The sequence below is a fragment of the Halovivax asiaticus JCM 14624 genome, from assembly GCF_000337515.1.
Taxonomy (GTDB): domain Archaea; phylum Halobacteriota; class Halobacteria; order Halobacteriales; family Natrialbaceae; genus Halovivax; species Halovivax asiaticus.
Window position 1 is genome coordinate 1 of sequence record NZ_AOIQ01000015.1, and the last position, 48,744, is coordinate 48,744.

Sequence of the window (48,744 nt, forward strand, 5' to 3'; positions counted from 1 at the left end):
ACGTGGCCCTGCGGTTGCATGTAGCCACCCATGACGCCGAACGCGGCCCAGCCGTCGGAGATCGGCTGGTCGTACCGGAGATCACCACTCATCGTGAGAAACTCGTTCGCGGAGAGCACCGACGGTTCGTCGGTGACCGTCCCGTCGGCGAACATCGAGACGATCGTCCCCTCGCCCATCGTCAGGCGGGAGACCGAGTCGTTGATCGCGAGCGGTGACCACTTCTCGGACGACCGATCCTCGATATCGAGGTCGATCGGTTCACGGTCGGTGCCCGGGTGGATGATCTCTGAGGCGCTCGCCGGGACATCGCTCTCGTATCGGGCATCGACGGCCGCCCAGCCGCCTTCGTCGTAGACGTGTTCGACGAAACTGGGTCCTTCGTCGTAGGGCATGAACATGGAGAAATATTGCCCCCAGGAGACGCCCTCCATTCCCGGCTGGTCCGTCTCCGGCACGAGGCAGGTCCACTCGGCCTGACACCGCTCCGTGTATTGTCGATCGACGAAGGAGGCGTCCCCTTCGACCAGGCCGTTGACAGCGACGTCCTTGTTCGTCGTCGACCGATCGAAGTCTTCGAGGCCGAAGAGCTGGTCCTGCAACGCGTGGACGAGCTCGTGTGCGAGCGTGTTTTCGTTCACTTCGACCGACTCGAGATCGTTCGAAACGAGGACGATCTGGTCGGTACTCGGCTCGTAGTACCCCGCGACAGAGCCGCCGTAGAGTTCTTTGTAGGCCTCGACGGCGTCGCGCTCTCGATCGACCATGAAGAGCGCCTCGTAGCGGACGTTCTCGAGCAGTTCGTCGCGCTCGGTGATGTTTCCGAAGAGGACGCCGGTGTCGTTCTGGAACTCCTCGCGGGTGATGACTTCGACGTCGGGCGTCGTCTCGAACGTTCGCTCGCGGATCGTCTCGACGCGGGCCATCGACCGGTAGACGACCGCCTGAAGTTCCTCCTCGGGGACGTGGGCGCCGTCGCGGTCGTCGACGGGGAGGGCGTCGTCGTACCAGTAGCCGTCGACGTACCCGATCGTCTCACTCGTCGTGGGATTGTCCGGTCGATCGTCGGTCTGTGCGGCGATCGGTGGTGTCGCTGGTGCGATCGTCTCGCTTGCGGCGGGTTCAAATGCGCCGGAACTGGTGGCCGGTGACTCGTCGCTCACCGCCGTGGCCGCGGCCCCGGTTGCCGGTCCCACTGCGAGCGGGACGACCAGCGTGACGGCGAGAAGCACGGCGAGAACACGAGTGCGTGTCGGGAACATCGGTATCGATACGCACAGGTTCTGTCGGCGTCGGCTTAAGAACCTCGGTCGATCGACAGATCGCTAGACGACCGGCCTGCTGAGCCGGGAGTGACGGGTCGAGCAGATGCCAGTGCCAACCGAGCAAACGTCGGTGCCAGATCGAGTAGACGGCGGTGAGGGACTGCGTAGACGTAACAGTCATTGATCGGACACGCCTACACGCGCGTATGGAACTCGATCCGGACGAGACGGCGGTGATCGTCGTCGACATGCAGAACGACTTTGCCCACCCCGACGGCGCACTCTACGCGCCGGGCAGCGCGGACGTGACCGAACCGATCGCCTCGCTCGTCGAGCGAGCGGCGGACGCAGGCGCGTCGGTCGTCTTCACTCGGGACGTTCACCCGCCCGAACAGTTCGACGACGCGCACTACTACGACGAGTTCGATCAGTGGGGCGAACACGTCGTCGCGGACTCGTGGGGCGCCGAGTTCGTCGCCGGGCTCCCGGCCGACCGGGCGGATCACGTCGTCGAGAAACACACTTACGACGCCTTCCAGCGGACCGAACTCGAGGGCTGGCTCGCCGCCCGCGGCATCCGTGACCTGCTCTTCTGCGGGACGCTCGCAAACGTCTGTGTCCTCCACACAGCGGGGAGCGCTGGGCTGCGTGACTTCCGACCGATCCTCTTAGCGGACTGTATCGGCGCCATCGAGGACGACCACCACGAGTACGCCCTCGAGCACGCCGAGTGGCTCTTCGGCGAGGTCCACGGGAGCGACGCGGTCTCGTTCGCCTGAGGTCGCGGCTTCGATAGCGGGTCGAACCGGAACCGTTATTCTCGGCTCTGAAGAGTCTCGAACAATGGCTGGAGACACGGTCCGCGTCGTCGACGAGGGCGAATCACTGCCGTTCACGGTCTCGGACTGTGCCGATCGGCCCGGGTACGATCGAATCCTTCTCGTCCGGCCGACGCACTTCGACGTCACGTACGAAATCAACCCGTACATGGGCGGCGACGTGAATCGAGAGCGAGCGATTGAGCAGTGGCGGACGCTCCGGGACGCCTACGACCGCTACGCCGACGTCGCGGTCCTCGACCCCGACGACAGCTGGCGGCGCCTCGACACCGGCGGTGGGGAGACGACTGCGACGGCCGAACCCGCCCGCCCGGCTGCCCACCCGGATCTCGTTTTCGCGGCGAACCTCGGCGTTCCGACCGCCGACGGCGACGGCTTCGTCCTCGCGTCGATGGCCACAGAGGAGCGCCAGGGCGAACCCGCGTACCTCGAAACCTGGGCCACGGATGCGGGCTACGAGATCTTCGACGCCCCCGCCGGCACGTTCGAGGGGGCCGGTGACGCACTTTGGCATCCCGGTAACCGTCTGCTCTGGGGCGGCTACGGCGTCCGAACGGATCGTGCGGTCTACGACGACCTGGCCGACCGGCTCGACGTCCCGGTGCTCGTGCTCGAACTCACGGACGACCGCTACTACCACCTCGACGTCTGCCTGACGCCGCTCGACGAGACGACGGCGCTGATCCAGCCCGAGGCGTTCACCGACGACGGCCTCGCCCGGATCGAGGCGGTGTTCGAGACGGTCCTCGAGATCCCCGTCGAGGAATCCCGCGAAGGGATGGCCGGTAACGCCCACTGTGTCGACGGCGAGCACGTGCTGCTGCCCGCCGGGAATTCGGAGACGGAGGCGATCCTTCGGGATGCGGGATACGAACCGGTTCCCGTCGAGACGGGCGAATTCGAGAAGGCAGGCGGCTCCGTGTTCTGTCTCTCGCTCGAACTCGGGACCCTGGACTGAGCCGGTATTCTCGATCCCCGGCGACCACGGATCTGTGGACCCGGCGCAGGGAACGTCAGACGGCGGTTAGCCGACGCTGGCCTGCTATCGAACGCGGCGGTTCCCAGCGCCTGGGAACGATGGGCAGGTGAAAAATTCACACACATCGAACTCGAACGCATGGCGCCACGAACCGACGACGAGATTCGCCGAGCGGTTGTCGACCAGCTTCGAACGGTCGAGCTGCCGGGTGGAGATCCGATCGCCGAGGGGATCATCGAAACCGTCCGTGCCGACGACGGCATCGTGACACTCACCGTCGCGTTCGATCGACTCGACCAGCGGACGGCCGAGCGCGTCGCTGATCAGCTCCGGGGCGCCGGTCTGTCGACGGCGGGCGTCGACCACGTCCGGCTCGAAGCCGTCGACGCCGCGGCGCCGGCGTCCGGGCTGGCGATCACCGGCGTCGATTCCGTGCTCGCGGTCGCCAGCGCGAAAGGCGGCGTCGGAAAAACGACGGTGACGGCCGGCCTCGCTCGCGCGCTCCATGCCGCCGGGCTCGACGTCGCGGTCTTCGACGCCAACGTCTACGCGCCCGACCTCCCGGACCTGCTGGGGGTGACGGGTCCGGTTCCGCAGACGCCCGCCGGCCGACTGCAGCCGGTCGACGCCGACGGGATCGAGGTCGTGAGTCTGGAACTGATCGCCGACGATGGGCCGACCGCCTGGCGCGGTGCGATGGTTCACGACGTCCTCACGGACCTCGTAGAAGATGCCGCCTGGGACGACCGGGACGTGCTTCTCGTCGACCTTCCGCCTGGGATCGGCGACGCCGTCTACACGATCGTCCAGCAGGCGCCCCTGGACGGCGGATTGTTGGTCACCACGCCGACCGATGCGGCCGTCCGGGCCGCCGAACGGACGGGTGCCCTGTTCGCGGCGAACGACGTCGATACGATCGTGGTTCCGAACATGGTCGCGACCGACGCGGACCGCGGACCGTTCGACGACTGGGACGGTGCTCCCCGGATCGATGCTGCGGCCACAGCCGCGCCGGTCCCGTTCGATCCGTCGCTCCGGGAGCCGACGGCGCGTTCGTTCGCCGACCCGACGACGCCCGGCGCGCGGGCCATCGCCGCCCTCGGCGAGACGGTCGCTTCGTTCCGCGAGGAGAGGGCCGGGCCGCAGCCGCTCGCCGACGCCATCGACCTTCGGGGGTTGCCGCCCGCCGCACGCAGGCGACAGGCGATGGGCGAACTGGGCCGCGAAACGGCGATTACGCTCCGTCTCCGTCACGACCCGTCGGCGCTGGTCGCGGACGTCGAGGCGGCCCTCGAACGGGGTGATCGTCGCCTCGCGGAAACGACGGCGACCGATCTCGGGCGGGACGGCTGGCGCCTCGATCTCGCGGCCGAACCGGCGGAACCGCCGGTGCTAGAGTGACGCGAGACCGGTCGGCGCTGGAACCGACAGTCGGTGGAGCGGCCGACCTTCGATTACCGTCAATATAACCATCCACTATATCGAGGTTTTCGCCCCCGTCGTCCCCGGGAAATGGGAACCGTCGGACGACGTTAATTCCTTCCTGTTGAAGCGTGGGATGTATGTTGCACAGGCGATCACAAACCGACCGACCCGACCGTCGGAGCGTCGCGCGGCTGGTCGCTGAGTCCATGGGTGTCACCATCGCGGGGTGGGACCATGGGTGAGGATGGCGAGCTCGAACTGAGCCGCCGGGAACTGGGCGCTGCGGCCGCGGGAACGGCCGTCGCGTCCGGTCTCGGGATCCTGGGCTACCGTCGACTGACGCGTGAGGGGGACCCGGGCGAGGACGGTCCGATGAACCCGCTGGCGGAGTACCCCAACGAGGGGTGGGATCAGAAGTATCGCGACATCTGGGAGCCCGACGACTCCTTCGTGCTTACCTGTACGCCAAACGACACGCACAACTGCTACCTCGAGGCCACCGTCAAGAACGACCAGATCACTCGTCTGGGTCCGTCGATGAACTACGGCGAGGCGATGGATCTCGACGGGAACCAGGCCTCCCAGCGCTGGGACCCGCGGGTCTGTAACAAGGGGCTGGCGATGGTCGAACGGTTCTACGACGAACGTCGGGTCAAGGCCCCGATGGTTCGCGAGGGATTCATGCAGTGGGTCGAGGACGGCTTCCCCCGCGACGCGGACGGCTCGATGCCCGAAGCGTACGCCAGGCGCGGTGAGGACGGCTTCGTCGAGGTGTCCCACGAGGAGGCTCACGAACTCGCCGCGCGGACGTTCCTCGAACTCGCCGAGTACTACAGTGGTGAGGACGGTACGGAGTCGTTGCTCGACCAAGGCTACGACGAACGGGTCGTCGAGGAAACTCGGGGCGCCGGCGTCCGGACGATGAAGTTCCGGGGCGGCATGCCGCTTCTGGGCGTCATCAAGCTGTTCGGCCAGTATCGAAACGCCAACTCGATGGCGTTGCTCGACAACCACGTCCGCGACGTGAGCGAGGACGAGGCTCTGGGCGCGATGGGACTGGATAACTACTCCTTCCACACCGACCTGCCGCCGGGCCACACGATGGTCACCGGCCAGCAGACGGTCGACTTCGACCTCGCGAGCATCGAGTACGCCGACCACATCGTCCTCGACGGTATCAACTACCTGACATCGAAGATGGCCGACTGTCACTGGTTGACCGAGGCTAAACTCAAGGGGTCGACGGTAACCGGGATCTTCACCGACTACAACGCGACGGCCTCGAAGTGCGACGAGGTCGTCACGGTCCGGCCGGCGACGGATTCGGCGCTGTTCCTCGGGGCGGCGCGCATCCTCATCAAGGACGAACTGTACGACGAAGCGTACGTCCGCAAACATACGGACCTGCCGCTTCTGGTCCGGCTGGACGAGAACGAACTCCTCCGGGCGAGCGACGTCTTCGAGGGATACGAACCCGATGACCTGGAGAAGACCGACGCCGTGGCCGGCGATGGAGACAGGCCCGGGGTCGACGTGACGGACGTCGACGAGCAGGTCATTACCGAGGAACTACGGCGCGAGTGGGGCGACTTCGTCGTTCACGACGCCGACAGCGGCGCGTTCGAACCGGTTACCCGCGACGATATCGGTGACGACTTCGAGGTGCCCGCGACGATCGAGGGCGAGTTCGAGATCGATCTGGCCGACGGCGAGACGGTCCGCGTTCGGACCGTGTTCGATCTGATCAAAGAGTCCCTGGTCGAGACGTGGGATCTGGCGTCGACCGCCGCGGTCACGGGCACCGATCCGCAGGCGATCGAGAACCTGGCCCGGGACTTCGCCGATAACCAGCAACGTACGATGCTCCTGACCGGGATGGGGCCGAACCACTACGCGAACGCCGATCAGCACGGCCGCGCCGCGTTCCTGCTCGCGGCGCTGACGCGAAACGTCGGCTACCGGACCGGGAACGTCGGCTCGTACTCCGGGAACTACCGGATGGCGTACTTCAACGGCGTCAGCCAGTACGCCAACGAGGACCCGTTCGATCCGGAACTCGATCCAGCGGCACCGGCCCGGACCGACAAGCGCTGGGACGCCCACTCGGCCCACTTCTACACGAACCTCGATAAGCCGCTGACGGTCGACGGCGAGTACTTCCAGGGTGACTCGCACATGCACACGCCGACGAAGTCGCTCTGGGTGTCGGGGTCGAACTCCATCCTCGGCAACGCGAAAGGGGCCTACAAGATCATCGAGAAGGCCCTCCGGACCGGGCGCATCGAGGCCTTCTTCACCAACGAGTGGTGGTGGTCGATGACCTGCGAGTACTCCGACATCGTCTTCCCGGCGGACTCGTGGGCCGAACACCACGTCCACGACATCACCGCCTCCGTCACGAACCCCTTCATCACGACGATGCCGGAGACGGAGATCGATCGGATATACGACACCAAAAACGACGCGCAACACTACAAGGGCGTCGCCGAGAAACTCGCGGAGTTGACGGGGGACGACCGCTTCGCCGACTACTGGGCCTTCGTCGACGAATCGGAGTACCGGGCCAAGCCCTACCTCCAGCGCATCCTCGATCGCTCGAACGCCGTCAAGGGGTACGACATCGAGGACTTGCTGGCGGACGCTCGCGAGGGGACGCCGGCGATCATCATGACCCGGACCTACCCCAAGCACGTCGGCAACGAGCAGACGCGGGACAGTCGGCCCTGGTACACGAAGACTGGGCGGCTGGAGTTCTTCCGCGAGGAAGCGGAGTTCGCCGAGGCCGGCGAACACATCCCGCTCCACCGGGAGCCGATGGACGCGACTCCCTACGAACCGAACGTGATCGTCGACGACAGCGACAGCCCGGTGGTCGCCCCCGAGACGCCGGACGACCGCGGCTGGGACAGCGCGGCGACGGCCCGGGACACCAGCGACCGGCAGGTGCGCAACGTCGTTACCTCGCCGTCGGAACTGGTCGAGAGTACCCACCCGCTGACGGTCCTCGACGAGGGCTACGACTACGTCTACATGACGCCGAAGTACCGCCACGGGACCCACACCTTCGGGAGCGATCTCAAGCAGATGGCGGTCTGGTGGAGCAATTACGGCGACATGGGCCGCGAGACGGAGCGCGACTCCTTCGACGAGCGCAAGCCCTACGTCGGCGAGGGTTTCGTCGAGATGAACCCCGAAGACGCCCGCGAGGAGGCCCTCCAGGACGGCGACTACGTCTGGGTCGACGCCGATCCGTCCGATCGGCCGGTCCCGGGGGGCGACGCCGCCGACCCGGACTATACGCGCGCGCTGATGCGAGTGCGGTACCAGCCGAGCCTGCCCCGCGGGGTGACCCGGAGCTGGATGAACGTCCCCCAGACGTCCCACAAGTCCTACGGGGCCACCCAGGAGCGCGATGACGGGAAGGCCGAGGCCGAGGACACCAACTACGTGTCGATGTACCGCCAGGGCGGCCACCAGTCGGCGACGACGACCTGGCTGCGCCGAACGTGGCTCACCGACTCGATGGCCCGCAAGGACATGCTCGGACAGAACATGGACGTCGGGTTCGAGCCGGACGTCCACGCCGCCAACGGTGCACCAAAGGAGTCCTTCGTGCGGATCGAGAAGGCCGAGGACGGCGGTGTGAACGAGGCCGGCGACCCCGGGGGCAACTGGCGACCGGTCGACGAGGGCGTCCGGCCGACCCGGGAGGACGACCGAATGACCCGCTACCTGCGGGGCGATTTCACGACCGAATCGGAGGGAGGTGACTAACGATGGCAACCGTCTACAACTGGCAGATCGGCCGCGAGATGGAGTATCCCTACCCGGAAGCGCGTCCGGAGAAACAGTGGGGCGCCGTCTTCGACCTGAACAAGTGCATCGCGTGTCAGACCTGTACGCTCTCGTGTAAGACGACCTGGACGAACAACGAGGGCCAGGAGCACATGTTCTGGAACAACGTCGAGACGAAGCCCTACGGATCGTATCCCCTCCAGTGGGACGTCGAGATCCTGGATCGACTCGGCGTCAGCGAGTGGAGTTCCGACGGCGTCTACGAGGGTGATACGATCTTCGAAGCCCGCGACGTAGACTGGGAGGACATGGCGGTCGACGGCGATCCCGAAACCATGCACGCGAAGGGGATCGAGGGGTATCGTCCCGAGAAGCGCGACTGGGCGCAACCGAACCTCGGCGAGGACGAACCCGCCGGGAAGGCCGTCGAATCGGATACCCACATCGACGGCGACCACCATCCGACGTGGTTCTTCTACCTGCCGCGGGTGTGCAATCACTGCACGTTCGCCGCCTGCGCCGGCGGCTGTCCCGTCCAGGCTATCTACAAGCGCCAGGAGGACGGTATCGTCCTGCTCGACGAGGACAGCTGCGAGTCCTACACGGAGTGTGTCAGGGCGTGCCCGTACGGCAAGTCGATGTACAACCCCGTCGAACTGAACTCCCAGAAGTGCGTCGGCTGTTATCCGAAAGTCGAGCAGGGACGCGTTCCACAGTGTTTCGAGAACTGCCTGGGCAAGATCCGGATGCATGGGTGGGTCAACCGACCCGACGAGGCCGACCCGTCGGCCCCGGTCGATTATCTGGTCCACGAGGCCGAAGTCGCCCTTCCGCTGTACCCGCAACTGGGCCTGGAGCCCAACGTCTACTACATCCCGCCGATCAACGTGCCGACGGACTACTTGACGCAAATGTTCGGCCCGCGCGTCGAGGACGCCCAGGAAACCTACCGGCGCGCTCGTCGCGGCGACGAGGAGTACCGAAAACTGCGCGCAGTTCTCCACCTGATGGGATCGACCGAGTGGCGCATCGAGGCGTTCGAGGTCACCGAGGACGAAGCGATCGGCTACGACGCCGACGGCTCGACGGTCGCCCGCGTCCCCATGACGGAACCGCAGTACGAACGCGAGCGCTTCGATGCGGACAACGACGTCTACCGACTCGACATCACGTAACCATGTCAGATCCGACCCTTCCCACCTCGAAACCCGACGCGTCCACGGGCGATCCGGATCGATCCGGCGCCGACTGTGACGAGTCAGCGCCCGAGACCGGGCAGTCGACGTTCGAGTCTGGCGAGTCCACGCCCGAACCCGGCCAGTCCGCGTCCGAACCTGATCGGTCGACCACGCCATCATACCGGTCCACGACTGCGGCCGAGCACGTTCACCGCGCACGCCTGTACAAACTCGTCTCGCTAGCCTTCGACCGACCAGGCGAACCGCTCGCGGCGGCGCTGCGTTCTGAAACGTTCGCCGAGCAGGTACGCGAGTCGGCGACCGCGCTCGACGGCGCGACCGAAGCGGGGACCGAGGGCCGCGACCTCGCGGACGACGCGACGGCCGTCGCCGAGGCGAGTCCAACCGAGTCCGCCGGCGTCGACGACCTCGCCGCGGACTGGGCCGCGCTGTTTGGCTTCGAAGCCGGCGGCGACGTCTCCCAGTACCAGGCCGCCTACGCGCCGGGGACGCTCGTCACGAACACGGACCTGCTTGCCGACATTGCCGGCTTCTACGCTGCGTTCGACCTCTCGACGGCTGACGACGGGTCCGAACGCGTCGACCACCTCTGCCTCGAACTCGAGTACGTCTCCCACCTCGCCCTGCAGACCGCGTACCTGCTGCGTCGGGGCGACGACGCCGGCGTGGAAGTCGTGGCCGGGGCCCAGGCGGACTTCCTCGAAGATCACCTCGGCCGCTGGACGGGCCGGTACCGTGACGCGGTCCGGGCAGACGCAGATGCCGGATTCTACCCGACGCTCGCGTCGCTGGTCGAGACGCTGGTCACGGCCGACCTCGACCGGTTCGATCGCGATCCGGATCCCTATCCCGAGACGCCGCCGGCACCCCTCGCCGAGCGCCGGGACGACGAGGGCGATTTCCGGTGTGGGACCTGCGGGGTCGCGCCGTCGCCGCCTACCGCACCGTCGGAACGCTCTCCACAGGACCCGACCTGATATAGTTCAGACGCATGTCATCACTACCTTCAGCCGCCGGCGTTTCACGGGCCGCGCTGCAGGCCCGCTCACGAACGCTCGTCAAGACGGTTGTCTACCGAATTCTGATGGTGATCGTCACCGTCACCGTCGCGTTTTTCGTCACCGGAAACGTCACCGACGCGGCGACGATCGGCCTCGGGACGAACGTGGTGAAGACGGGCACCTACTACGGCTACGAGCGCGTCTGGGCGCACGTCGACTGGGGGCTCGCGGAGGGGGTATCGTGACGACCGGCATCATCCTCGCCGGCGGCAGATCCCGTCGGTTCGAATCGCGGGACAAACTTACGGCGACCATCGCCGGCCGACCGATGATCGCCCACGTCGCGGCGGCCCTCGACCCGGTAGTCGACGGTCTCGTCGTCTCCTGTCGGGCCGATCAGGTGCTTGCGCTCGAAGACGCACTCGGGCGGAAGTCACAGTCGATCGCGTTCGTCCCCGATCGCGTTCCGGATCGGGGACCGCTCGGCGGGTTCGCGGCAGCGACCGAGGCCACCGCGAGTCGTAACGTGGCCGTCGTCGCCGGCGACATGCCGCTCGTGACTCCGTCAGTCGTCGAGGCGTTGCTATCGAATCACGCCCGTGAGTGCACCGTCCCGGTCTCGATCGAGGGAGCAGTGCAGCCGCTCTGTGCCGTGTACCGTCGGCGGCCGGCCGGAGACGCAGCCAGGGCGGCGCTCGATGCCGGCGAGCGCGCCGTTGCGACGCTACTCGACCGCCTTTCGGTCGAAACGGTCGACGGTATCGCCGCGCAGAACCGACCGGGTCCCTTCTTCGACGTCGACACGCCGGCCGACCGCCAGCGGGTCGCGTCCCTCCTCGCAGGTGGTGTGGCGTGAAGGTGCTGGGGATCGTGGGGCACAGCGACGCGGGAAAGACGACACTTCTCGAGCGACTCGTTCCCGCGTTCGGTTCGACGACCCGCGTCGCGACCGTGAAATCGATTCATCACGACATCGAACTCGACACGCCCGGCTCGGACACGCATCGGCACGCGACGGCCGGTGCGGAAACCGTCGTCGGGATAACCCCCTCGCGGACGTTCGAGATCAGGCGGCGTCCCGGGGGCGGTGAGTCCGCGGCGAAACTGTTCGCGCTTCGGAATCGCCTGATCCGACTTCGGGAGCGCGACTACGATGTCGTCCTCGTCGAAGGGTTCCACCGCGCTCGGTGTCCAAAACTCGTCGTCGGTGAGCGAGTCCCCGACGAGACGGCACCGAGGGTCCTCGCCCACGTTGCGGGACCGGATGCCCTCGACGTCCAGGCGCTCGTCGCGACGGTGCTGTCGGGAGAGGCGGACGAACGAGACGGGTGACTGCGGGTGTGTGCGGGGTCCGTCGGACAGCACTCCGTGATACGTCGCGGCGAACCGGACCGGCGTCACTCTCGGAAGATCCGATACGATCCCTGGCCGCTCGCGACCTCGTGGGTCTCGCCGTCCGGCGTCGTGCTCTCGACGGTAATCTTGCTGACGCCGACCGTCGAACCCACGCGGATCACGTCGGCCGTGGCCGACAGGTCGCCCGTGGCCGGCCGCAGATAGTTCACGTTCAGGTTGATCGTCGCCACGCCGGTCTGAACGGGGCTGTCGAACTTCGTCCGCAGGACGAGTCCGCCGACTGTATCGACCATCGTGGCCGCGACGCCGCCGTGGATGTCCGCCCGCCGACCCGATTGCCCGCCGTTCGGGCGACTGTTCGTCAACTTCTCGTCGTAGGGAATCCGGAGCGTCATCCGTCCGTCTTCGACGTGCTCGACGGTCATGCCCAGCCAGGAGAGAAACTCGTGCTGTTCGTCGATGTGGGCCTGCAACGTCTCCCGCATCGCGTCGTACTCGTCGCTCATACCACCTCGTCCGTCGGGCGCACTCTTGGATTCTGCGTTTGTCCGATTCGACACGTTGAACGCCGTTTCTTCGTCTTCGAGGACTCGAGACGTCGTCGGAACGAGTGCAGCACTCCGAACGCACTATTTTGAATCTTACCAAAAAATACTACTCTACTGGGCGCCAAACGGCGAGTGTATGCCCTCCAGTTCGGACGCGCACGCGGCGAAACTCACCCGTCTCCGTGACGTCGCCATGACTGTCAGCGAACCGAGAAACGCGGGCGAGATCGCCGAGGCGGCTGAACTCTCGCCGAATACCGCTCGAAAGTACCTCGATCAGCTCGTCGAGACCGGTATCCTCGAAACCGTCGACGTCGGACGTGAAACGCGCTACACCCCGGATCGAAAACGTCAGTATCTCGACCAACTCCGCGAGTCGATCGAGACGTACTCGAAAGACGCCCTCGCGAACGAACTCGACGCGATCAGGGACGATATCAACGACTACCGTCTGACGTACGACGTCGAAACGCCGGACGAACTGCGTGCGAGCGTCGGCGACGACGGCGTCGACGCGGCCGATCGCGAGCAACGCATTCGCGACGCCGAAGACTGGACGTACTTCGAACGGCGTGCGACCATGCTCCAGGAGGCGATCACCCTCTACGACTCGCTCGACGCGACCGGCCGTGACTGTCCGGGTGTCTCGGCGTAAAATGGTGCCCGGAGTCCCCGGCGACACGCACCTCGACCGGTTCGAGATTCACAAGCGGTTTCGAAACCGACTCGAGCGTGCGCCGTTCGTCGAGCACGTTCAGGCACGACCAAGCCCGATGCGACCGACCCATCTCGTTGCGACGATCGACGCGACGAGCTGGTTCAGGGCGGACTATCGGTCGGACACGGCGAGCCTCGAGGTCGAGTGGCGGCCTCGCGACGGACGTGACTGGTTCCGGATTCAGTACGCGGAAGCGAGCGCGGACTGGTCCTGCGGATGGCATCAGGACGGCACGCACGAGGATGTCGGTCCGAACCACTTTCAGGTTGATTCCGCTGACTGGGACGAGTCACGGCGCGAACCCTGTGCGTTCGACGATTCGAACCCGATGGCGGTACTCGAGTCGTGTCTCCAAACGCTCGAACGACGGGTCCCGACGCTGCCAGAATGAGTTCGAGCGATATCGGCTCGACCGTGTCGACCCTTGCCGGTAGCTACTCTCGATCAACCGACACCGCGACGCGATCGCCGATCGCGAACGCCCGATCCGGACAGATCAGCTTCGGCCCGAATCCGTCGTCACGAGCGCAGGAAAGTGAGAGGCCGGTCACCGGCTCCCCGTCGACGAGCACCCTGGCATCGCCCCAGTGGATCGTCCGTCCGTCTGCCCGGCCGATCGCGTCTCCGTTCAGCCGGACCGACTGCGCCGCCCTCCCGCCCTCCGGAGCGGGCTCGGCCCGTCGAGGGGACTCGTTCGTCGGTCGGCTTTCGTCGGTCCCGTGGAGGACGCCACCCGTCTCGTAGTGTGGCAGGCCGCCGTCTAGCACGCCACCGTCGTCGGCCGCGATTCCGACCCACTCGTCGCCGGGTGACGGGTGGCCGGGCGCGTCGAGGATCGCGTAGGTCTCGCCGGTGGCGACGACGGTCCCCGTCCCGTCCCAAGTGAGCGGCCGGACGGCGACGCCGAGGTCGATCGGGAGCGAGCCCGATGCGCGGTGGAGGTTCTGTTTCGCCGTCCGGAATCCCACGTGGAGGTGGGTGCCGACCCAGGGGGCGAAGAAGCCGGCGCGGACGAGCGTGCCGAGGTCGTCGCCGATCGCGACACGGTCGCCGGTTTCGACGACGGGATCGACGTGGAGGATTCGGGCGACGAGCCCGCGGAGGGGCGCCGGTGTCTCGACGTCCACGAGAAGTAGGTGGTCGTGGTCGGGTGCGTAGGGTTTTGGTGGGGCGCGAACCGTCCGCGTCTCGCGGACAGTCCCGCCGACGGGCGACGGCGCGGCGGTGGCGAGCCCGGCGTCGGGGTCGCTGTCGCCGGGGTAGAGGTCGATCGCGCAGCCCGCGTCGTGGGCCGGATAGGGCGAGTTATAGAGGGAGAACCGGCGGTACTGGTCGAGCACGTCCTCGCCGAGGGTGACACGATGCGTTCCGTTGGCCGCTCCGCCTTCCGTCGGATCTCGCTCGTGCTCGCTGCCACCACCGTCGGTCATCGGCCGAACCTGCGAGTCGCGTAGGTTTACCTCGTTCGGGTTCGAACCGTCGACTGTGACGGTCTACGTCTATCGCGGGCGCGGTGAGACCATCCCCGCCGATCGCGAGGCCAGCCAGCGCCTGCTCGACCACGCGGCCGACGGCGACCGGGCGGTTCGCGTCTGGACGCCGCACCGACAGGTCGCGTTCGGGCGGCGAGACGCCAATCGGGACGGGTTCGAACGGGCCCGGGGCCTCGCCGCGGAACGGGGGTTCCAGCCGGTCGAGCGACGGGTCGGTGGGCGGGCGGTCGCTTACGACGGCGAGACGGCACTGGCGTTCGCTCGTGCCGAACCCGTCGCCGACCTCCGCTCCGGCATTCAGGACCGCTACGCGTCGCTGACCGGGACTGTCGTCGACGGCCTCGACGCGGCTGGCGTCACCGTCGTCGAGGGAGAACCGCCGAACTCGTTCTGTCCGGGGTCACATTCGCTCCGTCTTCCCGATGGCGGGAAAGTCGTCGGGCTCGCCCAGCGCGTCACCGCTGACGGGGCACTGGGGGCCGGGATCTGCCTCGTCGACAACGCCGAGCCCATCGCCGACGTGTTGCAGGCTGTCTACGAGGCGCTCGACGTTCCGTTCGATCGGCGAACGGTCGGGTGCGCCGGCCCGGCCGTCGCAGGGACCGATGCGCACGCGACCGTTCGCACATCGATCGAAGACGCCCTGTCCGCCCCCAGTGGCGCCGAACAGAGCGACCGAGATGGGACCGACGTGCGGATCCGGACCGTCTGACCCGACACCGAGATTGGCTGTCCGTTGCTCCTCAGCCGACCTGTCAGGTTTCACCCGTCTGTTTCCTTCTTTCGCGACCGTCTACCGTTCTCCATTATGGCCACTATATCACACGTTACTGGATACCGACCGTCATCGAACTACTAGCTAAATCTGATTTATTAAATCAATGTCTTTATATTTCGCCGGTGGTTTTTGGACACTATCTGGATCGCATGAACTCGAGTGAGGCTCCCGGATGGATTCGTGGTCGTCGACGGACTGCCGGACGGCCCGCCGGCCGCGGGGTGGCCCGATGAACGCACTGCTCGGCCCGGTCAAGAAGGTACTCGGCCGCGTCGTGACCCAGTGGCTCGCCCCGATCTTTCCCGTCCTCGTCGTGGCCGTGTTCGCGGGGCTTCTCGCGGCGCTGCTCGCCGAACCGACGGGCCTCGTCGAGTACGTCCCGTCGATCTCACTCCCGCTCGTCGGGTGGGTCCTGGAACCGACCACCGTCGTGTTCATCGTGGTGGCGCTACTCGGGCTGTTCGTCGGCGGGTGTTTCCTGCTCGTTCGCCGGCACCGTGAGGAGATCGAAACCTACTGGAACACCTACTCGGCGTGGGCACAGGCGGTGATCGTCGGCTGTCTCGTCGCGACACTCCTCGCCGGCTCCCTACTCGTCGCGACCCTCTTCGACCGCGTTCCGGCTTACACCGTCGTGCTCGGCTTTCTCGTCACCTGGCCGCTCTCCGCCGGGCTCGTATTGCTGTTCGATCGACGGAGTAACGGCGATCAGTCCTCTGCCCTCTCGTCCGTGAAGACCGGCTACGTCCACACCCGCGGGCTGGAGAGTCGGACGCTGTCGCTGATCGTCGGTTTCCTCGGTGCGATGGTCGGCGGTCTCTCGCTGTGGTCCGTCTGGACGTGGTACGCCGGGACGGCGTCCGTCACGATCACGGCAGTGCTCACTGCCCTCCTTGGAATCGCGATCACGCTCGTCGTCTACAACCGCTACGAGACGACGACCGTCGAGCGAACGGACATCACTATCGTCGCCGTTCGAACACCCGAGGCTCGGCCCATACGCGAACTGACCATCAAGAACGAGTCGAGCACGTCGGTGGACCTCGCCCAGTCGCGGATCAGGGACACCTCCTTCGAACTCTACCGACTCGGCGTGGCGGTCACACTTCGCCCCGGTGCCGTCTGTACGTTCGAAATTCCCGATTCCTTCACGCTCGAACCCAACGACGATTCGATCGACTTGCCGCTCGGATACAGCCTCAAACGGGGTGGTGAGACGCCGACGCTATTCACCAGGTCGGGTGACATTTTCGCGCTCGAACTGGCCGACGACGCCATCGACGGGGCACTCTCGAAACCGGAGGCCACTCCGGAACCGAATTCGTCCGGAGCGGAACTGGTTCCCCAGGAGTAACGCTGCTCACCCGCGGTCGATACCCCGGCCCGCATTTGATCGAATACGCTGACACTCACACCAAGGACACTGTGGGAAAATACTAAATTATCTCGCGGCTAATAGGAATACGCGCGCGAAATCGGACTTCGCTCACCAATGATGCATCAGGACGACCGTTCTACGACCAGTCTGCCCCTGCGCGACGTCAGATGCGCCGTTACGAGCGACGGCTGTTCCATCTCGCGATTCGACCACGACGGTCTCGAGGCGTCCGACGCAGCGTCGCCGACGCCACCGCTCGGCGCTGTCGCGACGACCGGACTGGGCTCTGTCGCCAGACGCCAGCGCTCGATCCAGACGATGGATCCGGATCGGCTCGCTGGTCGGTTCGTTCGGCGAATCGTTCGCCGCTGGTCGACGCTCGCACTCACCGTTCGTCGGCGACGAACCGACGGCCGACCGTCCGAAGGCGACGTGGCTGCTGTCGACGGCAGCAGCTCGGATGGTGATCCACCGGCGACTGTCGACGACGGACTGACGTGGTTGGACCCGTCCGGACCGACAGTCGACCGCCCGTCGACGGGTGGCTGGATCGATGGAGCCGCTCTCGACGCCGGCGGGTCGACCCACGCACCGCTGACTCGATCGTCTGCGCCAGCCCGCCGCGACCGCACGGCCGACGGCGCGGTGGACGGCGACGAATCACCGGCCGATTCACCCGCACTACCGACCATATCACCCTTCACCGAACGCACGGCGTCGATCGCCGACGTCGAACTGTCGAGCGAGTTCGAGACGACGTCCGAACCCGACGCACCGAGCACACCCGCGCCACCGACGAGACGGACGTTCGTTCGACGGGAGGAGCACACAGGAACCGATACCGACGAGGTGGCGTTGGCTCAGGAGCGGCCCGAGTCCGATGTGTTACCCACCGGTCGCTCTCGGCCGGACGTTGCCGAGGGAACGCCTGCAGCGCTCCGAACGCACACTCCCGAACCGTCGACCCGTCCGGCACAATCGGCTTCCGTCCCGACGGCGGAGCGACCTGGCGAACCGGCTGGCCGTCACGGGACCGACGACGGGCCGGCACCGGCTGCCGAGACGAGTGCTCGACGTGAGCCACGCGTCAGCACACAACCGATGGACGGCGAGCCCGCTCGTCCCGAATCGATCGCTGGAGCACCGCGCTCTCCCGACAGTGCGGTCGAACCGTCGACGGGGGAGTCGGTCACAGAGCGGCCGGACCCCGTCACGCCTGACCGGTCGACCCACCCCATGGCGACGACCCGGACAGACGAACCGGCTGTGAGCAGGCCACCGCCGTCTTCCGATCGTCCCGTCGCTCCGTCGCCGACTCCCACCAGTACCACACGACTGCCTGCGGACCGGTCTCTCGGCGACACTCGTCCGCTGTCCGTTCCCACCGGGACGGTGGCTTCGACCGGCACGGAGCCATCCCTGCCGGTTGCGACGGCCGAATCCGATTCGACGGCGGGCACAACTCGGCTCGTCCACGCCACGGCCGGCCGGACCGACTGGCGTCCCGCCACACGTATCGCAACTGGCCGGTCCGAACCCGGCGGTGCCGTCTCGGTTGCGTCTCGCCGGCAGGGCGATGCCGGCGCGGTGGCCGCACGACCGACCGTCCTCGATACGTCGGCTTCGATCGGTGATCGGGCCGGCGAGCCCGCTCACGACGAGACGCAGGTCGGCGGTGAGCGCCGTTCGCCGCACGAATCGGACCGATCGGCCCGTGCCGGGGACGAAGCGGCGGGGCCGCTCGCCCGTCAGCCGGCTACCGCCGGTACGAGGGCGACAGCCGGGGTGGCCGGCCCGGATCCGGAGGCAGCGGCCAGGGTGACCGAATCGTCTCCCCGCGGTGTCACTCCCGCTCGCTCGCCCGCGACTGGTGTCGAAGCGGCCCGCTCTCCAGGTCGGCAGGGCTCACCGACTGTCGCACCGTCAGCCGACGGGACGACGCCCCGCCCAACTGACGGCGTCGAACCCGGTGGCGTCGACGGGCGAAGGCCCGGGACCGTCGGTGCTGCCGTGCAGCGACGGGCCAGGCTGTTTTCGATGCCGCGTCCCCCAGCCGCTGGGACGGCTTCCGACGTCGACGTTCGGACTGGGGCCCAAACGAACTCTCGATCGCCGCCGACTCTCGAGTCGGTCACGTCGGCATCCGTGAGGCGATCGGCGCCCGGAACTGGGGCCGATCGATCCGAAGGCGAGCGGTCCACTCCCGAGTCGCCCGCGGCGACGACTGTGCAGTCCGAAAACGACCGTCACGACCGGTCGCCGGAGCCGCCCGATCGGACACGGCCGAACGATGGGGCGAGTCGTCCGCAGGTGTCGAGTGTCGCCGACTCGTCGTCCGAGACGGCCGCCCGGCCGCAGTCTCGCGACTCTCACACCGCTTCCTCGCCGACTGGTGTCGGTGGTGTCACAACTGACGCAGGTGAGACGTCGACCGGTACGTCGGCGTCGATCGGTTCGTCGATCTCGGCCGCTGTAACGGCCTCGTCCGATGTCGTGGAACCGCCACGACAGGCGCCACACGTTGTACGTCCCTCGTCGGCCGGTTCGACGCCGATCGCACGCTGGCGCCCAGACGGGGACAACTCGCTGACCGCTCACTTGACCCGGGAGGCGTCTGTCCGTGTCGCCGATGCAACCGTCCGACCGTCCGATGCTGCGTCCACTCGTCCGTCTGCCGCTGTGCGCCCGTCGCGGAGGCAAACCGACGCGGATCCGGTTCGTCGTGAACGGGGACGGCCGTCGCACCGTCCGGTGCGAGTCCACGCTGCGGGAGCGACCGACGAGCGCGGTGTCCCGACGACCTCGACCGGCCCAAGCCGGACGGGTCGAACCGGGGCGCCACACGGCGGGGAGGGGGACTTCGACTCGGACGGGGTCGCGGTCCTCACGGCGGCGAGCGACCACGACACTCCCTCTCTCCGTCCCGAAGACTTCCGCCGTTCGAGTACCGACGCCGTCGCTGTTGCCACTGTCGACGACACCCCTCTTTCAGGTGCTGCGGACGGTTCGACGCAGGCTGTCGTCGATGTCGGTAGTCCGTCGTCACGTCGGCGCGCTGCTGGCCAAACGCAGGTAACTGCGCGTGCGGCTACACGCGAGCGCCGGGGTGAACGTACGTCACGGAACGTCGTTGCGGATCGATCGTCGGTCCCATCGCGTGCCGATTGGGTCGGGATCACAGGCGAGAACGGACTCGCCGCGTCGGTCCCGGTCCGTGCCCCATCGGTCGACACTGAGTCGGCCGCGGGCGGGCCGACTTCGCCCGAGGCAAACGCCGACACGGCGGGCGGTCGGGAGGCTAGTGATGGGCTCCGTGGCCGTTCGCTGACCCGCCGCGTGGTCGATCGGACACGACCGCCCAGCGCTGTGCGTTCCGGTGGTCCCGTCGTCGGTTCGACCGATGCGGATGCCGACGCCGCGGCGGGGCAGGCGCCTATCGTCGCAGATCACACGACTTCGTCGGCGGCGACAAGCACGGGCCCAACTGCGACGACTGATCCACCAACTGACCGACGCGGTCGGCCCACCAACGGCTCATCGCCGTCCGCCACTCTCGGGTCGGTCGATGTCGCAACTGCACAGACGGCCGGTCGGTCCGCACCGACTCGGACCGCACACGCAATCGGGCCGGCCGAAGACACGAAAACAGATAGATATAAAATAACAGGAAGGAAACGAATATCCAACGGTGGACTGGATAACAATATGAAATCGGCCACTCGCGGTGCGACGTTCGTCTATCGCCACACACCGTCACCGGCGGGTCAGGACGCCGGGCAGTCGGGTTCGACTGGCCCCGATAGTGCTGGACAGCCCGCACCGACTGCGGGGCTCGCCAGTGGCCGGACGGACGCGCCACAGATGGCCGATTCCAGCACCACTCGATCGCAAGCTGACAGTGTGGGTGCTGGGTATTCGTCCGCCCGTTCGGCGGCCGGTAGCCAGCGATCGAATCGCCCGACGACGCCGGGCGCTCCGTCGAGTTCGTCATCGGCTGGTGGGGCTCGATCTCGCCCGGAGACGACCCGCCGGAGGGACGCAAGTCGATCCCACTCGCGGCCTGCCGGTGACGAGCCGGATCGACGGCATCCGACGCCGGCGTCGGCGCTCGACGACCTGCCGCCACGGACGGACGCGAGCCCCTCGAACGAAACCCACGCTGTCGGTGGTGCGACTGAAGCGGGAACTGATGGAATCGACGGTGGTTCCCGGGGCGTTGACCGGCGACGTGGCGTCGACGCACCGATCGACGAGGCGATGCGATTCGACGCCGACGTCGATCGCGTAGTCGAGCGCCTGTACCGGAAACTCGAACGCAAACAGCGGATCGAACGCGAACGGAGGGGACTGTAGATGTCACGAAGCGGAACGCTAGAGAAGGCACAGATCATGATCGTCAACGGGAAACAGGGGGGTGAGACGATCGAGTGCTCGTTCAATCCGAACTCGTACACGGTAGAAAAGAGCGTCAACTACGGTGAGATGAAAGCGACGGGGTCGGGTGCGTCGATCATGCAGTTCGTCGACGGAAACGCCGAACGTCTCTCGATGGAGTTGTTTTTCGATACGACCGACGAGCTCGACGAGGACGGTGCGACGGTCGACGTTCGCGAGCGGTATACCAAACACATCGACACGCTGCTGTCGGTCGACGGCGAACTCCACGCGCCACCAGTCTGCCGGTTCGTCTGGGGCGACGGTATCACCTTTACCGCGCTGCTCGAACGGGCGAACAAGCAATTCACGAAGTTTCTGCCGAGCGGTGTCCCGATCCGGGCGCGCGTCTCGGTCGTCTTCACGGAGTACAAGACGGCCGACTACCACAAGTCGGAGGTCTCGCCCGAGTCGACGGACAAGACCAAGGTCTGGACGGTGACGGAGGGCGATACGCTCTGGTTGATCGCCTCGGAGGAGTACGGCGACCCCTCCCACTGGCGGACGATCGCCGAGCAGAACGACATCGAGAACCCGCGGGCGATCGCGGCGGGTGAGCGACTCGAACTGCCGCCGCTGTAATCGAGCGACGCCACATGAGTACGATAGACAACCACCCACGATACTCACCCCGCTTCACCGTCGACGTCGGCGGCCAGACGTTTCAGGAGCCGGGCGGTCGAATCGCCGACCTCGTCGTCGAAACCTCCTTCGAGGGTGCCGATCGGTTTTCGTTCACCCTGAACTATCCGTTCGACGAGGAACTCGACGAGTTCGCGGGACTGAACTGGGACGACTTCGCCATCGGGACGGACGTCGATATCTCGATGGGATACGGCGACGACGGGCAGCTCACGCCACTGCTGTCGGGAAAGATTCAGTCGGTTTCGGGGGAGTTCACGCTCGACCGCGGCCCGTCGGTCCAACTCTCGGGGTACGGACTGCTCTGGGCGCCGATGCAGGGGACGCGATCCGACTCGTGGTCGGAGACGACGGTGGGCGCGGCCGTCGAAGACGTCCTCTCGTCGTACGCGTTCTCCTCGATCGACGTCCAGAGTGCCGATATCAAGCGAGAGAAACTCATTCAGGACGGGAAGACCGATTACCGCTTTATCCAGGATCTGGCGGCGACCTACGGCTTCGAATTTTACGCGACGCGCGAGACGGTTCGGTTCGTCCCGCGATCGAGCGCCGTCGACGACGACCCGGCCGTCGAACTCTGGTACGGAGAAGCACTGCACGACTTCTTCGGCGAGTGCACCCAGCAGAAACAGGACTACCGGGTCGAGGTTCGGTCGTGGGACGTCGGGAAACGAGAGGAGATCACGGCGACCGCGGGCAGCGCGAGCGCGGCTCACAAAGAGGTGTTCAGAGTGCCAGCCATGTCACGAGACGAGGCCAAACGCATCGCAACGACGAAACACAACCAGTACGCAGACGGGATCGTCACCGGCCACGGTGAGGCAGACGGCATTCCCGAGATTCGGGCCGGGGAGACGATCGAACTGGCCGAACTCGGCTCCAGATTCTCCGGACGGTATCACGTGACCAAGGCGACCCACCGGATGGGTGCCTCGGGCTACCGGACATCGTTCGAGGTCGTGGAGGTGCCGGCATGACGCGTGCGGGCGTCTTCGACGGCGAGACTTCCGACGGTGGGATTCAGGGCGTCGTCGTCGGTATCGTCACCGACAACGAGGATCCGAAGGATCTCGGTCGGGTCAAGCTCAAGTTCCCCTGGCGCGACGCCGACGACGAGAGCTACTGGGCGCGGATCGCGACGACCATGACCGGGGACGGCTATGGCTCGTACTTCCTCCCGGAGGTCGACGACGAGGTCCTCGTCGCGTTCGAGAACGGCGACATTCACACGCCGTTCGTCGTCGGCTCGCTCTGGAACGGCAAGCAAAAGCCACCGCAGACGAACACCGAGGGGAAAAACGACGTTCGCGAGATCCGCTCGCGGAGCGACCACGCCATCACCTTCGACGACGCCGACGAGGGCTCGATCACGATCGAGACGAGCGGCGGACACGAGATCCGCATCGACGATTCGAGCGGGTCGGAGACGGTTTCGATCAGCGACGAGAAGGGCGACAACGCCATCACGCTCGATTCGTCGGGCGGTAGTGTCTCCATCGAGGCGGCGAAGGAACTCGACCTGAAAGCGCCCACGATCACGGTCAACGGGACAAAGAAGCTGAAGCTCTCCGGCGGCACCGCCGTCGACGTCTCGAGCAAGAACAAGGTCTCGCTCTCGAGTAACGCGCAGGTCGCGATCTCGTCGTCCGGCTTGATGAAGATCGATTCCACGGGCCCGATGACGCTCAAAGGGGCCCTGATCCAGCTCAACTGAGGACATCTCTATGAAACCAGCAGCCAGACTCGGCGACCAGACCGCACACGGAACGCCACTGACCGGTACCGCCAGTCCGAACGTCCTGATCGGCAAAAAGCCCGCGTGGCGCGCGCTGGGTGACGTCCACACCTGTCCGTTGACGACGGGTGTCGTCCCCCACGTGGGCGGCCCCGTCGTCGCGGGGAGTACGTCCGTCCTGATCAACAAACTCCCCGCCGCCAGGATGGGTGATACGATCGTCGAGAGCGGGCCGCCGAACACGATCGCGGCCGGCTGTCCCAGCGTCCTCATCGGCTAACCATGGCTGACGAATTTCTCGGCTCCGGCTGGCGGTACCCGGTTCGACCGGACCATCGCGGCGATCTCGCCCTCTCGTCCGGTGAGGACGACATTCAGGAAGCGATTCGGCTCATCCTGGGGACGGCGAAGGGTGAGCGACTCATGCGTCCGGAGTTCGGCTGTGATATCCACGACCACGTCTACTCGTCGGCGTCGCCGGCGACGCTGAATCTGATCGAGAACTCCGTCCACGAGTCGCTGGTTCGCTGGGAGCCGCGGATCGACGTCGAGAACGTCTCGGCGCGGACCGACGCGGACGAGCCCAACCGGGTCCTGATCGAGATCGACTACCGGGTCCGGACGACGAACAGTCTCGCGAACATGGTCTACCCGTTCCACATCACCGAAGGCGATGGGTGAGCACGCGTGAGTCAGGGACCACGACTGGGTGACCGCGACCAGGAGGCGGTGTTCGAGACGCTACTCGAGCGTGCCGACGCCTACACTGAGGCGTGGGACCCACGGACGCCCGACGCCGGCCGGGCGCTGGTTCGGATCTTCTCGCAGTTCGAGGCGGATCTCCGGACCAGACTGGCAGAGGTACCGGAGAAACACCGACTCGCGTTCCTCGACGCGCTCGATTTCGACCGGCGGCCGCCCCAGGCCGCACGCGTCCCCCTCACGTTTCAGGTATCGACCGATCTGGATCGGAACGTGGCGATTCCGGCGGGGACGCAGGCGGTCGCCGAGACGGGGTCGGGGGAGCCGCAGGTGTTCGAACTGCCCCAGGAGGGCGGCTTCGAGGCGACCGGCGCGAGGCTCGCCGACCTCGTCGCCGTCGACCCCTCGACGGATCGGATCGTCGCACACGACGAACTCGTCGACGACGATGGTCCCGTCACGCTCTTCGACGGGGAGAATCGGCAGGCGCACGTCCTCTATCTCGGGAGCGACGCTGCGCTCACGCTCGATTCGGGGTCGTCGTTCACGCTCTCGCTGACGACCGCGGACGACGCCGATCGGGTATTCGACGCAGTCGAGTGGGAGTACTACGGTGTCGATTCCGACGGCGACGAGGGCTGGCACCCGCTCACCGAGTCCACGGAGGGCGAGTGGGCCGACGAGGACGTCGGCGTCGAACGCTTACAGGAGCGACTTCAGTCGCGATCGGCGACGGGTGATCGGTTCGAGGCGACTGACAGCCGCCACGCCGCCCGGACCTTTCGGTTGCCGGGGTCGACCGTCGAACACACCGTCGCCGGGACCACGAGCCGGTGGATTCGCTGTCGCCGGCGTGAGGCGTCGCGATCGCTCTCGGCGACGATTCGGTCGCTTGCGATCCACGTCGGCTGTCCCGACGGACGCGAACCGGATCAGTTGCTGTCGAACGACGTGCCGCTGTCGCCGACGGAGACGCTTCGGCCGTTCGGACGGATGCCCCATCCGCCGGCGACGTTCTACGTCTCGTGTGAAGAAGCGTTCACGAAACCCGGCGGTGTCGTCGAACTCGAGTTCGTCCCACCATCGGACGGTGACGGCGCTGTGTCGGCGACCGATACGGGCGGAGCCGACAACGACGCCGGGCTGGCAGCCGGCGGCGTCGTCGGCGGACCGCCACACCTCTCCTGGGAGTACTGGAACGGCGACGGCTGGACGCGACTGACGTCGGTGACCGACGAGACGGACGCGCTGACGACGGGCGGGCGCGTCAGTTTCGACGTACCCGACGATATCGAGCCGACGACCGTCTCGGGCCACGAGAACGTCTGGATACGCAGCCGGCTCGTCAGCGGCTCGTACGGCCAGCCGCAGTTCGACGTCACCGACGACGGCGAGCGCGGACGGCGTGTTTCCGACGCGGACGAGCCGGTCTTCGAGGAGTTGGTGGTCCACTACGACCGCGGCGAGCGCCCGTTCGAGGCGGTGTTTCGACACAACAACGCTTCGTACAGCGAGGATCTCGCTCCCCGCGACGGCTCGTTCGCCGCGTTCCGTGATCTGGCCGACGAGACGCAGACGGTTTACGTCGGCTTCGACGAACCGCTGCGAGACGGTCCCCTGTCGCTGTTCGTCCCGGTCGAGGACGCTCCGTACCCGCCCTCGTTCGACACCGCCGTCCAGTGGGAGTACTGTCCCGATCCGGCCAGCGGCGAGTGGGAACCGCTCGATGTCGTCGACCGGACCGCTGGCCTCACCGAGCGCGGGATGGTCACGTTCACGCTCCCGACCCCGACCCGGCCACTGTCGCTGTTCGGCCGGGAGCGCCACTGGATCCGCGCTCGCGTGACCAAAGACGAGTTCGACCTCTCGGCCGGTTCGATGGCGAACGCCTCGACGTCGCCAGCTTCCGACGAGGCGACTGCGGCGTCGGATCGGACGGCACCGCCGCCCGTTCTCGACGGCCTCTACAACAACACGGGGTGGGCGTACAACACGACGACGATCGAAGACGAAATCCTCGGTTCGAGCGACGGCTCACACGAGCAGTCCTTCGGGTGCTCGCACGCGCCGCTGATCGACGTCGACGTGTGGGTGGACGAACACGCGACGCTTTCGGCCGGGGAGCGCCGACGGTTGCGCGAGACCCGTCCAGCCGACGTCGATCCCGAGTACGACGCACGCGGGGAGTGCAGCGCCTTCTGGGTTCGCTGGCAGGCCGTCGAGGACTTCCTCGATTCGGGGCCGATGGACCGGCACTACGTTTCCAATCGAACGCTCGGCGTGATCCAGTTTGGCGACGGCGACGCCGGTGCGATCCCGCCGAGTGGCACCGACAACGTCCGGGCGACGTTCACGACCGGTGGTGGCCAGGATGGGACGGTCGAGGCCGGCGCGGTGACGACGCTCAACAGTTCGATCGCCCTCGTCGAATCCGTCACGAATCCGATGGCGGCCGACGGTGGCGCCGACACCGAGTCGACGGCGACGCTCGTCTCCCGGGCGACGAACCGACTCAAACATCGCGGGCGCGCCGTCACGCCGAGCGATTACGAGCAGGTGGCGATGGCGACGTTCCCGGAACTCGCGGTCGTCTCGTGTGATCCGTCGCTCGATCGCCGAGCGGGCGAGTCCCGGGTGACGGTCCTGATCGTCCCGCAGACCGACCGGGAGAAGCCGGTTCCCTCCGTCGCACTCAAACACCGCGTTCGCGAGGCGCTCTACGACCGGGCACCCGCGTCGGTCGCGGCGGACGACGGTGCCGATATCGTCGTTCGTGGACCCGGCTACTGCGAGGTGTCGGTCGAGGCGACGGTCGAGGCGACGGGGGTCAAGAGCGTCTCACAGCTCAAGCGAACGATCTCGTCACGACTCGACGCCTACCTCCACCCGCTGTCGGGCAACGACGGGGACGGATGGCCGTTCGGCGAGTTACCGGAACCACAGGTACTCGCCGACATCGTGGCCGACGTGGAGGCTGTCGCGGACGTCCTCGCGTTCGACGTGACGCTCTCCGGGTCCGGTGACCGTCGAACCCTCTCGCGTCACGACGAGCACCGATCGCTCCCCCGGGATACGCTCCCGTGCAGTGGGTCGCACGACCTGACGGTCACGATGGAGGTGGACCGATGAGCGACCGGTCGATCGCTCACCGAGGGCGACGACTGTCGGCGTCGTTGGCTGCTGACGTGCCGTCATCAGTATCGATTGCTACCGACGTGCCGTCGGTGTCGATGGCCGTCGACACACCGTCGGTGCCGGTAGCCGCCGATATGCTGGCGTGTTATCGATACCTGCCGGCACCGGCTCGCACGAGTGCCGACACGGAGGTGCCAGTCACATGGGAATAGATGTCCCGACGCTCGACGATCAAACGTACGAGGACTTGCTCGAGCAGGCGAAGAAACTGATCCCCGCGTACGAAGCTGAGTGGACGGATTTCAACCCACACGATCCGGGGATCACGATCCTCGAAGTGCTCGCGTGGGTGACTGAGACGCACAGCTATCAGCTCGACCAGGTGACCGATGCCCACCGGGAGAAGTACCTTCGGCTCCTCGGGCACGAACGCCGACCGCAGACGGCTGCGTCCGCGCCGCTGTCGATCGACCCACCGGAGTCGACCGTCGGGACGCGAATTCCGGCCGGAACCGGACTCGCCGTCGCGGACGGCGCCGACGAGAGCTATCGGTTCGAGACCGACCACGACGTCGTGCTCTCGGGGGCCGAGATCGATCGCGTCGCCACCGTCGATGGCACGGGCGAGACGGACCACACCGAGGCGAATCGAACGAGTGGCATGTTTTACCGACCGTTCGGTGACGACGTCTGCGCCGACGATGCGCTCTTTCTCGGCTTCGACGGCGACCCGTTCGCTGGCACGGACGCGCTCACGCTCGTCGTCGACTATCACGACGACGATCTGCCCGATCCAGCCCCGGGCGACGCCCTCGCCGACGAGCCATCCTTCTCGCCGACGGTCGACCTCTCGTGGGCGTATCGTGGTCCCGAGATGGACTCCTGGGAGCCCCTGTCGATCGCCGTCGACGAGACCACCGCGCTGTACGACGGTGGAGTGATCGAACTCGCCCGCCCGACGGCGTCGCAACCAGCGCCGGGACGGGACCACGCGCTCTCCGACGCGGCGGACGACCGCGGCTGGCTCCGCTGTCGCGTCGAGACGCCGGGATACGAGTTTCCGCCACAGCTAGACGGTGTCCGAACGAACGTCGTCACCGCGAGCCACCGGGCGCGCGTCGCGGACGAATCGCTCCGCCCGGTGACGGTTCCCGGCTCCGGTGGCACCGAGGAGACGCTCGGACTCGACGGACAGACCTACGCGTTCCCCGACGAGAACCTGTTCGCCGCGACGGTCAGCGTCGACGGCGAGCGATTCATCGAGGTCCCCGACTTCGACGCCTCCGGGCCCGACGATCCACACTACGTCCTCGACCGATCCCGCGGTCGCGTGACGTTCGGTGACGGGCGTTCCGGACGGGTTCCCCCGGCGAACGCGACGATCTCGGCGTCGTACGTCTACGGCGGCGGCGAGGCGGGGAACGTGTCGCCGGGTGCGGTCTGGCGCTTCGCCGACCCGATGCCCGACGGCATCGCCGGGACATCGCTCGCCACCGCCGAGGGTGGTGTCTCCCCACTTTCCGGGGCGACGGGCGGGACGGACGCCGAGTCGGTCGAGGCGGCCATGCGCCGGGCGCGGCGTGATCTCAGACGCCCCTATCGTGCCGTCACGGCCGACGACGTTCGCTCGGTGGCCGCACGGACGCCCGGCTTGCGAATCGCCCGGACGGCCGTGCTCGTCGGTGATCCGATCACCGTCGTCGTCGTTCCGTACGCGCCGCCCGACGTGGGCCGGCCGGTTCCCAGCGACGGGTTCGTCCGGGCCGTCCAGTCACACGTCGGCGAGCGGACGCTGTTGACCGACCGCGTCTCCGTTCGGGGGCCGCGCTACGTCGGACTGGAACTCTCCGTGACGGGCCGGACCCGTCCGGGATACACGGCGCGCAATCACGAGACCGCCGTCGCGGAGGCGATCGAATCGTACGTGCACCCGCTCACGGGCGCCGGCGGGGACGGCTGGCCGTTCGGCCAGCCGTTACAGGGGACGCGTCTCGTCGAACGACTCACCGATCTGGAGGCGATCGATCACGTCTCGGACCTCTCGATCACCGCCCACGGGGGGACGATGGTCGACGAACACACGGTCGAGATCGGCGACGCGGCGCTGTTCGCCGTCGATTCGGTGACGGTCGACTTACACGGGACGGGTGGGGTGAACTGAGATGGAGTACTCGTACTCGACGGCGACGAGTGAGGCCGACTGGAACGAGTGGGTGAAACGCAACGTCGCCGTCGTCGACGGCGGCCTGTCGATCGCGCGAACGACCTCGATCCGCGAGTCCGATCTCGGCGTGTCGGTCGTCGATCACGCCGTCGATCCGACCGGCGTCCTTTACACGCTCGACGACTCGGGGGCGCTGTATCGCTACGATCCCGCGACTGACCTGCATCAGCGGCTGATAGAGGGCTCGGAGTCCTCGATCGATCGACCCTGTGCGGTGTGTGCGAGTGAGAACCGCGTCTACGTTGCCGACGCCGCCGACGGCTCGATCGTCACGCTCTCGCCGCGATTGCAGCGGGAACTCGGTCAGCTTCCCTGTGAGGCGGCGGACCCACGAACGCTCCGGTACGCGGACGGCGTCGTCTACGTCGTCGACGGTGACGATCGGCTCGTAACCGTCGGCGGCGAGGCGGAACTGACCGTCGACTGGTGGCTGCAGTCGCCGATCGACCTCGCGGTCTGTGCTGGCCGGATGTACGTCCTCGACGAGACGAGTGACGGACGGACGATTCGTGCGTTCGACGCCGAGGAAGAGCGTCGTGAGGGCCTGTATCCGCTCTCGACTGGTGCGTTCGTCACCGAGGACGCCTCGTTCACACCGACGGCGATCGCCGTTCCGTCAGGGAGGCTCGTCGTCGCCGGAACGTTCGACGACCGGGATGGACACGGGCTCTTCGAGTGGGACCCCGACCAGGAACGGTTCACGCTCCGTCACGAGCTCGCGCGGCCGTGTGTCGACCTCGTCGGCCAACCCACCGACGAGCACAGCCGGCGGGTCTTCTACGCGCTCCTGGGCGAGGAGCGGGCGAGTTACGCGCTCCAGGAGGTCGGCGAGTACGCTCGGCACCCGAAACGCGATCGCCACGTTGGCGTGGCGTTTCACCGCTTCGATGCCGGACGGGCCGCCGTCGAGTGGCACCGCATCGCGCTCGACATCGCCCGTGCCTCGGCGAGTACGCAGGTCAGACTCCGCTACGTCGCGACCGACGAGGCGGCGATCGGCTCGTTCGACGCCGAGGGCCTTGGCACTGAGGGGCTCGATCCGAGTGCGATCGAGGCGCTCCGGGAGAGCGGCGTCGACTCGCTGTGGGCGCTCGCGACGGCAGCGCCGACCGACCTCGCCGAGCGATCCGACCGGTTCGACGTCTCGACGATCCGGTCGTGGTGTGAGGCCGCAGGTGAGACGCTCGCCGACCACGCCGACGACCGCTGGACACTCGTCGAGACGATCGATCCCGAGGAGACGCTGTTGCGGGATGCGACTGGGCGATACCTCTACGTGGCCGTCGAACTCGTCGGGACGCCGACGGCGGCGCCGCTGGTCGATTCAGTGATGGCGTACTGTCCACGCCAGTCGTACCTCCGGTACCTGCCCGAGGTGTACCAGGAAGACGACCGGTCGGCGACCTTCCTGGAACGGTTTCTCTCGGTCTTCGAGACCTCGTTCGTCGAGATCGAGCGCGAGATCGAGGGGTTCAGCCGGTACATGGATCCGGGCGGGGTGCCGAGCGAGTCGCTCGAGTGGATCGAAACCTGGCTGGCTGCGGACGACTACCGGTCCTGGCCGGAGAGCGCGCGACGGGAACTCCTCGCCAGGGCGCCCGAACTCTACCGGAAGCGGGGGACGAAGGCCGGCCTGCGCGCGATGCTCGAACTGTACCTCTCTCATACCACCGACGAGGGGCGGTCCGGCCCCGAGCGAACCACGGCGGAGCGAGCTGACCGTTCTCGGCTACTGGACGCGACCGGAACCGAGAGCGACGCCTCCTCGCTCTCGTCGGGTCGCGCCATCGACCAGCGACTGTTCTTCCTCGAACCGGGTGACTTAGACTGCATCGAGAACGAGGCGGCCAGAGCCCAGTTCGCCTCCCTGTTGCCAGGGCCGCGGTCGTTCGCACTCTGCTGTGGGCCGTTCGACTCGGCGGAACAACGGGAGGCCGTCGAACACATCGTCGAGACAGAGACGCCGGCCCACGTCACCGCGCAGGTGCTCCCCATCGAAGACGAGTTCACGCTCGGCGTCGACACGTTCCTCGGTGTCAACAGTGCGCTCCGTCCGCGGGCGTTCGCCATGGGCGAGGCCGCACTCGGCGAGGACACCGTCCTCGGTCCGGGACGGACGACCGAGTGAGAGAACTGTCGGCCGTCGTTGTGACTCGCGGATTTGATCGAACCAGTACCGTACCAGCGTTCGCCCGCCAGTGACTATTCGAACGCGTTCCATCCGCTCGGCGCCGATTCGAGTCCGCGGACCCGACACTCTCGCGTCCCGTCGTTGCGTTCCCTGAGTTCGACGACGCGGTCGACGACGAGATCGTTGCATACGCGGTCGACGAGGTTCTCAGCACGGTCGAGGCGGATACCGGTGACCAGCGGTGGGTCGAGGAATTCGACGCGGCGCTGTCGACACCGCCCCTGATCGAGGATCACGTCGTCTCCGGGACGGCCGATGGAGCCGTCCTCGCCGTCGACTCGTCGGGGATCTCGACTGGCGGAAACAGGTCGCGGACGGTGCCGTGACAGCGCTCGCCGCAGCCGGGGACGGTTGTTTGTCGGAACCGAATCGGGCGTCGTCCCCCTCGACGCCGACAGCGGCGACGAGGTCACCCGATCGACGATTTCCGATGCGGTGCGGGCCCTCGCGGTCGGCGCCGACAAGTGCTATGCGATCGCGATGTCCGTGTTTGTACGAGAATAGCGAGACCAATTTGGAGACAACGGCGATTGAGCGACGATCTGTGTCCCAGTGTCGCCGAGTGAGTGGTTCGGAGAAGGCGCGGCTCTATGCGAACGAAGTGAGCGAGAGCCGCGGGAAGATGAGCGGTATAACCGCGATCCGAACGAAGGGGTTCACCGCGAGTGAACGGAGTGAACGAGCGGGCCGACGACTGACCCAGAGACGTCGCGAAGCGACGTCGGCGGGGAAGGAGGAGTGCTTTTGATCGACCTTTTACCGAGCGTCGGCGCGCCGTGCGGCGAAGCCGCCGGCGCGAAATGAGCGTAGCGTAAAAGGTCGTTTTACATCATGCCGCCCATACCGCCGCCCATGCCACCCATGCCGCCGCCCATTCCGCCTGGGCCGCCGGCCGGCATGTCGTCGCCCTCGTCGTCGTCAGCGACGGCGAGGTCGCCCGCGGCGATGACGTCGTCGATGCGCAGCAGCATGACGGCGGCCTCGGTCGCGGAGTCGATGGCCTGGGTCTTGACGCGCTTCGGTTCGTAGACGCCGTCGGCTTCCATGTCGACGGTGTCGCCGGTGTAGGCGTCGAGCCCGGCGCCGGTCTCGCCGGCGTCGTGGTCGGAGCGCAGTTCGACCAGCGAGTCGATGGGGTCGAGACCGGCGTTCTCGGCGAGGGTGCGCGGGATGACCTCTAACGCGTCGGCGAAGGCCTCGACGGCGAGCTGTTCGCGGCCGCCGACGGAGTCGGCGTAGTCGCGCAGGGCGAGCGAGAGCTCGACTTCGGGTGCGCCGCCGCCGGCGAGCACCTTGCCGTCCTCGATGGTGGTGCGGACGACGCCGATGGCGTCCTCGATGGCGCGGTCGACCTCGTCGATGACGTGTTCGGTGCCACCGCGGAGGATGAGGGTGACGGCCTGGGCGTCCTCGACGTCCTCGACGAAGACGTGTTCGTCACCGGCGATCTCCTTCTGGGAGACGGAGCCGGCGAAGCCGAGGTCGTCTTCGGTGATGTCGTCGACGGAGGAGACGGGCGTCGCGCCGGTCGAGCGGGCGATCTGCTGGGCGTCGGAGTTCTTGACGCGGCGGACGGCCAGGATGCCCTCCTGGGCGAGGTAGTGCTGGGCCATGTCGTCGATGCCGGAGTCGACGAAGACGGCGTCGGCGCCGACGTCGGCGAGCTGGTCGACCATCTCCTCGAGCTGGGCCTCTTCCTGCTCGATGAACTGCTGGAGCTGGTCGGGGTCGGTGACGTTGACCTCGGCGTCGATCTCGGTCTCCTTGACCTCGAGGGCGCCGTCGATGACGGCGACGTTGGCGTCCTCGACGAAGTACGGCATGTTGTCGGAGACGCGGCTCTTGTTGACGAGGACGCCTTCGACGAGTTCGGAGTTCTCGATGGCGCCGCCGACGACCTTCTCGACGGAGATGTTGTCCGTGTCGATGCCGTCGTCGTCGGCGACCGTGCGGACGGCGTCGACGACGAGCTCCGAGAGGAGGTCGCGGGCGTTCTCCGCGCCCTTGCCGGTCATCGCGGTGGCGGAGATCTGCTGGAGGATCTCCTTGTCGTCGGCGTCGACGTCAATCGCGACGTCGTCGAGGGTCTCCGTGGCCTTCTGGGCGGCCTGGCGGTAGCCCTGCGCGACGGTGGTCGCGTGGATGTCCTGATCGAGGAGTTCCTCGGCGCGCTTGAGCAGTTCACCGGCGACGACGACGGCGGAGGTGGTGCCGTCGCCGACTTCGCTCTCCTGGGTCTCGGCGACGTCGACGATCATGTCGGCGGCCGGGTGGTCGATCTCCATCTCCGTCAGGAGGGTGACACCGTCGTTGGTGACGATGACGGAGCCACTGGAGTCGACGAGCATCTTGTCCATGCCCTTCGGGCCGAGCGTGGTGCGGACGGACTCCGCGACGGCCTTGCCGGCCTGGATGTTCATCGACTGTGCGTCTTTACCCGATGTGCGCTGACTGTCGTCCGAGAGGACGATGAGGGGCTGGTTGCCCATCTGCTGCTGAGCCATAGTCACTCGAAGGATTGTTTGTGATTCTATATAGGCTTTTCGCTCCTTGTCGTCCGACTGCCGCCCGTGTGTGGGATTCGGAGACTATGTGGTCATCTAGCACGCGGGGTTTAAGTACGGTTTTCGCTGGGAAAACCGCTGTCTGGGACACGTGGGCCGACTGCTGGTGGTCGGTTGCTGTTGGTCGGCTACTGTTTCACCTGGAGAACCGGTTGGGATGTGGTCGCCAGAACGTCAGGCTGCCGTTGTCTCTCGGCGATCAGGTCTGTGCCGGCGATCAGGCCTGTTCTTCGGTTCCCGAGCCCGGGAAGCGGTGGTACTCGAGCCCCTGCCGTTTGAGTTCGTTGTGCTTCTCTTCCAAGAACGAGTAGACCGCACCGTGGGGTGCGCCGTCGAGAAGCATCTCTGCGGCGGTGCGGACGACGTCGACCTGTTCCGGCGTCCCGATGATCGCGAGGGTCGAGCCGTAGATGACGACGGAGGCGCCGGAGAGTTCCTCCATGAGTTCGCGCGTGCGGCCGTTCTCGCCGATCAGTCGGCCCTTCTGTCGCTTCATGTCGTTCGCGTTGCGGGACGCTGTGTCGATGTCGACGATGTCGAACATCATCAGTTCGTCGTCGAGCAGCGCCAGGGCGTCCTCGGGGGCGAATCCGCGCCCGATCGCCCGGACGATGTCCGGTCCCTTCAGGCCGAGCACGGGATCGCCGACGGTCTCGACCGCGACCGACCCGTTCTCGGAGTCGATGTCGAGCCTGACCTCGGCGGCCGACTCGATCTCCCGCATCGTCTCCCCGCCGCTGCCGATGAGGACACCGATGCGGTCCTGCGGAATCTTCACGTGCTGCATAGTCGGCCCTATTCGGTGCGCGGGGTTAAGCCCTTGGACCGAACTGGCCTGCAGTGGTGCCCGTCGCCCCGCGGCGGACGGCGAGGTAGCCACCGAACGCGCCCAGGAGAATCGGATAGAGCAGCCCTGCCAGCAGCAGCGCTTCGGTGAATTCGACGCTTGCGGACGTCCCTTCGTCACCGGTGAACTCGAACACTTGCGCCCCGATCGCAGCCGTGAGCAGATAGCCGATGGTCAGCGTCGCGCCGATCTTCGCTCCGTCCTCCGGCGACGCGGTCGCCGGGAGCACCCGCGCTGCGAGCAGGTAACCCGCGCCGATCAGGACGACGACCGGGACGAGCCGCCAGAGGATTTCGGGGAGTACGGCCTCTTCCATGAGCGCACCGAACATGTCGAACGATATCGATCCGAACACCGAGTCCACGCCGAGATCGACGAAGTGAGTACCAAAGTACAGCCATCCGAGCACCGTCAGAAGCCCCGGTTCGTCTCCCTGCGAATCGACCTCGTCGGTCTCGTCGGTCACGCTATCGTCGAGCACTCCCTCGGCCATCACGAGGCCGCTGAGCAGGATGAATCCCAGGACGAACGCGCCGATTCCGACGACCAGCGCGTGCTGCCACGGAACGTCGTCGAAGACCGATTCTCGATTGTCGCCCGTTGCTGTGTGTGCCTCCGTTGGTTTCGGTGCTGTCATTTCGGCAGCGTTCACGGTCCCGGTAGGTAACGTTGATGGCCCCTCGATCGGTCGGCCATACTGGCCGGTATCGATACTACGCCGGTCTCGGCGGTCCGTCCGCGTGGCTATTCCCGGTCCTCTCGGTGGAGGGAGGTCGACCGGTGACGCGGGACGCCGACCCGTTCGAGCGCTCGCGCACGTTCTCCCGGGCGGAGCCGATACGGGCCGAGTTCGTCCGCGAGCGGCCCGAGCGCTTCGCGCCGGCGCTGATGATCTGCCAGGAAGTCCGCGATTCGGTCGATCGCGAGCTCCTTCAGTTCGCCGCTCAACAACTCGCCGGCACGGTACGCGCGCTCGATCCGCTCGAGTTCGACATCGTTTGGTTCGAACAGGTAGCGCAGGTACTGGAACGGCACGTCGACGCTGGGGTCGCCGCCACGTTCCCGGTGTTTCTCGACCGTCGATTGCCCGCCCGTGTAGGCGTGCTCGCGGATGGTTTTCGCGACCGTTTCGCGGTCGTCGGTCAACTCGATCGACGGGGCGTCGTCCGAGGAACTCAGCTTCCCCGGGCCGTCGAGGGCGGGAAGGAAGCGACCGAGGAGCGCGCCCGGTTTTTCGACGGGGAGTGACTCCCTGGCCGCGAGATCGCGGCAGACCCTGACGTGCGGATCCTGATCGACGGCGATGGGGACCAGCGTCGGTTGCTGTCCCTCGACCAGTTGCGGGAGCAGGAGGTGCGTGGCCTGGACGGCCGGGTAGAACGACAGTCCCACGTTGTCCTGTTCGCCGTAGACCGCGTCGACGGTCGCCGGCGTCAGTCGCTCGGCCAGCGAGACGGCGAGGGGATAGATCACGTCGGCGTCGGCGATGTCGAGGACGATCCGCGTTCGCTCGGGATCGAAGCCGACGGCGAGGACGTCCCGCAGGTTGTCGCGGGTGTACTCGCCGATCTCGTCGAACGTCAGGTCTCTGGAGAGGAGCTTCTCGTCGTCCGAAAACGGGAGGTACACCGTCGCTCCCGTCTCGTCCTGGAAGCGCTTTGCGAGGTACAGCGGGAGGACGTGACCGAGGTGGAGCGGGCCCGAGGGGCCGACGCCGGTGACGATCGCGTGTGGCTGGCCCGTGTCGGCGGCGTCGAGATACCGATCGACGTCGCGACCGGCGTACATCGTCCGCCGCCGGATCGCTGGATGGTCTGGGAACCGCTCGATCTGTTCGTCGGAGAGCGGTTCGGCGCCGAACTCTGAAACGAGGCGCTCGTACTCGATGCCGGTGACGGTGTCGCCCTCGAGTCGTGTCGACGATGATTGTTCGGGCGAATGCTCGGTGGCCGATGTGGCTGGGTCGGACGAGTGTTCGCCGGTCGCTGTGGCTGGATCGGGCGGGTGTTCACTGGTCGATTCCGCTGTGTCGGGTGCGTCGGATGGATCGTGTCGTGCCATTGTGCGTCGCTGCGGGTCGAACTGCGTGCTGTCGGATAGCTATCCGGGAGCGGTGGAGAGAACGAAGGGAGCTGTCGACATCGCAGCGCCGGGTTAGGCCGCGACGCCGTCGACGGCGACACTGTCCGCTCTCGATGGGCGACGCCAGCACCAGCCGAGAGCGGGGCGCATGTGTCTTCGTAGTCGATTCGTTCACCTAACGGTTTCGCCCCGCACACCGTTCGTCTGTCCCGCCGTGGTCCGGTCACAAGTGGGGATCCGTCAGTTCTGTTACGTTAGTTCGTTTTATCGTACTCGCGAGGTCGGTTGGCGTATAGAATCGTCACTGATCGTCGCACGAATCTCGGGATATAAATGCTGGTTCTTAAGACCACTCAGTGGAACCATCCAGTAATGAAACGACGCACGTTCGTCGGCGCGATCGGTGGCGGGACGCTCGCAGGGGTCGCTGGCTGTCTCACACGCGACGAGAGCGGGTCGCCGAATTCGGGGGACGACCTGTCGGGTTCTCCGAAGTCGGGGACCATCACGGTCGCCACGTACGATTCCATGATCGACGGGACCGATCCGGCGGGTACTTGGTTGAAGGAGGCGTTCGAGGAGGCCTACCCGGACGCGACCCTGGAGTGGACGACGGCGGAGAACGGACTCAACCACTACATCCAGCGTGAAGCGCAGGATGCCTCGCTCGAGGCGGACGTCTATCTGGGGGTCAACGTCGACGACCTGGCCCGCATCGACGACGAGCTCGGCGACGGCGGGCTCTTTCTCGAACTCGCCGACGACCGACTCGACCGGACCGACCGCATCCGCGACGGCCTGGCGATGGGCGACCCGCACGGCCGGGTTCGTCCGTTCGACACCGGGTACATCAGCCTGGTCTACGACGAGACCGTCGTCGATGCACCCGAGACGTTCGACGACCTGCTTGACCCCGCCTACGAGGGGACGCTCCTCGCCCAGAACGCCCAGGCGTCGGACCCGGGCCAGGCGTTCTTGCTGTGGACGATCGATGCGTACGGCGAGGACGACTATCTCGAGTACTGGAACGACCTCGCGGCTAACGATGTCCGCATCCTCAAAGACTGGACCGAATCGTACTACGGCGCGTACATGGAAGAAGAGCGGCCGATGGTGGTCTCGTACTCGACCGACCAGGTGTTCGCGGCCGCCGAGGGCTACGACATGAGCCGCCACCAGATCGCGTTTCCCGAGGGGCAGGGCTACGCCAACCCCGAGGGTGTCGGCGTCTTCGACCGGGCGTCGAACGCGGCGCTCGCGCACACGTTCGTCGACTTCCTGTTCTCGAGCGACGCCCAGGCCGAGATCGCCCAGCGAAACGTCCAGTTCCCGGCGGTTGCCCCCGAGCACGTCGATCTGGCCGACGACTTCGACCAGTACGCCCACGAACCGCCCGAAGCCGTGACGATCGGCTACGACCGACTCCGGGGCAACCTCGACGGCTGGGTCGAGGAGTGGGCGCGCGACCGGACCGGGCTGTAGGGTCGTGTCCGACGACGAGCCCCGGCACGACCGGCCGTCCGACACCGCAACCGGCAGGGATGTGACCGACCGGACTGGAGTCGAGACGGCTCGAATCGAGGCCGTGACCGCCTGGATCGAGCGTCACGCACTGACGCTCCTCGCGCTCGCCACCGCGGCGACTCTGGCAGTGATGCTGTACGTCCCGGTCGCGATCGTCTTCGCTGAGGCCGTCGTCGATCGTGGCTCGGTCACGCTCGCATCGTTCGCTGACGTCCTCTCAGACCCGTTCTTCGTCGGCGAGCTGGCGACGATCGCTGCCGATCCGCTTGCGCTCTCGGACCATCTCGCGGGGATTTGGGGGTGGCTGACGGCAATTTCGATCTCCGCGACCGCCGTGACCGTCCCGGGAATCGGGATCTCGATCCCGTGGTTCGCCGTCGATACCCCGAGCCTCCGTCTGGGCCTGTTCGGCTTTACGGCCTACCAGGCGGCCCTCTCGACGTTCGCCAGCCTCGCACTCGGGCTCCCGGCCGCGGCCGTCCTCGCGAAATACGACTTCCGGGGCCGCCGAACGATCCGGTCACTGACGATCCTCCCGTTCGTCCTCCCCGGCATTCTCGTCGCGGTCGGCTTCTACGCGACGTTCGGACGGGCGGGAACGATCAACTCCCTCCTCGGCGTCGTCGGCCTGGGCCCGTATCCGTTCATCGAGTGGAATCCGCTCGCGATCGTGATCGTGGCCCACGCCTTCTACAACGCGCCGCTGATCGCTCGGGTGACGGTCGCCGCCTGGGAGGCCGTCGACGTCAGGAGCGTCGAGACCGCCCGCAGTCTGGGGGCGAGTCGGCGCCGTGCATTCGTCGACGTCGTCCTCCCGCAACTGCGCCCGGCGATCCTCGCCGGAGCCCTCTTGACGTTCATCTTCACGTTCATGACGTTCCCGATCGTCCTCGCACTCGGCGGGCTGGAACTTGCGACCGTCGAGGTCTGGATCTACGATCGGGTCAGCCGGCTCGCCCTCACCGAAGCCGCGACGCTCGCCATCCTCGAGACCGTCATCTCGCTCGGGCTAACCTATGCCTACCTCCGCTACGAGTCCGCCCAGTCGGGGCTCTCGGCGACCGGCTCTCCGCCCCCACGCGAACCCCTGTTTCCGAATCTGCGGAGCGTCGTCTCGCCCCGTCGACTCGCGATCGTCGGCTACGGCCTCCTCGCGCTGGTCGTCTTCGTCGGCCCGCTCGCGAGCCTCGTTCTCGGAAGCGTCACCGACGGGAGCGGGTTCACCCTCCGTCACTACGCGTTCCTGCTCGATCGTCAGCTCGAGGGCGAGTCGTTTCAGACGCTACCTGTCCGCGCCATCGTGAACTCGTTACTCTTCGGGCTTGCGACGCTCCTCGTGGCCGTTCCCATGGGTGTCGTCGTCTCCGTGGTGACGACGCGGGCCGGCCGGAGCGGGACGGTCGTCGACACGCTCGCCATGCTTCCGCTCGCGGTCAGCGGCATCGTCTTCGGGATCGGCCTCCTGCAGGGGCTCGTCTTCGGGATCTCGCTGCCCGGTGGGTGGCGCCTGCAGGTGACCGGGACCGTGGCGATCGTCGCCGCCCACGCCGTCGCCGCGTACCCGTTCGTCACGCGAACCGTCTCGCCGCAACTCGACGACCTCGACCCGGCGCTGGTCGAATCCGCCCGGGCCCTCGGCGCCTCGCGGGGTCGGGCGCTGCTCGACGTCGAACTCCCGCTCGTCGCCTCCGCCATCGTCGCCGGGGCCGCCTTCGCGTTCGCCATCTCGATCGGCGAGTTCTCTTCGACGGTGATTTTGGCGACCGGGAGCGACGCTTACACCATGCCAGTGGCCGTCGAGCGCTACCTCGGCCGGCGATCCGGTCCCGCCCTCGCCATGGGAACGGTGCTCCTCGCCGTCACCGCAGCCAGCTTCGTCGTCGTCGACCGCGTCGGCGGGAGGTTCGAGCAGTGACCGATCTCCGGCTCGACGGCGTCTCGAAGCGCTACGGCGGGGGAGGGGGAACCTCACCCGACGCGGCCGACGAACCGGGAACGCTCGCCCTGCGCGACGTCGACCTGACGATCCGCGACGGCGAGTTCTTCACGCTCGTCGGTCCCTCCGGCTGCGGGAAGACGACCACGTTACGGACGATCGCCGGCTTCGAGGACCCCACGAACGGGCGTGTCTCGTTCGACGGGGACGACGTCACCGGCGTCGCTCCCGAACGCCGAGACGTCGGCGTCGTCTTCCAGAGCTACGCGCTCTTTCCGCACATGACCGTCGCCGAGAACGTCGGCTACGGCCTGCAATTTCGCGATCCGCCCACAGGCACGTCCCGCGACGACCGAATCGAGCACCTGCTCGACCTCGTCGATCTCGCCGGGATGGGCGAGCGCGACCCGGCACAGCTCTCCGGCGGACAACAACAGCGTGTGGCCCTCGCCCGTGCGCTGGCGCCGGAACCCTCCCTGCTCCTGCTCGACGAACCGATGAGCGCACTGGACGCTCGCCTCCGGGAGTCGCTGCGCCGACAGGTGAAACGAATCCAGACCCAGCTCGACATTACGACCGTCTACGTCACCCACGATCAGTCGGAGGCGCTGGCCATCTCGGACCGCCTCGCCGTCATGAACGCCGGCCGGGTCGAACAGGTTGGCTCGCCACGAGAGATCTACCGGGAACCGGCGACGCGCTTCGTCGCCGAGTTCGTCGGCGACAACAACGTCTTCGAGGGCACTGTCGACGAGACGACCGACGAGCGGTCACGCGTCACCGTCGACGGGCGGACGTTTTTCCTCCCGGCACTCCCCGACACCGCCGATCGGGTCACGTTCTGCGTCCGGCCGGACGCCCTCTCGCGAGCCGCCGAGCACAACCGTTTCACCGTCGCCGTCGAAACGACCGAATTCCTGGGCGAGCGTGTCCGGTGTAACGGTCGATGGAACGGCCGGCTGATCGTGTTGCACGTCGACGACCCTATCGACGGACGGTCGGCGGACGGCGACCTCACCGTCGGGTTCGAGCCGTCGGCTGCACACGTCGTCGACGTCGAATAAGAGTCCACTGTCGCGAACGCCGGCTCGCGTACCGTCTCGCTACTCCCGCGATGGATCCGGTTTGGGATCGGTCACGAACGCGAGCAGGTCGTCGTCGCTGACGTCGACGCCCTGGCGCCGGAAGAACGAGGCCACGTTCGTACAGTCGCGCTCTAAGAACTCGCGGCTGTTGGGGTGGTGGACCGTCACTGCCTGTCCGAGGTCGATGACGATCAGTTGCCCGTCGTGAAAGACGACGTTGTACTCGCTCAGGTCGCCGTGGACGATCCCCGCCGCGTAGAGGCGGCGCATGTACTCCCGGAGTACCTCGTAGGCCGTCTGTGGGTTCTCGATCGTGACCTCGCCGAGTCGCCTCGCTCGTCCTGCCTCGTCGCCGATGTACTCCATCACGAGGACGTTTCGCTCGGTCGCGATCGGTTCCGGGACGCGGACGCCCGCGCGCTCGGCCCGTCGCAGGTTGGCAAACTCCTTTTTCACCCAGGCGAGCACGACATCTTTCTTCTTGCCGCCCAGCCCCTCGAACCGGGGGTCGCCTTCCAGATACGACCGCATCTGGCGGAAACTCGAGGCGTTGATGCGGTAGACCTTCACCGCGACCTCGGTGTCGTCGGGGCCGAGCGCCTGATAGACGTTGGCCTCCTTGCCCGTCGAGATGGGGCCGCCGAAGGCTTCGACGTGGCCGTCCTGGACGAGTTTGTACAGCGCGGCGAACGTCGCGTCATCGAACACCGACTGTTCGACCTTGAACTGGTCGGCGTCGGTCAGGCGCTCGCGGAACTGGCTGAATTTCCGGTCGCGTTTGCGGGCGATCCGGTCGGCCTCCGTCTCCGAGACGTCGATCTCTTCCCACTCGTCGCCGGGAATCTCGACAGAGTCCGTGTCGACCAGTCCGTACTCGTCTCCCATTCGGTCGTCCTAGCCGCCCGACGGGCTAAAAGGCTCGGCATTGGCTGGTGGTGGGCTCCATCCACATCAGGGCGTTAGGCGTTCGACCGACCACCAGCTGATGCCCTCGGCCGGATCGTCCGGGTGTGCTGGCTCGTCCGTGACGAGCGCGACCACCATCGTCTTGCGAACGCCGTGGGCTAGCCGGACGTCGAGCGAGAGGTCACGCGGCTCGAAGTCGTGGGTGCTCGGGACGACTCTGATCAGGTGCTCGGAGTGGCCGAGATCGTCGACCGTGTCGACGGTCACGTACGTTCGAAAGTCGGCGCCGAACTTGTAGCCGGTCTTCGGGACGACGCCGCGTTCCCGAAGCGCGGTGTAGACGCGAAGCCGGCGATCGAACCGGTCGCCTTCGACAGCTCGGCCCCGCTTGCGAACGGCACCCGGATCCAGGTCGAGCACGCCGACCGCCGCGAGGTGAGCCGCTTCGAGCAGCGAACACTGGATGGTCGGTGTCTCACCGTCGTACTCGCGGCCCTCCAGTGGCTGGCCGTAGAAGGTCCGTTCGTAGAGTGCCGTCGGCGGGTCCCAGATCACGACGCGGTCTTCGAGCAGGTCGGCGGCGACGCTGGTTCCCGGCGGTTCCGTCGCATCGTCACCAGGTAGAACGACCCCCGGATCGGTCACCCGGACGCTGTCGCCCGTCATCGTCGGCGTGGCTACCTCGAGGTAGGTAATCTCGCTCTCTTCGTCGACGACGGCGAGGACGCCGGGTTCGAGCGCCGTCGCGGGGACGTCCGTTCGCTCGCCGAGCACGCGGAGGGCGTATTCGAGTTCGCCGTCGTTCGGCCCCTTGCCGCGCGGGTAGACGGCGAAGTCGGTGTCGTCGTCGATGTGATCGAACTTCTCGGGGTCGATCCAGGGCTCGCGTGCCGGCGAGAGGTACAGTCCCCGGGCACGGAGGTCGGCGTAGACGAGGTAGCGGACGGCGAAGTCCGTCCCCGGCTCGCGGGCCGTAAAGCCCCGAAAGCCGACCCGCTCGCCGTCGATGCGGACTCCGTCTATGTTGTCCGTGTAGAGCAGGTGGGCCGCTTCGACGGGGGAGAGGGCGATTTCGTTGCCGGAGAGCGGGTAGCCGTAGCCACGGGCGTCGTGAAACCGCTGGCGGGCGTCGCCACCGATCCGGACGACGTCGCCGTCGAAGGCACCCTCGATTTCCATGCTCGTTCGTGACCGTCGGCGCACAAATGGGTGTTGGAACCGCCGTGAGTGCCGGCGCTGTCGCGATCGGCACGTTGGCCACCGCCCGCGAGTGGACTGCTGTGTGTACTCGCTCGTCGACGGTCGGGCTGGCCCGTCCATCTCAATCGGCCGCCGCGGATTCGAGGAGGCGATCACAGGCCGCGTCGAGACAGCGTTGATCGGACCCGGTGTCGAACGCCGGCAGGCCGCAGTCGCAGGTACCGTCGACGACGCCGCTGGGGACCACGAACCCGGTCTCACACTCGGGGTAGTGTTCACAGCCGGCGATCAGCCCGCCCCGGCGAAGGATGCGCAGGTCGCCGCTGCAGTCGGGACAGTTCCACTCGCGGTCGAAGGCGTCGCGGACGGCGTCGTCGAGCGATTCACAGGTCCGGTCGAGACAGATGTCGAACGCGAGTCCGCGTTCGGCCCGAATTCGGGGCAGTCCACACGAACAGTACTCGTCTCGCACGACGGCGTCGGCCGGGATGGCGTAGCGTTCGTGACAGTCGACGCAGCGAACGCCGTCGGCGCGGACGAGCGTCCCGTCGCACGCCGGACACGTGCCCACGGGCGTGCCAGCGGGTGAGGCGCGATAGTTCGTAAAGCCCTCCCGGTCGTGGGTCGCGATGCGCAGTGTCTGGACGTCTTTCTTCGCGACGAGGGTGAAGCCGCCGGTCCGTTCGGTGGAGACGCTGTCGGCCCGGGTCAGCCAGGCGACGGGCTGGTAGCCGTCGACGTCGTGGACGAGGACAGTGTTGTCTGGCTTGACGATCGTCGTCACGCGACCGCGGTACTCCTCACGTTCGGTGCCGTCGAACATGACGGTGCAGTCGCCCGCGAGGATCCGGATCGTGTCTTCGAGCATGGGCCGTCTGGCCGCGGGTTGGTATATAAACGTGCGGTCGATCGACGGGGGTGACGACGCGTCGTGACCTGGGTAGCGCGTTCGTCAGCCTGCCGTCATGCCGCTCCGCCTGGGGCGAGCCACGGCCGATCGACCCGCTCTCGACGGCGCTCGTCGCCGAACGCGCAGATCATCACACGTATAAGAGGCGATTCCGTGCACTCGTTCATGCAGCTCGACTGGACCGGGATCGACCACGTGACGAAGGTCGACCCGGAGAAGGCGATGCCCTCGGACCCCGCCTCGTTGCTCGCGGCGACGGACCTCGTGATGGTCGGCGGTTCCGACGGCGTCACCGAGGAAAATACCATCGCGACGATCGAGGCGGTTCGCGACGCGGCGCCCGACGTGCCGATCTTTCAGGAACCGTACAACGCCGACCAGGTGACGAAGGAGACGGTCGACGCCGTCGATGTCCTCTCCGTGCCGGCGGTGTACAACGGCGACATGAAACACTTCGTCGGCAAGCACGTCTCGATGTACGCTCAGCTCGCGAGCAAACCGTCCTCGATGATGGGGACGAGTCTCCCGGTCGTCGGCAGCGTGATCGAGTCGAAGGCCGAAGGGGTGGTGGCCGACCTCACCGAGAAGATCGTCGGCGAGGGATACGTCATCCAGCACACGGACTCGGCGGCCGCTCGAACCGCTGGCGCCACCGAGCCGTTCACGACCGAGGAGGTCGCTGGTGCGGCGCTCGCGACCGAGACGTTCTACGGCTTCCCGATCTTCTACGTCGAGTACTCCGGGACGTACGGTGGGCCCGCGGACGTCGAAGCCGCCGCGGCTCACTTGGAAGACACCGTCTTGCTCTACGGCGGTGGTATCGACTCGCGCGAGAAGGCCGAAGAGATCCTAGACGCCGGCGCGGACGCCGTCGTCGTCGGCGACTGTTTCCACGACGACCGCGAGAAGTTCACCGAGACGATCCCCCGGCGGTAACGCCGTTCGGCGCTCGCTTCGCCCGTTCTCCGCCTGTTTTACCCGTTCTTCCGCCTGCTGACGTCGTGTTCGACCGTGACCGCTATCGCGCTGGAGCCGAACGTCCTCGTATGGCCACGTTCGACGTCGAAATAGTGCTGTTCGACGGGTTCGACGAACTCGACGCCGTCGGTCCCTACGAGGTGTTCGACACCGCACGTGTATTCGGTGCCGACCTGACCGTCTCGCTGGTGACGCTCGACACACCGAGTCGAGTGACTGCGAGCCACGGCCTCCGTGTCGAGCCCGATGGGTCGCTCTCGACGGACGCCGCGCCCGATCTGCTGGTCGTCCCCGGCGGCGGGTGGACGAGCGACGACGGCGGGGTGCGACGAGTCGTCGACGAGGGGCGCCTTCCGGCGGTCGCCGCCGAGCTGGCCGCGGCCGGGACGACGGTCGCCTCGGTCTGTACCGGGGCGATGATCCTGGCCGAGGCCGGATTGGTCGACGGCCGCCCGGCGACGACCCACGAGGCCGCCATCGACGACCTGGCGACCGTCGCCAGTGAGGTTCACACGGATTCCGCGGTCAGGGCCGTCGACGACGGCGACGTTCTTACCGCCGGCGGGGTCACGGCCGGAATCGACCTCGCACTCTGGCTCGTCGAACGCGAGTCCGGTGCCGACGTGGCGGCCGCGGTCGCGACGGAACTCGAACACGAGCGCCGGGGAACGATCGTCCGGTAGCCGCCAGCCGTCCGCGAGGCAGACTGCGCAACCGAATCGCTTTCCGGCGGGCCTGCGTACGCTGGCCCGATGACCGCTGTGTTGTTCGACATGGACGGCGTGTTAGTCGACAGCGAGGATTACTGGGTCGCGTTCGAGGAGGATGAACTCCTGCCCGATGCGGTCCCTCACACCGAAGTCGATCTCGCGGAGACCTCGGGCATGAACTTTCGGGAGATTTACGACTATCTCGACGCCGAGTACGGGACGGCCATCTCTCGCGAGGAGTGGATCGACCGGTTCGACGAGATGGCGCGGACGGTCTACACCGAGCGCGTGTCCCTCCTGCCCGGGCTGCGGGACCTGCTCGCGGACCTTCGCGGCCGCGGGGTGACCGTCGCCGTCGTCTCCTCGTCGCCGCACGACTGGATCGACCTCGTCCTGGCCCGATTCGACCTCGCGGACGCGTTCGACGCCGTGATCAGTGCCGACGACATCGACGGCGCAAGCAAGCCTGCACCGGACGTGTACGAGTACGCTGCCGAAACGGTGGGTTCCGACCCGGCCAACTGTGTCGCCGTCGAAGATTCCGAAAACGGCATTACGGCAGGCCATCGGGCGGGGATGACGGTCGTCGCGTACCGAATCGCGGCCCACGGCGATATCGATCGATCGCGGGCCGACGTGGTGGCCGACGACCCCGCTGAGTTGCGCGAGGCAGTGCGGTCGCTGGTCCAATAACTCGACAGTGCCAGGTCCGTCTCCCGTTGTCGCGCAGGAACGCCCTCGAAACTTCAGACGCTCGCGAGGACGGCCGTCACCGGTAGTTCAGCACTGCCGGCGCTCGTCCGCGTCGTCGTCCATCCCGGCCGCCTGGATCACCTGTCGAATGTGAAAGTCCTTCTCTCGCGGATCCTCGTTCGCCAATGCGTCTTCCAGATGCTGCTTGCACTGATTGCTAAGCTCCCCCATCCCGGGAATTACATCGAACGAAGTACCTATATCTACTGTGGAATCGGTCCGCTATCGTGGGTACGCGGGGCGGATACTAACTACCGGGGACTCTCCACCGTCGGCCGAGCGCTCCGGGCCGTGTCCGGTGCCTGCGTGGGCACTAGCGCGTCCGCACCAGCCCGAAGATCAGTCGACGTCGACCGTTCGCGTCTCGCTGACCGGCACCAGTGGGAGTTCCGGAAACGCTACGCTCACGGTCAGTTCGAGGGTGTCGTGGTCGGGCGAGCCGAAGACGGCGGCGGGGACCACGTCGCTGCCGCGGAGGTAGGTGCCGGTGCTGGTCATCTCGTGGCCGTTGACCGTCACGCGAATCTCGGCGCGGGCGGCCTCGCCGGTATTCGTGACTGAGACCTCTCGCATGTCGTTCTCGCCGACGGCGATCGACGTCGGGAAGTCGTTTCCCCACCCGATTTCGACGGCGGGTAGCGACCGGGCGCTCTTCAACACACGTTCGGCCACACCTTCATCCAGGCCGGCCTCGACCAGTCCCGACACGCCGGTCTCGCGGACGTTCGCCGGTGTGTGGATCTCGGATCGTGCGAGCTTACTCGCTCGACCGGGGCCGACGCCGTCGATCGCGGTCAGGCCGACGGCAGCGGCGTCGACGCCGTTCTCGACGCGCGCTTCGAGCCGACTGGCGAGGTTCGCGTCGTGTCCGCCGGCGAAGCGATCGAGGAACGCCCGGAGTGCGGCGAGCAGGCGGAGCGCGTTGCGCGTGATCGCCCAGGCGTCACTCCGGAGTTCCGTCGGCGTCGTGCCGCTGGCCTCCGATCGGAGGATGGCGAGTACCTTTCGCTGCCCATTCGAGCCGATGTCGTCTCCGACGGGCTGGCCGGTGAGAACGCCGTCGATGGCGTCGCGCTCGGCCTGGCGCGTCGTGACGGAGTCGAACGCTCCCGCCTTCGCGATCGCTTCGAAGACTGTCGCCTCGTCGAGCGTGCCCTCGACCGCGCGCTCACAGCAATCGGCGAATCCGCGTGCGGTCTCCAGATCGAGGTAGTATCGCGAGGTCAGCCGGCCGAGTGCGGTCGGTTCGAGCCCGTTCCGCGCGTCGTCGGAATCTCCGGTCCCGTCACCGTCTCGTTCGACGAACCCGTCGGTGACGAGTTCCTCGATCGCGTCCCGGACGCGCCGATCCAGGTTCTCGAACCCGTACTTCGTCGGCCGCGTCTGGCCGCGTTCGTAGAAGAACGTGGTCT

General features: G+C 66.8%; 42 protein-coding genes and 1 pseudogene. 28 read left to right on the forward strand and 15 right to left on the reverse strand.

The annotated features are described in order from the left end of the window. Window positions 1-1,232, reverse strand: a 1,232-nt coding sequence (locus tag C479_RS09625; protein WP_152415865.1) for an Hvo_1808 family surface protein, incomplete at its 3' end; no start/stop codon positions are given. A 239-nt stretch (window positions 1,233-1,471) separates the two neighbouring features. Between C479_RS09625 and C479_RS09630 the strand changes: the two genes are divergently transcribed. The 9 genes from C479_RS09630 (at window position 1,472) to mobB (ending at window position 11,835) form a co-directional block, all read left to right on the forward strand. After that, a complete protein-coding gene (locus tag C479_RS09630; protein WP_007701551.1) occupies window positions 1,472-2,044 on the forward strand; it encodes a cysteine hydrolase family protein in 573 nt (190 codons plus the stop codon). A 64-nt stretch (window positions 2,045-2,108) separates the two neighbouring features. After that, the gene (locus C479_RS09635) at window positions 2,109-3,062 is read left to right on the forward strand and encodes a dimethylarginine dimethylaminohydrolase family protein (RefSeq protein ID WP_007701553.1); all 954 of its coding nucleotides are present in this window, start codon (window positions 2,109-2,111) and stop codon (window positions 3,060-3,062) included. 159 nt (window positions 3,063-3,221) lie between these two features. After that, window positions 3,222-4,484, forward strand: a complete 1,263-nt coding sequence (locus tag C479_RS09640) for a P-loop NTPase (RefSeq protein WP_007701556.1) — start codon at window positions 3,222-3,224, stop codon at window positions 4,482-4,484. Between the two features lie 258 nt (window positions 4,485-4,742). Further along, the gene (locus C479_RS09645) at window positions 4,743-8,282 is read left to right on the forward strand and encodes a molybdopterin-dependent oxidoreductase (protein ID WP_007701576.1); all 3,540 of its coding nucleotides are present in this window, start codon (window positions 4,743-4,745) and stop codon (window positions 8,280-8,282) included. Between the two features lie 2 nt (window positions 8,283-8,284). After that, entirely contained in the window at window positions 8,285-9,478 is a 1,194-nt protein-coding gene (locus tag C479_RS09650) for a 4Fe-4S dicluster domain-containing protein (RefSeq protein ID WP_007701579.1), read from the forward strand. A gap of 2 nt (window positions 9,479-9,480) precedes the next feature. Next, complete coding sequence (locus tag C479_RS09655; protein WP_007701581.1) at window positions 9,481-10,479, forward strand: TorD/DmsD family molecular chaperone; 999 nt, start codon at window positions 9,481-9,483, stop codon at window positions 10,477-10,479. A gap of 14 nt (window positions 10,480-10,493) precedes the next feature. After that, complete coding sequence (locus C479_RS16085; RefSeq protein WP_049907229.1) at window positions 10,494-10,748, forward strand: DUF2061 domain-containing protein; 255 nt, start codon at window positions 10,494-10,496, stop codon at window positions 10,746-10,748. Continuing rightward, complete coding sequence (mobA, locus tag C479_RS15875; protein ID WP_007701588.1) at window positions 10,745-11,359, forward strand: molybdenum cofactor guanylyltransferase; 615 nt, start codon at window positions 10,745-10,747, stop codon at window positions 11,357-11,359. Before C479_RS16085 ends, mobA begins: the two co-directional genes overlap by 4 nt. Continuing rightward, window positions 11,356-11,835 (forward strand): molybdopterin-guanine dinucleotide biosynthesis protein B, encoded by a 480-nt coding sequence (mobB, locus tag C479_RS09670; RefSeq protein WP_007701591.1) that lies wholly within the window; start codon window positions 11,356-11,358, stop codon window positions 11,833-11,835. Before mobA ends, mobB begins: the two co-directional genes overlap by 4 nt. 65 nt (window positions 11,836-11,900) lie before the next feature. Here the strand turns inward: mobB and C479_RS09675 are convergent, their stop codons facing one another. Beyond that, on the reverse strand, window positions 11,901-12,365 hold the full coding sequence (locus tag C479_RS09675) for a PaaI family thioesterase (RefSeq protein ID WP_007701593.1): 465 nt from the start codon (window positions 12,363-12,365) through the stop codon (window positions 11,901-11,903). A 178-nt stretch (window positions 12,366-12,543) separates the two neighbouring features. Here C479_RS09675 and C479_RS09680 point away from each other — a divergent pair, with 178 nt between their 5' ends. Beyond that, window positions 12,544-13,062: a winged helix-turn-helix domain-containing protein gene (locus tag C479_RS09680; RefSeq protein ID WP_007701595.1), complete on the forward strand. Its 519-nt coding sequence runs from the start codon at window positions 12,544-12,546 to the stop codon at window positions 13,060-13,062. Between the two features lies 1 nt (window position 13,063). After that, window positions 13,064-13,516 carry a hypothetical protein gene (locus C479_RS09685; RefSeq protein WP_007701598.1) on the forward strand — a complete coding sequence of 151 codons (453 nt, stop codon included), beginning with the start codon at window positions 13,064-13,066 and terminating at the stop codon, window positions 13,514-13,516. 43 nt (window positions 13,517-13,559) lie between these two features. Here C479_RS09685 and C479_RS09690 read toward each other — a convergent pair whose 3' ends face one another. Then, window positions 13,560-14,555, reverse strand: coding sequence for a hypothetical protein (locus C479_RS09690; protein ID WP_007701601.1), 996 nt, complete (start codon window positions 14,553-14,555; stop codon window positions 13,560-13,562). A gap of 55 nt (window positions 14,556-14,610) precedes the next feature. Between C479_RS09690 and C479_RS09695 the strand changes: the two genes are divergently transcribed. Continuing rightward, window positions 14,611-15,330, forward strand: a complete 720-nt coding sequence (locus tag C479_RS09695; RefSeq protein WP_007701602.1) for a lipoyl protein ligase domain-containing protein — start codon at window positions 14,611-14,613, stop codon at window positions 15,328-15,330. Window positions 15,331-15,625: 295 nt separating this feature from the next. Next, window positions 15,626-16,750, forward strand: a complete 1,125-nt coding sequence (locus tag C479_RS09700) for a hypothetical protein (RefSeq protein WP_152415866.1) — start codon at window positions 15,626-15,628, stop codon at window positions 16,748-16,750. 1,049 nt (window positions 16,751-17,799) lie between these two features. Here C479_RS09700 and C479_RS16810 read toward each other — a convergent pair. Together C479_RS16810 and C479_RS16815 are read right to left on the reverse strand one after the other, a co-directional pair. Next, on the reverse strand, window positions 17,800-18,105 hold the full coding sequence (locus C479_RS16810; RefSeq protein ID WP_241430180.1) for a hypothetical protein: 306 nt from the start codon (window positions 18,103-18,105) through the stop codon (window positions 17,800-17,802). Between the two features lie 1,786 nt (window positions 18,106-19,891). Then, entirely contained in the window at window positions 19,892-20,224 is a 333-nt protein-coding gene (locus tag C479_RS16815; protein WP_241430181.1) for a hypothetical protein, read from the reverse strand. Between the two features lie 255 nt (window positions 20,225-20,479). On the opposite strand from C479_RS16815, the gene C479_RS16820 reads away from it, so the two are divergent. From C479_RS16820 to C479_RS09745, 9 genes are all read left to right on the forward strand, one after another. Continuing rightward, window positions 20,480-21,127, forward strand: a complete 648-nt coding sequence (locus C479_RS16820) for a hypothetical protein (protein ID WP_241430182.1) — start codon at window positions 20,480-20,482, stop codon at window positions 21,125-21,127. Then, complete coding sequence (locus C479_RS09710; protein WP_007701610.1) at window positions 21,128-21,790, forward strand: CIS tube protein; 663 nt, start codon at window positions 21,128-21,130, stop codon at window positions 21,788-21,790. Between the two features lie 14 nt (window positions 21,791-21,804). Next, window positions 21,805-22,827 carry a phage late control D family protein gene (locus tag C479_RS09715; protein WP_007701616.1) on the forward strand — a complete coding sequence of 341 codons (1,023 nt, stop codon included), beginning with the start codon at window positions 21,805-21,807 and terminating at the stop codon, window positions 22,825-22,827. Then, window positions 22,824-23,564 carry a phage baseplate assembly protein V gene (locus C479_RS09720; protein ID WP_007701619.1) on the forward strand — a complete coding sequence of 247 codons (741 nt, stop codon included), beginning with the start codon at window positions 22,824-22,826 and terminating at the stop codon, window positions 23,562-23,564. The genes C479_RS09715 and C479_RS09720 overlap by 4 nt, the downstream gene beginning before the upstream one ends. A gap of 10 nt (window positions 23,565-23,574) precedes the next feature. Continuing rightward, complete coding sequence (locus C479_RS09725) at window positions 23,575-23,865, forward strand: PAAR domain-containing protein (RefSeq protein ID WP_007701622.1); 291 nt, start codon at window positions 23,575-23,577, stop codon at window positions 23,863-23,865. A gap of 2 nt (window positions 23,866-23,867) precedes the next feature. Then, entirely contained in the window at window positions 23,868-24,266 is a 399-nt protein-coding gene (locus C479_RS09730) for a GPW/gp25 family protein (RefSeq protein ID WP_007701625.1), read from the forward strand. A 6-nt stretch (window positions 24,267-24,272) separates the two neighbouring features. After that, on the forward strand, window positions 24,273-27,416 hold the full coding sequence (locus C479_RS09735) for a baseplate J/gp47 family protein (RefSeq protein WP_007701628.1): 3,144 nt from the start codon (window positions 24,273-24,275) through the stop codon (window positions 27,414-27,416). Window positions 27,417-27,624: 208 nt separating this feature from the next. Beyond that, the gene (locus C479_RS09740; RefSeq protein WP_007701631.1) at window positions 27,625-29,583 is read left to right on the forward strand and encodes a putative baseplate assembly protein; all 1,959 of its coding nucleotides are present in this window, start codon (window positions 27,625-27,627) and stop codon (window positions 29,581-29,583) included. Window position 29,584: 1 nt separating this feature from the next. After that, window positions 29,585-31,774 (forward strand): phage tail protein, encoded by a 2,190-nt coding sequence (locus tag C479_RS09745; RefSeq protein WP_007701634.1) that lies wholly within the window; start codon window positions 29,585-29,587, stop codon window positions 31,772-31,774. Between the two features lie 74 nt (window positions 31,775-31,848). Here C479_RS09745 and C479_RS16385 read toward each other — a convergent pair whose 3' ends face one another. The 5 genes from C479_RS16385 to C479_RS09775 all read right to left on the reverse strand — a co-directional run bounded on the left by C479_RS16385 (window position 31,849) and on the right by C479_RS09775 (window position 37,309). Beyond that, window positions 31,849-32,073 (reverse strand): hypothetical protein, encoded by a 225-nt coding sequence (locus tag C479_RS16385; RefSeq protein ID WP_007701637.1) that lies wholly within the window; start codon window positions 32,071-32,073, stop codon window positions 31,849-31,851. A 588-nt stretch (window positions 32,074-32,661) separates the two neighbouring features. After that, on the reverse strand, window positions 32,662-34,326 hold the full coding sequence (gene thsA / locus C479_RS09760; protein ID WP_007701643.1) for a thermosome subunit alpha: 1,665 nt from the start codon (window positions 34,324-34,326) through the stop codon (window positions 32,662-32,664). 292 nt (window positions 34,327-34,618) lie between these two features. Beyond that, window positions 34,619-35,188, reverse strand: a complete 570-nt coding sequence (locus tag C479_RS09765; RefSeq protein ID WP_007701646.1) for a KH domain-containing protein — start codon at window positions 35,186-35,188, stop codon at window positions 34,619-34,621. A 25-nt stretch (window positions 35,189-35,213) separates the two neighbouring features. After that, on the reverse strand, window positions 35,214-35,885 hold the full coding sequence (locus C479_RS09770) for a hypothetical protein (protein ID WP_049907231.1): 672 nt from the start codon (window positions 35,883-35,885) through the stop codon (window positions 35,214-35,216). Window positions 35,886-35,992: 107 nt separating this feature from the next. After that, on the reverse strand, window positions 35,993-37,309 hold the full coding sequence (locus C479_RS09775; protein WP_007701650.1) for a tryptophan--tRNA ligase: 1,317 nt from the start codon (window positions 37,307-37,309) through the stop codon (window positions 35,993-35,995). 393 nt (window positions 37,310-37,702) lie between these two features. On the opposite strand from C479_RS09775, the gene C479_RS09780 reads away from it, so the two are divergent. The 3 genes from C479_RS09780 (at window position 37,703) to C479_RS09790 (ending at window position 41,854) form a co-directional block, all read left to right on the forward strand. Beyond that, complete coding sequence (locus tag C479_RS09780) at window positions 37,703-38,812, forward strand: thiamine ABC transporter substrate-binding protein (protein WP_007701651.1); 1,110 nt, start codon at window positions 37,703-37,705, stop codon at window positions 38,810-38,812. A 61-nt stretch (window positions 38,813-38,873) separates the two neighbouring features. Next, window positions 38,874-40,769 (forward strand): ABC transporter permease, encoded by a 1,896-nt coding sequence (locus C479_RS09785; protein WP_049907232.1) that lies wholly within the window; start codon window positions 38,874-38,876, stop codon window positions 40,767-40,769. Further along, window positions 40,766-41,854, forward strand: coding sequence for an ABC transporter ATP-binding protein (locus tag C479_RS09790; RefSeq protein ID WP_007701657.1), 1,089 nt, complete (start codon window positions 40,766-40,768; stop codon window positions 41,852-41,854). The genes C479_RS09785 and C479_RS09790 overlap by 4 nt, the downstream gene beginning before the upstream one ends. A gap of 39 nt (window positions 41,855-41,893) precedes the next feature. Here C479_RS09790 and rio1 read toward each other — a convergent pair whose 3' ends face one another. The 3 genes from rio1 to C479_RS09805 form a co-directional block, all read right to left on the reverse strand. Next, a complete protein-coding gene (gene rio1, locus C479_RS09795) occupies window positions 41,894-42,760 on the reverse strand; it encodes a serine/threonine-protein kinase Rio1 (RefSeq protein WP_007701660.1) in 867 nt (288 codons plus the stop codon). Between the two features lie 66 nt (window positions 42,761-42,826). After that, window positions 42,827-43,960: a tRNA-intron lyase gene (gene endA / locus C479_RS09800; RefSeq protein WP_007701663.1), complete on the reverse strand. Its 1,134-nt coding sequence runs from the start codon at window positions 43,958-43,960 to the stop codon at window positions 42,827-42,829. 142 nt (window positions 43,961-44,102) lie between these two features. Next, complete coding sequence (locus tag C479_RS09805; protein WP_007701666.1) at window positions 44,103-44,849, reverse strand: endonuclease NucS domain-containing protein; 747 nt, start codon at window positions 44,847-44,849, stop codon at window positions 44,103-44,105. Between the two features lie 207 nt (window positions 44,850-45,056). Here C479_RS09805 and C479_RS09810 point away from each other — a divergent pair, with 207 nt between their 5' ends. The 3 genes from C479_RS09810 (at window position 45,057) to C479_RS09820 (ending at window position 47,272) form a co-directional block, all read left to right on the forward strand. Beyond that, window positions 45,057-45,827, forward strand: coding sequence for a heptaprenylglyceryl phosphate synthase (locus tag C479_RS09810; protein ID WP_007701669.1), 771 nt, complete (start codon window positions 45,057-45,059; stop codon window positions 45,825-45,827). 110 nt (window positions 45,828-45,937) lie between these two features. Then, on the forward strand, window positions 45,938-46,552 hold the full coding sequence (locus tag C479_RS09815) for a DJ-1/PfpI family protein (protein WP_007701672.1): 615 nt from the start codon (window positions 45,938-45,940) through the stop codon (window positions 46,550-46,552). Window positions 46,553-46,621: 69 nt separating this feature from the next. Further along, a complete protein-coding gene (locus C479_RS09820; RefSeq protein WP_007701674.1) occupies window positions 46,622-47,272 on the forward strand; it encodes an HAD family hydrolase in 651 nt (216 codons plus the stop codon). A gap of 87 nt (window positions 47,273-47,359) precedes the next feature. Here the strand turns inward: C479_RS09820 and C479_RS16545 are convergent, their stop codons facing one another. Both C479_RS16545 and C479_RS09825 read right to left on the reverse strand, forming a co-directional pair. After that, window positions 47,360-47,503: a hypothetical protein gene (locus C479_RS16545; RefSeq protein WP_007701677.1), complete on the reverse strand. Its 144-nt coding sequence runs from the start codon at window positions 47,501-47,503 to the stop codon at window positions 47,360-47,362. 168 nt (window positions 47,504-47,671) lie between these two features. Further along, window positions 47,672-48,744 (reverse strand): annotated as a pseudogene (locus C479_RS09825) (DEAD/DEAH box helicase); the annotation flags it as partial.

What these genes read in the sequence shown, in the direction of transcription:
- C479_RS09730 (WP_007701625.1), top strand. Translation starts at nt 23,868, where the DNA reads ATGGCTGACGAATTTCTCGGCTCCGGCTGGCGGTACCCGGTTCGACCG.
- C479_RS09650 (WP_007701579.1), top strand. Translation starts at nt 8,285, where the DNA reads ATGGCAACCGTCTACAACTGGCAGATCGGCCGCGAGATGGAGTATCCC.
- C479_RS09700 (WP_152415866.1), top strand. Translation starts at nt 15,626, where the DNA reads ATGAACGCACTGCTCGGCCCGGTCAAGAAGGTACTCGGCCGCGTCGTG.
- C479_RS09805 (WP_007701666.1), bottom strand. Translation starts at nt 44,849, where the DNA reads ATGCTCGAAGACACGATCCGGATCCTCGCGGGCGACTGCACCGTCATG.
- thsA (WP_007701643.1), bottom strand. Translation starts at nt 34,326, where the DNA reads ATGGGCAACCAGCCCCTCATCGTCCTCTCGGACGACAGTCAGCGCACA.
- C479_RS09645 (WP_007701576.1), top strand. Translation starts at nt 4,743, where the DNA reads ATGGGTGAGGATGGCGAGCTCGAACTGAGCCGCCGGGAACTGGGCGCT.
- C479_RS09725 (WP_007701622.1), top strand. Translation starts at nt 23,575, where the DNA reads ATGAAACCAGCAGCCAGACTCGGCGACCAGACCGCACACGGAACGCCA.
- C479_RS09710 (WP_007701610.1), top strand. Translation starts at nt 21,128, where the DNA reads ATGTCACGAAGCGGAACGCTAGAGAAGGCACAGATCATGATCGTCAAC.
- C479_RS09715 (WP_007701616.1), top strand. Translation starts at nt 21,805, where the DNA reads ATGAGTACGATAGACAACCACCCACGATACTCACCCCGCTTCACCGTC.
- C479_RS09770 (WP_049907231.1), bottom strand. Translation starts at nt 35,885, where the DNA reads ATGACAGCACCGAAACCAACGGAGGCACACACAGCAACGGGCGACAAT.
- C479_RS09780 (WP_007701651.1), top strand. Translation starts at nt 37,703, where the DNA reads ATGAAACGACGCACGTTCGTCGGCGCGATCGGTGGCGGGACGCTCGCA.
- C479_RS16545 (WP_007701677.1), bottom strand. Translation starts at nt 47,503, where the DNA reads ATGGGGGAGCTTAGCAATCAGTGCAAGCAGCATCTGGAAGACGCATTG.
- C479_RS09685 (WP_007701598.1), top strand. Translation starts at nt 13,064, where the DNA reads ATGGTGCCCGGAGTCCCCGGCGACACGCACCTCGACCGGTTCGAGATT.
- C479_RS09775 (WP_007701650.1), bottom strand. Translation starts at nt 37,309, where the DNA reads ATGGCACGACACGATCCATCCGACGCACCCGACACAGCGGAATCGACC.
- C479_RS09810 (WP_007701669.1), top strand. Translation starts at nt 45,057, where the DNA reads ATGCAGCTCGACTGGACCGGGATCGACCACGTGACGAAGGTCGACCCG.
- C479_RS16085 (WP_049907229.1), top strand. Translation starts at nt 10,494, where the DNA reads ATGTCATCACTACCTTCAGCCGCCGGCGTTTCACGGGCCGCGCTGCAG.
- rio1 (WP_007701660.1), bottom strand. Translation starts at nt 42,760, where the DNA reads ATGGGAGACGAGTACGGACTGGTCGACACGGACTCTGTCGAGATTCCC.
- C479_RS09765 (WP_007701646.1), bottom strand. Translation starts at nt 35,188, where the DNA reads ATGCAGCACGTGAAGATTCCGCAGGACCGCATCGGTGTCCTCATCGGC.
- C479_RS09655 (WP_007701581.1), top strand. Translation starts at nt 9,481, where the DNA reads ATGTCAGATCCGACCCTTCCCACCTCGAAACCCGACGCGTCCACGGGC.
- C479_RS09680 (WP_007701595.1), top strand. Translation starts at nt 12,544, where the DNA reads ATGCCCTCCAGTTCGGACGCGCACGCGGCGAAACTCACCCGTCTCCGT.
- C479_RS09815 (WP_007701672.1), top strand. Translation starts at nt 45,938, where the DNA reads ATGGCCACGTTCGACGTCGAAATAGTGCTGTTCGACGGGTTCGACGAA.
- C479_RS09720 (WP_007701619.1), top strand. Translation starts at nt 22,824, where the DNA reads ATGACGCGTGCGGGCGTCTTCGACGGCGAGACTTCCGACGGTGGGATT.
- C479_RS09820 (WP_007701674.1), top strand. Translation starts at nt 46,622, where the DNA reads ATGACCGCTGTGTTGTTCGACATGGACGGCGTGTTAGTCGACAGCGAG.
- C479_RS09690 (WP_007701601.1), bottom strand. Translation starts at nt 14,555, where the DNA reads ATGACCGACGGTGGTGGCAGCGAGCACGAGCGAGATCCGACGGAAGGC.
- C479_RS09630 (WP_007701551.1), top strand. Translation starts at nt 1,472, where the DNA reads ATGGAACTCGATCCGGACGAGACGGCGGTGATCGTCGTCGACATGCAG.
- endA (WP_007701663.1), bottom strand. Translation starts at nt 43,960, where the DNA reads ATGGAAATCGAGGGTGCCTTCGACGGCGACGTCGTCCGGATCGGTGGC.
- C479_RS09675 (WP_007701593.1), bottom strand. Translation starts at nt 12,365, where the DNA reads ATGAGCGACGAGTACGACGCGATGCGGGAGACGTTGCAGGCCCACATC.
- C479_RS09640 (WP_007701556.1), top strand. Translation starts at nt 3,222, where the DNA reads ATGGCGCCACGAACCGACGACGAGATTCGCCGAGCGGTTGTCGACCAG.
- C479_RS16820 (WP_241430182.1), top strand. Translation starts at nt 20,480, where the DNA reads ATGAAATCGGCCACTCGCGGTGCGACGTTCGTCTATCGCCACACACCG.
- C479_RS09740 (WP_007701631.1), top strand. Translation starts at nt 27,625, where the DNA reads ATGGGAATAGATGTCCCGACGCTCGACGATCAAACGTACGAGGACTTG.
- C479_RS09745 (WP_007701634.1), top strand. Translation starts at nt 29,585, where the DNA reads ATGGAGTACTCGTACTCGACGGCGACGAGTGAGGCCGACTGGAACGAG.
- C479_RS09635 (WP_007701553.1), top strand. Translation starts at nt 2,109, where the DNA reads ATGGCTGGAGACACGGTCCGCGTCGTCGACGAGGGCGAATCACTGCCG.